Genomic DNA, 55,477 nt, shown 5'->3' on the forward strand with positions numbered 1-55,477 from the left:
CGCGTGATTGCATGCCATCGGCGTCCGTTCCCTTTCAGGCTGAACAGACAAGGACGGATCGCACGTGTCAAAATCCCTCGATAGTTTCAATTGCCGCCGCACGCTGACCGCGGGCGGCTCCGATTATGTTTACTACGACCTCGTCGAGGCCGAGAAGAACGGCCTCACCGACATCGCCCAACTGCCCTATTCGATGAAGGTGCTGCTGGAGAACCTGTTGCGCAACGAGGACGGCCGTTCCGTCACCAAGGAGAGCATCCAGGCGGTCGCCGGCTGGCTGACCGACAGGGGCACCGCCGGGGTCGAGATCGCCTATCGCCCGGCCCGCGTGCTGATGCAGGATTTCACTGGCGTTCCGGCCGTGGTCGACCTGGCCGCCATGCGCGATGCCATGGCCTCGCTCGGCGGCGACCCGCAAAAGATCAATCCGCTGGTGCCGGTCGACCTGGTCATCGACCACTCGGTCATCGTCGATGAGTTCGGCACGCCGCTGGCTTTCGCCCGGAATGTCGAGCTTGAATACGAGCGCAACGAGGAACGCTACAAATTCCTGAAATGGGGCCAGCAGGCTTTCCGCAACTTCCGCGTCGTGCCGCCCGGCACCGGCATCTGCCACCAGGTCAATCTCGAATATCTCGGCCAGGTCGTGTGGACCAACACTGAAGGCGGCGAAACCACCGCCTATCCCGACACCTGCGTCGGCACCGATTCGCACACCACCATGATCAACGGCCTTGGCGTGCTCGGCTGGGGCGTCGGCGGCATCGAGGCCGAGGCCGCGATGCTTGGCCAGCCCGTCTCCATGCTGTTGCCCGAAGTCATCGGCTTCCGGCTCACCGGCAGGCTCAGGGAAGGCGTCACCGCCACCGATCTCGTGCTCACCGTCACCCAGATGCTGCGCAAGAAGGGCGTCGTCGGCAAGTTCGTCGAATTCTTCGGTCCGGGTCTGTCCAACATGACGCTGGCCGACCGCGCCACCATCGGCAATATGGCGCCCGAATATGGCGCGACCTGCGGCTTCTTTCCGGTCGATGGCGAAACCATCCGCTACCTCACCATGTCCGGCCGCGAGGAAAACCGCATCGCGCTGGTCGAGGCATACGCCAAGGCGCAAGGCATGTGGCGCGATACCGGGTCGGCCGATCCGGTCTTCACCGACCTGCTCGAGCTCGATCTCGGCAGTGTCGTGCCGTCGATGGCCGGCCCCAAGCGTCCAGAGGGCCGGGTCGCGCTCGAAGGCATTCCGGCCGGCTTTGTCAAGGCGATGGAAACCGAATACAAGAAGGCGGTCGAAATCGACAAGCGCTATGCCGTCGAGGGCACCGACTACGACCTTGGCCATGGCGACGTCGTCATTGCCGCCATCACCTCCTGCACCAACACGTCGAACCCGAGCGTGCTGATCGGCGCCGGGTTGCTGGCACGCAACGCCAACCGGCTCGGGCTCAAGCAGAAGCCGTGGGTCAAGACATCGCTGGCGCCGGGCAGCCAGGTCGTCGCCGAATATCTGGAGAAATCCGGCCTGCAGAAGGAACTGGACCAGATCGGCTTCAATCTGGTCGGCTTCGGCTGCACCACCTGCATCGGCAATTCCGGCCCGTTGCCGGCGCCGATCTCCAGAACCATCAACGACAAGGGCTTGATTGCTGCCGCGGTGCTTTCCGGCAACCGCAATTTCGAAGGCCGCGTCTCGCCCGACGTGCAGGCGAACTACCTCGCTTCGCCGCCGCTGGTCGTCGCCCACGCACTGGCCGGGACCGTGACCAAGGATCTGACCACCGAACCGCTCGGCGAGGACCGCGACGGCAACCCGGTCTACCTCAGGGACATCTGGCCGAGCTCGGTCGAGATCCAGGAGTTCATCGAGAAGAACGTGACGCGCGAACTGTTCGCCCGCAAATATGCCGACGTCTTCAAGGGCGACGAATACTGGCAGAACGTCAAGGCGCCGGAAGGTCAGACCTATTCCTGGGACAACAATTCGACCTATGTGCAGAACCCGCCCTACTTCGCTGGCATGACATCGGGCTTCGGCACGATCGGCCACATCAAGGGCGCCCGCGTGCTCGGCCTGTTCGGCGACAAGATCACCACCGACCACATCTCACCGGCCGGCTCGATCAAGGCGGCCTCGCCGGCCGGCAAGTACCTCATCGATCATGGCGTCGGGGTTGCCGACTTCAATCAATACGGCACACGGCGCGGCAATCACGAGGTGATGATGCGCGGCACCTTCGCCAATATCCGCATCCGCAACCACATGCTGGGTGAGAACGGCCGCGAGGGCGGCTACACGATTCACTATCCGTCGAAGGAAGAGAAATCGATCTACGACGCCGCCATGGAGTACAAGAAGGAAGGCGTGCCGCTGGTCATCTTCGCCGGTGTCGAATACGGCAACGGCTCGTCGCGCGACTGGGCGGCCAAGGGCACCAACCTGTTGGGTGTTCGCGCCGTCATCGCTCAGTCCTTCGAGCGCATCCACCGCTCGAACCTGGTCGGCATGGGGGTCATCCCGTTCGTCTTCGAGGAGGGCACCTCATGGGCCTCGCTCAACCTCAAGGGCGACGAACTGGTCGAAATCGACGGGCTGAGCGCCATCAAGCCGCGTCAGAAGATGATTGCGAAGATCACTTATGGCGACGGCACGGTGAAGAACATTCCGATCATCTGCCGCATCGATACGCTGGACGAGCTCGATTACTTCAAGAACGGCGGCATCCTGCAATATGTGCTGCGCGATCTGGCCGCATAATGTGAAGGGAATAGGGGAGTAGGGCAGTAAGGCAGTAGGGGAAAAGTCGCCTCCGCTGCCTCGTCCTACTCCTACTGCCCTACTGCCCTACTGCCATACTGCCCTAATTTCGGCCCTCCGAACCGCGCCGCCGCCGCCAGCAGCACGCCGAGCATCAGCCCGTTGAGGATGTGCCACAGGAAATGCGTGCCGAGCGGGAAGCTGCCGCAAACCAGCGGATCGATCGTCCTGAAGATGACCGACACGACGAAGATCGCCGAGCCCGCCAGATTGTACCAGCCGGCGCGGTTGCCGCTCGCCGCCACCCAGGCGCCGAAGAAGGCGAGCGCCAGGAAGGGCGGCAGGTAGCCGGTCGTGCCGTTCGATGCCTGGCGCAGCCAGTACGGCACGGCCGAGGTCAACAACCCGGTGACGGCATAGAAGGCGAAGAAGATGGCGATCGCCTTGCCCCATTTCATACCGAGGAAACGGCGCAGGTTGAACAGCGTGTAGGCCAGCGTGAACCCGGCGATCGGCAGCACGTCGGCCCAGACAGTGGCATGGTTGGCAAAGGTGTGGAACAGCGCCGAGCCGGTGCCGATCGCCACCACCCACCAGGCCAGAATTTCGGCGAAGATGCCTGTGCCGCGCCGGCGCACCTCCCGGACACCCCACAGCCCAGCGACAAGAAAAGCCATATTGGTCAGTGCGTTGACCGGTTCGGCCCAGAACTGTGGCCCGACCCGCTCGCAGTACAGGTCGACCGGCGTCAGGAGAGTTTGCCACATGCTGATTGTCGCCCGAATCGGTATCTACCTTGAAGTGTAGCCCATCCTGTTGCGCCCTTGCAGTTTGTCGCAACGGTAGAATTTCACCGCAACGTGACTTCCCGTTGACTGCCGCTTCTGCCACATATTTCGCCAACCAGAACAAAGCCGGCCATCACCGGCGGGAGTCGAAACGGCCATGACACCTCGAAGACCATTGCGGCTTGCGGCGTTTGCGCTGGCCCTCTCGGTGCTTGCCGGAGCTGGACTTGCCGCCAATGCGCTTGCCGGCGAGGCCGACCGCTCCCAGACAGATAAATCCCTGGTCGGCCAGCCCTTGGGCGTGGTCGAGCTCTTCACCAGCCAGGGCTGCAGTTCCTGCCTGCCGGCCGATGCATTTTTCGCCGAGCTTGCCGCCAAGGAGAACATCGTCGCGCTCGCCTATCACGTCGACTACTGGGATTATCTCGGTTGGAAGGACACGCTGAGCCGCAAGGAGAACACCGAGCGGCAGTATGAATATATGCGTGCCTTCGGCAGCCGCTCGGTCTATACGCCGCAGGCCGTCATCAATGGCCGCAGCCATGTCAACGGCGCCCGCCGCGAGGAAGTCGACGGCGCGCTCGCCCGCATGGAAACGTCCGGCGAAGGCATGCAGGTCCCCATCGACGTCAGCCGGACCAGCGACCGCGTCATCATCGACGCCGGCGATGCCGGGAGCGGCCCCAGCGATGCCCATGTCGTCATCGTCTATTTCGACCCGCCGCAGACGATCAAGATCGGCAAGGGCGAGAACACCGGCCGCAGCATGACCTATTGGAACGCCGTCTCCGGCATCCAGACCGCCGGCATGTGGCACGGCAAGGCGCAGCGCTACGAATTGCCGATGAGCGTGATTGCCAAGAAAGGCGGCTGCGCCGTGCTGCTGCAATCGGTGGGCAAGGACGGCATGCCGGGTCCCATCCTGGGCGCCGCCCTGATCCACAAGCCCTGAACGCCCTCTCCTTCTCCCCTTGTGGGGCCCGAAGGGCGGGCGAGGCCCACGACTCGCCCCGGGTGGTGGATCGGCGCGCAACTTCGAAGGAATGAGGCAGCGGCGATTTCAAGCAAATTACCAAGCTGCGACATCCCTCATCCGTCGCCTTCGGCGACACCTTCTCCCACAAGGGGAGAAGGGAAGGCTGCGCATTCACTCGGCCAATAAAATAAAAAACCGACGTCAACTTGCTTCTGACGCCGGTCATTTAGATTTTGGGATCGTCGCACTCGATTTCTCCAAGGGAGAAACCGAGGTTGGTTCGATCCGACGCAGACCCGTGGGCGGGGGGCTTGGGGTTTACGAGCCAGTGCCGGACCGAACCGTCTCAGGCAACACCCGTAAATTCGTCGGAGATTGGGGCTTTAGCGCGGTTAAAAGAAGGCAGGATTGTGGCAAAGCATCACCAATTTCAACGGGCGTTTTTATAAACGTGACTGGACACCGCGGAAACGTTGCGCCGCCAGCCTTTCCCCAGCCGGGCTTGCAATTCCATGGCGAAAGCGCCAACTTTGATTGATGTAAGATTCATTCGAAGGGATCGAGGCATGACTGATCACGGCAGTGGGACGGAGGATGGGGACGCATCCGCAATACTGATCCCGCTGCATGAGGCAAGACGTGAACGCCTCGACCAGCCGGTGCGGTTCGACCGGCGTGAATTGGACCAGATCCTGAGGCTTTACGGGCGCATGGTCGCCGCCAATGAATGGCGCGACTACGCCATCGACCATCTTGCCGACCGCGCCGTCTTTTCCGTCTTCCGTCGCACCAGCGAGGTGCCGCTGTTCCAGATCGTCAAGGATCCGAAGCTGGCGCGCCGGCAAGGGGCTTTCGCCGTCATCGCCGCCGGCGGCCGCATCCTTAAGCGCGGCCAGGAGCTTGGCCGCGTGCTTGGCGTGTTCGACCGCACGCTGAAACTTGTCGAGGCCTAACTACTTGTTGTGCTTCCGGAATCTCCGTTCCGGCAGTGAGTTGGGATCGGGCGGAACCTGAGACCCGCCATTGATCGGCAGTTGCATGAACACCGTGTCGAGCCAGCGTCCGAGCTTGTAGCCGGAGGCTTCCAGACGGCCCGAATGGCGAAAGCCGAGCTTTTCATGCAGCCGGACCGAGGCACTGTCCGGCCGACCGTCGCCGATCACCGCGATGATCTGGCGGAAGCCCGCCCCGCCTCGGCCGCCGCGATCAGCCCTTGCATCAGCTTCAGCCCGATGCCATGGCCCTTGGCCTCGGGCGCGACATAGACAGAATCTTCGACGATGAACCGGTACGCAGGCCGCGCCCGGAAGGCGCCGGCATAGGCATAACCGAGCACGATGCCGGCTTTTTCCGCCACCAGATAGGGAAAGCCGCCCGCTATCAAACTGTCGAAGCGCTCGCCCATCTCGGCACGATCAGGCGGCTCCAGTTCGTAGCTCGCCGTGCCGTGGATCACCGCATCGGCATAGATGGCGGTGATCCGGTCGAGATCGGCCGCTGTCGCGCCGCGTATCGTGATGCTGCTCATAATTTATGCAAGCCGTTCATCTGCCTTCTATAACAGCAAAGGCCGGCACAGAAGGAAAGGGCGGCCGTTGGGCCGCCCTTTCCTAATTCGCTGGTCCACAGACTCAAGGGGCCGTTGTTAACGGCGATCGCCCATGAACTGCAGCAGGAACATGAACAGGTTGATGAAGTCGAGATAGAGCCTCAGAGCGCCCATGATAGCTTTGCGGCCGGCGACATCAGTCTCGTCGCCCTCGAAATACATCTCCTTGATGTTCTGCGTGTCGTAGGCGGTCAGCCCTGCGAAGATCAGCACGCCGATCGCCGAAACGGCGAAGGAAAGCGCCGACGACTGCAGGAAGATGTTGATCACACTTGCGATGATCAGACCGACCAGGCCCATGATCAGGAACGAACCGAGCGCGGAAAGATCGCGCTTGGTCGTGTAGCCGTAGAGCGACAGCCCGCCAAAGGCGGCGGCGGTGGCGAAGAAGGTCTGCGAGATGCTGGCGGTGGTGTAGACCAGGAAGATCGACGACAGTGACAGGCCGACGAGGCCGGCATAGACCCAGAACGTCGTCTGCGCGGCCGAAACGCTCATCGACTGGACGCGAAACGACAGGAACAGCACCGCTGCCAGGGGGGCAAAGATCACTAGCCATTTCAGCGGCGAGCCGAAGATCGCGTAGCCGAAGGATGTCAGCATATCGCCGTTCGGCAGCGTAGCGACCGCCGAAGCCGGATCGGTGGTGGTGGCCAGCATGATCGTTCCGACCGCGGCGAGGCCGGTGATGAGGAGGCCAAGCCCCATCAGATTGTAGACCTTGATCATATAAGCGCGCAGGCCCTGGTCGATAGCAGCATCGACGCCGACGCCGGGCACGGCACGCGTCTGATAATTGCGAACGGGTTCAGCCATGGAAATCCTCATATTGCTTCTGCCCCGTCCGGTGTCCGGTCGATTTGGACCGAGGCGCCGCTGGCGGGGCTCCAGCATGCCTGCCGCGAAATATGATGGTTATTCGCGTCAAGAACAAGACCGTAACCGGGCGTAATGCTTCGTGAAGTAGCAAAAATCCGGATTTATCGGCCGTCCGAAGCCCAACATTAACAAGATTTAACCCAATCCCGGTCGCGTTGAGCTTGCCGACCCTTGCAGATCAGAGATTGCGCAGCACCGGCGCCGCCTTGTGGCCCAGCACCCGCCAGGTGCCGGCGAGGCCGATGCCGACCGTGACCAGCAAGGCAAAGACAATGGTTGCCACCGCCACATCGGGCATGAAATGCGACGGCAGCGTCATGACGCGCGCGACAACGAACCACGCCGCAATGCCGCCTGCCGCCAGCGCGAAGATCGCCGTGGCGAGGCCGATCAGCATGTATTCCAGCGAAAAGGCCGCGATCAGCGTCTTCCTGGTGGCGCCCAGCGTCTTCAGCACCACCGCATCGTGGATGCGGGCGCGGTTGCCGGCCGCCAACGCGCCGGCCAGCACCAGCACCGAGGCGATCAGCGCCACCCCAGCCGCGGCCCTGATAGCGGTGCCGAGTTGCGCCACCAGCCGGTTGACGATGTCGAGCGCGTCCTTGACCCTGACTGTCGTCACCGCGGGAAAGGCACGGGTGACAGCGTTGAGAAGACGGGCATCGTCGGCCGGCGACGCGCCCTTTTCGGTGAGCGTCGCCAGCCAGCTGTGCGGCGCGCCGGCAAATGTGCTGGGCGAAAACACCATGACGAAATTGATGCCCATCGTCTCCCACTCGACCTGGCGGAAATTGGCGATCTTCGCCGTCACGTTGCGGCCAAGCACGTTGACGGTGACGGTATCGCCGAGTTTCAGCCCGATCTCTTTGCCTTCCTCGGCCGAAAACGACACCAGCGGCTCGCCGGCATAATTGTCCGGCCACCATGTCCCTTCGGTCAGCGTCGCATTCGCAGGAATTCTGGCCTCGTAGGTCAGCCCGCGATCGCCGCGCAGCACCCAGGCCCCTTCCGCCGGGACCTTGACCTTGTCGACGTCGACGCCGTTCAGCGCCATCACCCGGCCGCGCAGCATCGGCACCTTGACCAGCGTGCCTTGCGGCGCCTCCCTGCCGACCAGCGCCGAGAACGCATCGACATCGCTGCTCTGGATGTCGACGAAGAAGAAGTTCGGCGCCCGCTCCGGCAGGTTGCCGGAAATCTGCCGCCTGAGATTGCCGTCGATCAGCGCCAGCGTCACCAGAAGCGTCAGCCCCAGTCCCAGCGACAGCACCACCGACGGCGTCAAGGCGCCCGGCCGATGGATGTTGCCGAGGGCGAGCCTGAGCACCGTCGAGCCAACGCGCGGGCTCCTTTTGGCGGCCCACTGCACCAGCGCGCCGACAAGGCGCAGCACCAAAAAAGCAAAAATGGTGGCGCCGACGAAGATCGAGGCGATGTAGCGGTCGCCGGAAAACAGAATGGCCAGCGCCGCCAGCAGCAGCGCGATGCCGAGCGCCGCCGCCGTGTAGAGCGGGCGCGGAAAGCCGCGGCCCTCAAAACCCATTTCGCGAAACAGCGCCGTCGCCGGCACGTCGCGCGCCCGGCCGAGCGGCAGCAAGGCGAAAGCCAGCGTCACCAGCAGCCCGAACAGCGCCGCCATGCCGAGCGCGCCGGGATAGAATCCGCCCTCCGCCGGCACCGGAATGATCGACTGGAGCGCCGCGCTCGCCGCGAACGGCATTAGCGCGCCAAGCACGACGCCGAGCGTGATGCCAAGCACGGCGATCATCAGGATCTGCACCAGGTAGACGGCAAAGACGAAACCGCCCGAAGCTCCCAGGCTCTTGAAGGTGGCGATGACGCCGCGCTTGCCGTCGAGATAGGCGCGCACCGCATTGGCCACGCCGACGCCGCCGACCACCAGCGCCGTCAGCCCGACCAGCGTCAGGAACTGCGAAAACCGCTCGATATTGGCGGACAATGCCGGTGCTGCATTGCTGCGCGTGCGGATCGACCAGCCGGACTCGGGAAACTCCTCCGCCGCCTGATCCTGAATGGCTTTTATGCGAGCCTCGCCGGTGCCGCCGGGCAGGCGCACCTTGTAGGCGTTCTCGACCAGGCTGCCGGGCTGGATCAAACCGGAAGCGGCAAGCCCGTCGGTCGAGATCATCAGCCGCGGCGCAAAGCCGAAGCCGTCGGATACCGCGTCCGGCTCGTTGACGAGCCGGGCGCGCAGTTCGAAGGTGGCGCTGCCCAGCTTCAGCCGGTCGCCGATCCGAAGATTCAGCCGCTCGAACAAAAGGTCGGGTGCGGCGGCGCCGAAAACACCGGATTGTTCGCCGAACAATTCCTGCTTCGACAGCGCCGGCTCGGTCTGCAGCGCGCCATAGAGCGGATAGGCGCCGTCGGCCGCCTTGGCCTCGACCAGCGCCTGGTCGGAGCCGTCCTCGAGCCGCGCCATCGAGCGCATGTTGGCGCTGTGCGAGACCGTGCCCAGCCCGTCAAGAAAGACGTGCTCGGCCTGCGTCGCGGCGCGCTGATTGAGCTGGAAACGAAGATCGCCGCCGAGCAGTGACTGGCCTTCGTTGGCGACACCGGCGGTAATCGCCCGGGCAACCGAATTGACACCGCCGATCGCCGCGACGCCAAGCGCAATGCAGGCAAGGAAGATCAGGAAGCCGGACAGCCCGCCGCGCATCTCGCGCAGCGAGAAGCGGAAGGCGAGCTTCAGCGTGCGCGACAGCGGCATCAGGCCGGCACCTTGCCAGAATTTGGAACTGGTTCTGGCGCATCCTCGATCCGGCCCGACCGCATCGACACCTGCCGGGAGCAGCGTGCGGCGAGCGCCGGATCGTGGGTGACCAGCACCAGCGTCATGCCGCGCTCGGCCGCTTTGGCGAACAAAAGATCGGCGACCTGCCGTCCCGTCGCCTGGTCCAGATTGCCGGTCGGCTCGTCGGCGATCAGGATGCGCGGCGAAGGCGCCAGTGCCCGGGCGATCGCCACACGCTGCTGTTCGCCGCCGGACAATTCGCCGGGATAGTGAGTGACGCGATCGCTCAAGCCCACCGCCACGAGCTCCCGCGCCGCCACCCCGAACGGATCGGCATGGCCGGCTAGTTCCAGTGGCACTGCGACATTTTCGAGCGCCGTCATGTTGGGAATGAGGTGGAAGGACTGGAAGACGATGCCAATGTTTCGCCCACGAAACGATGCGATCTGATCTTCGCTCTTGCCGTTCAGCAATTCGCCGGCGATTCGTACCGTACCCGAATCGACCCTTTCCAAACCGGCCAAAACCATCAGCAGCGTCGACTTTCCCGAGCCCGACGGCCCGACAATGCCGGTCGCCTCGCCACTTGCCACGTCGAGGCTGACGCCTTTCAGGACATGGACGGAAGACGCTCCTTCCCCGAGTGTCAGCGATACGTTTTTCAGCGCGATGACGGCTTCTGTCAAAATAAAATCGTCCTATATGGGAAAGGGAGGGCAGAATTCGCCTACCGCCAGTATAATGTTCTCGGTCATATGGGGCCCTGCCGCATGGCTTTCAAACACCGACTTGCCGCAGCCTTCGTCCTTTTCCTCGGAATTTGCGGCGCCATTTCTTCGGCGCGCGCCGAGCCGTTCAAGATCGTCGGCTTCGGCGACAGCCTGATGGCAGGCTTTGGCCTCGGACCGGACGAAGGCTTCACCCGGAAACTTGAGGCAGCACTCGGCGCCAAGGGCCACGATGTGACCGTCGCCAATGCCGGCGTATCCGGCGATACGTCGAGTGGTGGCCTGTCGCGGCTCGACTGGTCGGTGCCGGACGGCACGCAGCTTGTCATTCTCGAACTCGGTGCCAACGACATGCTGCGCGGCGTTTCTCCCGATATCACCCAAAAAAATCTCGACGCCATGCTGGCGAAGCTGAAGCAGCGCAACATCGCCGTGCTGCTGGCCGGCATGCGCGCCGCCCCCAATCTCGGCGCCGACTACCAGAACGGCTTTGACGCTATCTTCCCGAAACTGGCGGAAAAACACGGCGTCCCGCTCTATCCATTCTTTCTCGACGGCGTAGCCGGCGAACCAGCTATGCAACTTGAGGACGGCCTGCACCCGAATGCCAAGGGCGTCGACCGCATGGTCGAGCGCATACTGCCGGATGTCGAGAAAGCCATTGCCGTGGTTAAGGGCAACTCTTGAAGGGACCGGATTTCGATGATGCTACGCATTCCCCGCACGATTTGATTTTAGGCCAGGTGCAACCAACAAACCGCTTGCCCCGCTCGATTTTCGATGATTCGCTAGGGGCAGAGTTTCGATTCGAGGACAGGAGGCTTGCCATGCCGCGTCTTTTCACCGCCCTCGAAATACCGCGTGATGCCGCCCTTTCGCTGTCCCTGCTCCGGGGCGGCCTGCCCGGGGCCCGTTGGATCGACGTCGAGAACTACCATATGACGCTGCGCTTCATTGGCGATGTCGAGGGCCATGTCGCCGACGAGATCGCCAACGCGCTCGACCGTGTCCACCGCCCGTCCTTCGCGCTGACACTGTCCGGCGTCGGCGCCTTCGGCCAGAAAAAACCGCACGCGGTGTGGGCCGGCGTCTCCTTCTCGCCCGATCTTGCGGCGCTGCAAGCCGAGATCGAGCGCATCTGCCAGCGCCTCGGCATCCCCGCCGACCCGCGCAAATTCATGCCGCATGTGACGCTGGCCAGATTGCGCAATTCGAGCCCGCTCGACGTCGCCCAGTATCTCTCGGCGCGCGGCAATTTTTCGACGTTGCCCTTCCGTGTCGGCCGCTTCGTCCTGATGTCGTCGCGCGATTCGGTCGGCGGCGGACCCTACATCGTCGAGGAGGCCTGGCCGCTGTCGGGCGCCGACAGCCGTGCCTCGAGCCGCGTCGCCAGCGCCTCCGACGCTTCGCGGATTATGCGGTAGACCGAGGCAAACGCCTCCGGCCCCTGATGATAGGGGTCCGGCACGTCGCCCACCTTTCCCTCGGCGAACTCGAGGAACAGATGGACACGGTCGCGCATGGCGGCAGGCACCAGCGCTTTAAGATCCCGGAGATTCGATCGGTCCATGGCGAGAATGAGGTCGAAACGCGAAAAATCGTCCGGCGCCAGCTTGCGCGCCGTCTGTCCGGAAATATCGACGCCGTGCCGCTTGGCGATCGAGATCGAGCGCGGGTCGGGTGCCGAACCGGCTTCCCAGTCGCTGGTCCCGGCCGAATCGAGCAGGATATCCCGATCGAGGCCGCGCTCTGCCAGGACGGCGCGCAACACGCCCTCCGCCAGTGGCGAGCGGCAGATATTGCCGAGACAGACAAAGAGAATGGATTTTATCGGCTTGGCGCTCATCGATCCGGCACTATGCTGAAGACTGCAAATCCAGATAGCACGGGAAGCGACCATGGCGAGAGAGAAACTGGGCAGGGAGGCGGTCGCCGAGGCGCTGGCCGGGCTCGACGGCTGGTCGCTGGCCGAGGATGGCGGCTCGCTCACGCGCAGCTTCACCTTCAGCGATTTTTCCGAAGCCTTCGCCTTCATGACCCGCGTCGCCTTGGCGGCGGAGACGATCGACCATCACCCCGACTGGTCGAACGTCTACAACACCGTGAACGTGACGCTGAACACCCATGATGCCGGCGGCCTGACCGCGCTCGACTTCGAACTGGCCAGGACGATGAGCCGCTATTTCGGTCAGGTCGTTGGAGATCTGTCGACGCCGTAGCCTGATTTTTCAGGCCGCGGAACGGCCGGGCTCTTGTAGTGGACTGGCACTTTCACCACATTTTCCGCTGGCAGGCGCGCGTGGAACGCCATGCGCAGCCTCGTTAGGAGAGACTGATGGCGCAAAAATCAGGTTTTGATTTCTTCGGCTTTGGCGGCAAGCCGGGCGACGAGAGCGAAGTGCGCGAGAAATTCTGGCGCACGGCCAAGCGGGCTGCCCGGCAGATCCCGTTCATGGAGGAACTGGTCGCCGCCTACTACTGCGCCATGGACAAGAACACGCCGCTGCGCGCCAAGGGCATCCTGGTGGCGGCGCTGGGCTATTTCGTGCTGCCGGCTGACGTCATCCCCGACTTCGTCCTCGGACTGGGCTTTACCGACGACATCGCCGTGCTGACCGCCGCGATCACCACCGTCAAAGCCCACATCACATCAGCGCATCGGCTCGCCGCCAAACAGGCGATTGCCGACAACGGCTGAGCCGGCGATAAGGCAGAAAAGTCAAACTCTTGCCGCTTTCGTGGCATCCAAGTCGCGAAAGGGACGTTGCAACTGCCGCTTTCGAGCGACGGGCGCAAGGATGGCGGCGGTTTCCTGGGGTGGATGTCCTTTTCCTGAGGGAACTTCACCGTTTGGTAACCCAGATTAAATCAAAATGAAGCGACGGGCAGGACGCCGAGCCGGCCTGCCTCCGCACCATATATGGGAAAAGCGATGCGCGGATTGATTGCTACAATTTCGAGCCTGGCACTGGTGGCCATGACAGCGCCGGCTCTGGCGCAGTCGGCAACCAAGATCGGCCAGCACAATGCCTGGGGCACCTACAGCTACCAGGCGTCGGGCGGCAAGGTTTGCTATGTGTTGACCGTGCCGACCGACAAGCAGCCGCCGACGCTTGACCATGGCGACATGTTCTTCTTCGTCAGCCAGCGGCCGGGACAGCAAGTGTCTTACGAGCCGCAATTCATCGCCGGCTACAATTTCCAGGAAAACTCCAAGGCCACCGTCACCGTCGACGGCAAGAGCTTTTCGATGTTCACCCGCGGCAAGTCGGCCTGGGTCGAAAACGCCGCCGAGGAGCCGGTGCTGATCGCCGCGATGAAAACCGGCAGCGACATGAAGGTGCAGGCGAAGTCCGGCCGCGGCAACACCACCACCTATGTCTTTTCGCTGAAAGGCATTTCGGCGGCGCTGTCGTCCATCGCCAAGTGCAAATAGCCAAAGCCGGGTTTGAGTGAGCGGCCGGTCCGGGCCTGGCACGGCTCTCCCTTCCCCCCTTGTGGGAAGAAGGTAAAGATCGCCCCTGCATGACTCCGCCGTCAAGCTGTGCTATGCGCCGCGCTTCATTTCGGGCACGATGCTGTAATCGGCCGTAAATCGCTTATATTGGCGCAACAATGACCCTCTCATTCGACCTTACCACTGAAGGCGCCCGTGACGCGTTGCGCGCCCGCGCCGCGCCGGCCGAAAAACCGTCGCTGATCGGCCTGACCCGCGCCGAGCTTGGCGCTGCGCTCGTTGCATCAGGCATCGTGCCGGAGCGCCAGGCCAAGATGCGCGCCCAGCAGCTCTGGCACTGGATGTATGTGCGCGGCGTCTCCGACTTTGCCGGTATGTTCAACATCTCCAAGGATCTGCGCGCCGAGCTCGACAGGCATTTTACCGTCGCCAGGCCCGAGATCGTCGAGGAGCAGATTTCCTCCGACGGCACGCGCAAATGGCTGTTTCGCTTTCCGCCGCGCGGCGCCGGCCGGCCGGTCGAGATCGAGACCGTCTACATTCCCGAAGAAGGCCGCGGCACGCTCTGCATCTCCTCACAGGTCGGTTGCACGCTGACCTGCTCCTTTTGCCACACCGGCACGCAGAAGCTGGTGCGCAACCTGACCGCGGAGGAAATCCTCGCCCAGCTTCTGACCGCCCGCGACCGGCTCGGCGATTTCCCCGACCGCGACACGCCCGATGGCGCGGTCGTTCCGGCCGAGGGCCGGAAAGTGTCCAACATCGTCATGATGGGCATGGGCGAGCCGCTCTACAATTTCGAGGCGGTGAAGAAGGCGCTGCTGATCGCGTCCGACGGCGACGGGCTTTCCCTGTCGAAGAGACGCATCACGCTGTCGACTTCCGGCGTCGTGCCGGAGATCTTCCGCACCGGCGACGAGATCGGAGTCATGCTGGCGATCTCGCTGCACGCTACCAATGACGATCTGCGCGACCTTTTGGTGCCGATCAACAAAAAATATCCCTTGAAAGAGCTGATCGCCGCCTGCCGCGCCTATCCCGGCCTGTCGAACGCCCGCCGCATCACCTTCGAATATGTCATGCTGAAGGACGTCAACGATTCGATCGAGGACGCCAAGGGACTGATCAAGCTGCTCAAGGGCATTCCGGCCAAGATCAATCTGATCCCGTTCAATCCGTGGCCGGGCACCAACTACCAGTGCTCGGACTGGGAGACGATCGAGAAATTCGCCGACTACATCAACAATGCCGGCTATGCCTCGCCGATCCGCACGCCGCGCGGCCGCGATATCCTCGCCGCCTGCGGCCAGCTCAAGTCGGAATCCGAGCGCATGCGCAAGGTCGATCGGCTCGCGCTGGAAGCAATGATGATCGCGGGGCACGGCGAGGCGTGACCCGCCTTGTCGCCTACTTCATCCGCTTCGCCATCATCCTGATCGGTTATGGCGTTGCCGCGCTGGCGGCCAGCGCTTTCCTCAACGTCATGTTCCTGGCGTCGCTGGGCTATACGCCGGAGCATGTGCAGCCGGCGGCGACGGCCTCGCTGTATTTTTCAATCCCCTTCGTTGCGCTGTTCGTCGCCTATTTCGCCTTTATGCCGGCAGCGGTGGCGATTCTCGTCTCGGAAATCCTCGGACGGCGCGACTGGCTGTTCTATGCGCTGGCGGGCGCGGTGGTCGCGGCGGTCTTCCTCGGCTTCGCCCACCAGACCGCCGACGCCAATTTCGAGATCACCGACCCGCGCGTCGTCGCTGCCGTGATCGGCAGCGGCATGGTCGGCGGCATTTTCTACTGGCTGAGCGCCGGGCGCTCGGCCGGAAGCTGGCGCCAAGCCGGAAGGTCTACTTCGCCTGGGCGGTCAGGATCTTGAGCGCGAAGGCCGAAAACACCCCGGCGAACAGATAGTCGACGACGCGCGTTACCCGCGGGCTTGCTTTCATCGCGGCCGAGAATTTTTCTGCCGCAAAGACCATCGGCGCTGTTACCGGGATCGACAAAACGACGAACATCGCGCCGAGGAAGAACAGTTTTCCGGGCGCGTTCGGATCATGGGCCGAGACGAACTGCGGCAGGAAGGTCATGAAGAACAGGATGATCTTCGGGTTGAGCAGATTGACGCCGAGCCCTGCCGCCCAGGCGCGAAACAGCGAAATCTCCGGCCCGCTCTTCTTCTCGGGCGAAAACGCCGAACCCTTGGTGATCGCCTGCCACGCCAGGAAGACGAGATAGGCGGCGCCGAGAATCTTCAGGACAAAAAAGGCCGCTGGCGAGGCGACGATCAACGCCGAGATGCCGACCACCACAAGCGTGGTGTGGATCAGCGTGCCGAACAGCGCGCCGGCCATCGAGGCAAAGCCGGTGGCGCGGCCATGGCTCAGCGTGCGCGACACGAACAGCGTCATGTCGGGGCCCGGCGTGATCGCCAGGATCACGGTGGCGAGGGCGAATTGGATCAGCGTGGTGGTGTCGGGAATGAAGGACATCTGCGGGCCCCTGGATAAAGAAAGCGCAGCCTATAGCGCAGGTGCCTTACAGACGCCAGCTTCTCGCCAGCACGGCGCCTTGGAGTTGGCGAAGGCGCAGGGACATCCGATCTCCCCTTGTGGGGAGAGATCGGCAGCTGCACCGGCGGCCTGATCACCGTTCGTCTCTTGCGCAGCCCGGAAAGGCCGTGATACCTCGCCCGCAAAGAACCCTGTCGCGGAACAGCCAAATGTCGAAAGCAAAAGCCGTCAAGAAGGTCGTGCTCGCCTATTCCGGCGGCCTTGACACCTCCATCATCCTGAAATGGCTGCAGACCGAGCTTGGCGCCGAGGTGGTCACCTTCACCGCCGATCTCGGCCAGGGCGGCGAGCTGGAGCCGGCGCGGCGCAAGGCCGAGATGATGGGCATCAAGGATATCCGCATCGTCGACGTGCGCGAGGAGTTCGTCTCCGACTTTGTCTTCCCGATGTTCCGCGCCAACGCCGTCTATGAAGGCACCTATTTGCTCGGCACCTCGATCGCCCGCCCGCTGATCTCCAAGCACCTGGTCGAGATCGCAAAAGAAACCGGCGCCGATGCGATTGCGCATGGCGCCACCGGCAAGGGCAACGATCAGGTCCGTTTCGAGCTTTCGGCCTATGCGCTCAATCCCGACATCAAGGTCATCGCGCCATGGCGCGACTGGTCGTTCAAGTCGCGCACCGACCTGATCAACTTCGCCGAGCAGCACCAGATCTCGGTGCCGAAGGACAAGAAGGGCGACGCGCCTTTTTCGGTCGACGCCAATCTTCTGCATTCGTCCTCCGAAGGCAAAGTGCTGGAAGACCCGTGGAGCGAGCCGCCGGAATTCGTCCACCAGCGCACCATCTCGCCGATGGACGCGCCGGACAAGGTCATCGAGATCGAAATCGAATTCCTGAAGGGCGATCCGATCGCGCTCGACGGCAAAAAACTGTCGCCGGCGACGATGCTGGCGGCGCTCAACGATCTCGGCCGCGACAACGGCATCGGCCGGCTCGATCTTGTCGAGAACCGTTTCGTTGGCATGAAATCGCGCGGCGTCTACGAGACCCCCGGCGGCACCATCCTGATATCAGCCCACCGGGCGATCGAATCGATCACGCTCGACCGTGGCGCCGCCCACCTCAAGGACGAGTTCATGCCGCGCTACGCCGAGCTGATCTACAACGGCTTCTGGTTCGCGCCCGAGCGCCTGATGCTGCAGGCGATGATCGACAAGAGCCAGGAAGACGTCGAAGGCACGGTGCGGCTGAAACTCTACAAGGGCAACGTCATCGTCACCGGCCGCAAGTCGAACAAGACGCTCTATTCCGACGCGCTGGTCACCTTCGAGGACGACCGCGGCGCCTACGACCAGAAGGACGCCGAAGGCTTCATCCGCCTCAACGCGCTGAGGCTGCGGACGCTGGCGGCGCGGGGCCGAAAAAGCTAGCCAATATCTCTGCACGGAGGGCTTTTGGCTCTTTTGACTGAACCTCCAGAGGACGGTAGGTGGTCACTGGTGGCCGGCCTGCCCCAGCCGCCAATCTCCAACGTTGGCGATTTGCCACAGGCCACCACGCCTTCGTCATCCTAGGGCGGAGCGACGCGAAGCGGAGCGCAGACCCTGGGATCCATTCCGTGACTTCAGCCGTAGAATGCTGCGGCTCAGAACGGCGCTTGTATCCACCACTGCGCCAATGGAAGACCGACTGATCGAGAAGACCAATCCAGAATGGGTCGAGCTTTTTCGCGGAACGGGGTGGTAGCGTTCGGTTCTGGTCCGCAGGAGCACTGCCGCGCGGTCACGGCATGGATCCAAGGGTCTGCGCCGCGTCGCTTCGCTCCTTGCTTCGCCCTGGGATGACGAAGTGGAGGATGTTTCGGCCAATCTCGAATCCTTGCGCCCTGCCATGAAATCGCCGCTGAAACAACCGACGTTCACTGCCGCTCGGCTTCCGGGACGGAGACCACTGCGTTGGCCGATGCCTGTTCCGCTGGGCCTTGAGGAGTTCGAGCCGCCTCGCTCGACCTCGCTGCGATCGAACTCAGGGCCGACATGCCTGCCTATAACGGTTTTGCACTGTCGATCCACCCCCGCCTGGCCCATAGCCGGAAGGCACGTCTTCAGCTCAATATCGCCTCAGGAATATCCGAGGGAACCATGCGAAAACTGATCTCCACCGGCTCGCCCTTCGAGAAGGCGGCCGGCTATTCGCGTGCCGTGGTACAGGGCGACTGGTGTTTCGTTTCCGGAACGACCGGCTACGACTATGCGACCATGACAATGCCGCACACGGTCGAAGCGCAGACGCGCAATTGCCTGGCAACGATTGCCAAGGCGTTGCAGGATGGCGGCTTCGAGATGGCCGATGTGGTGCGGGCGCATTACTACATCACCGACGCGGCTTTCGTCGACATCGTCTTTCCGCTCCTGGGCGAGGTGTTTGGCGACATCAGGCCGGCGGCAACGATGATCGTCTGTCAGCTCAACAAGCCGGAAATGAAGATCGAGATCGAAGTGACGGCACTGAAGCGCTGAGTTCGATGGCGGCGCAGGAGCTTGCGCGACCTTGTCGAGGCGCGTTCATCGACAAGGATGCTCTGAACCAAACGCTTGCGCGTGAGCCTCTTGGCGTTTAGCAAGGCCGCGGCTCACGACAGCGCCGCGCATCCTTTAGACGCGCAAAGGACGCTGTAGAATTTTCTTTCTGCGCATGATCCTTTCCGAAATCGATTCCGATTTCATGCGCCACTGTTAGGATGGTTCAGGATGGCTTCGAAAAATCTTCTTCTGCTCGCTGGCGACGGCATCGGCCCCGAGGCGATGGCCGAAGTGACGAAGCTGATCGCCGCCATGAACGTCAAGCTCGACAGCGGTTTTGTCACCGATGAGGGGCTGGTCGGCGGCTGCGCCTATGACGCGCATGGCGCGGCGATTTCCGATGCCGACATGGCCAAGGCGATGGCCGCCGACGCGGTGCTGTTCGGCGCCGTCGGTGGGCCGAAATGGGATGCGGTGCCGTATGAGGTGCGCCCGGAAGCCGGACTGCTGCGGCTGCGCAAGGACATGGAGCTGTTCGCCAATCTCAGGCCGGCCATCTGCTATCCGGCGCTGGCGGCATCCTCCTCGCTCAAGCAGGAGGTGGTCGAAGGGCTCGACATTCTGATCGTTCGCGAGCTCACCGGCGGCGTCTATTTCGGCGAGCCGAAGCAGATCATCGATCTCGGCAACGGCCAGAAGCGCGGCATCGACACCCAGGTCTACGACACGTTCGAGATCGAGCGCATCTCGGGCGTTGCCTTCGAATTGGCGCGCACGCGCAAGAACCACGTCACCTCGATGGAAAAGCGCAATGTGATGAAATCCGGCGTGCTGTGGAACGAGGTCGTCACGCAGACGCACAAGGCCAGATATGGCGACGTCAAGCTCGACCACATGCTGGCCGATGCCGGCGGCATGCAGCTGGTGCGCTGGCCGAAACAATTCGACGTCATCGTCACCGACAATCTGTTCGGCGACATGCTGTCCGACATCGCCGCCATGCTGACCGGCTCGATCGGCATGCTGCCGTCGGCGTCGCTCGGCGCGCCGGATGCCAGGACGAAAAAGCGCAAGGCGCTCTACGAGCCGGTGCACGGTTCGGCGCCCGACATCGCGGGCAAGGGCATCGCCAACCCGATCGCCATGATCGCCTCCTTCGCCATGTGCATGCGCTATTCCTTCGGCATGGTGACCGAGGCCGATCGCCTGGAAAGCGCCATCGCCGCCGTGCTCGACCAGGGCTTGCGCACCAGGGATATTCTTTCCCCTGGCATGACCGAGGTCGGCACCGCTGAGATGGGCGACGCGATCATCGCCAGGTTCCTGGGCTAAGCCTGCTGGCGATCGACGTCCGCCCGGCTTCCAGCCCCTCAAAATCGCTGTGTCGACCAGCTAGGCCCTGACCCCCGCCGGCACCGGGCCCCACTGATTTTCACGGGCCTGCGTCGGGATCAGCGCGAAGACCAGGATGATCAGCCAGCCGATGGTCGGGATGAGCACCGCCAGAAAAAGCCAGCCGGTCAGGCCGATGTCGTGCAGGCGACGCACGTTCAGTCCGATCCAGGGCGGGATTGTCGCCAGCACAAACGCGCCGCAAAGACCGACCATCACTGCCGGCAAATCGTCAAGATGGCCCATCGCGTCGTCGATGAAGAGGCCGACGCCGACGACCACGATCAGCGCGATCGTCCAGAACAGGCAATAGCCCCAATATTCCTTGCGGCGGGCACGGCCGGAGAAATTGAAGTAATTTTCAGTCAGGCCGCGCCGGAAGTAACTCCAAAGGTCGGTGGCGGGAGCATTGTCAGCGAAACGGCCGAAATGTTGCGGCGCCCCGGGCGCATTGCCGGTTTGAGTCGGGGCGGCGGTTGCGGCAGGCAGACTGGCAGCCTGGGCACGGATCGAAAAAACCTCGCGTGCCCGTCCGCCAGCCGGCTGGAACTCGATGGCTGTGCCCCTGCCTATCGTCGCCTCACGGCGCAGATCCTCGCCCGCGAACGTGTAGCGGTTGCCGTCGGCTCCGGTGATGAAACCAAAACCCTGGTCCTCGTCATAGTGAAGCACTTCGCCGCGCATGTCCTGCCCCTCGTCCCGCTGGCCAGACTGTTCAAAGTTGCGGCAGACCGCAAGGGGTGCGTGCGCGGGAGCAGCGCTTCAGACAAAGGATAGCGCGCCACTCGTGTTGGAGACGACCAATCGTCGAAGTCTGAATCGATTGCCTTGGCGAGGGCCAGCCCTTGCAGGCCATGACAAGCCAACGATGCCGGCAAATCGCTAAGCCGGCCGCTTCTTCGCTTTCTTGCTCTTGGCGGGTCCGGCCTTGTCGAATTTCGGCTTGCCTGCCTTCCCGGCCCAGGGCTTTGCCTCGAATGCGGCGGGGCGCTGATCGGCTGACGGTGCGCGCTTCTCGAATTTGGGCGCGTTCTGGTCGAACGTCCGCTTGCCGCGGTGCGGCTTCTTGTCCGGCCGTGGCTCCTGATAGCCGGCCCGCGACAGGTCGGGCGTGCCGTCCAGCCGCTTCACCGCGATGTTGTTCTGCAGCTTGCGATCCGGGCCGATCGCCTGGAGGAACCGATCGGCCCAATCCGCCGCGATCTGCACGAAAGTTTCCTCCGGCTGCATCTTGATGGCGCCGATCTCGCGCTTGGAGATGCCGCCGGTCCGGCACAGCATCGGGATCAGCCAGCGCGGCTCGGCATTCTGCCTGCGCCCCACCGACAGCGAGAACCAGACGCTGTCGCCAAAATCGTCGCGGCGGCTTGGCGCCTCGTCGCGACGGGCAGATCTGTCGCCAGAGGGCCTGTCGCCCGACGGCGTGAACGGAGCAACGTCTAGGAGATCCTCGGGCGCCGAACGGCTGGAACGGCACAGACGCACGAAGGCGGCGGCCACCTGATCGGGGCCATGCTGCTCAAGAAGCGCATTGATGAAGCCGCGTTCATCATCCGTCACAGGCTCGCTGAAAACCGGGTCGGCGAGGATGCGCTCGTCGTCGCGGCGCAGGACGTCGTCGGCCGAAGGCGGGCTTGCCCAGGTCGCCGCAAGGCCGGCGCTTTGCAGCAGCCGTTCGGTGCGCCTGCGAGCATTGTTGGGCACGATCAGCGCGCTGACACCCTTGCGTCCCGCCCGTCCCGTCCGCCCGCTTCGGTGCAGAAGCGTCTCCGGATTGGTCGGCAGGTCGGCGTGGATCACCAGTTCGAGGTTGGGCAGGTCGATGCCGCGCGCCGCCACGTCGGTGGCGATGCAGACTTTTGCGCGGCCGTCGCGCATCGCCTGCAGCGCGTGGCTGCGCTCGTTCTGGCTCAGCTCGCCCGAAAGCGCGACGACGGAAAAGTTGCGGTTGTTGAAGCGCGCGGTCAGGTGATTGACGGCGGCGCGCGTGTTGCAGAACACAAGAGCGTTCTTCGCCTCGTAATAGCGCAGCACGTTGATGATGGCATTTTCCCGGTCGGCCTGGGCTACGCTCAGCGCCCGGTATTCGATGTCGAGATGCTGCTTCTCCTCGCCGGCGGCCGAGATGCGCACCGCATCGCGTTGGTAGCCCTTGGCCAGCGTGGCGATGGAGCGCGGCACGGTGGCCGAAAACATCAAGGTGCGGCGCTCGGCCGGCGCGGCGTCGAGGATGAATTCCAGATCCTCGCGAAAGCCGAGATCGAGCATCTCGTCGGCCTCGTCGAGCACGACTGCCTTCAGCTCGGACATGTCGAGCGAATTGCGGGTAATGTGGTCGCGCAGCCGGCCGGGCGTGCCGACGACGATATGGGCGCCGCGCCCCAACGTGCGGCGCTCGGTCCGCATGTCCATGCCGCCGACGCAGGACGCTATCGCTGCGCCGGTCAGTTCGTAGAGCCATTCGAGCTCGCGCGTCACCTGCAAAGCGAGCTCCCGCGTCGGTGCCACGGCCAGCGCCAGCGGTGCTGCGGCTTGGGAAAAGCGCTCGGCGCCGTCGAGAAGGGTCGGCGCCAGAGCCAGCCCGAAGGCGACGGTCTTGCCGGAGCCGGTCTGGGCGGAAACCAGCGCATCGGCCTGTCCGAGCTCGAGTACCGCCTTCTGCACCGGCGTCAGCTCGACATAGCGGCGTTTTTCCAGCGCCTTTGCCAGCGCGGGGACAAGTGCTTCGAAATTGGACATTTCACTCTTTCGGAATTCGGATTCTTTTATGCCCGGCAATGGGTCATCCGTCGGCGAGCGCCAGGAGCGCCACGAGCCAAACGATCCAATCGTTCGTACTTCGCGCCGCCGCCATTGTACAGGGCAAGCCGTCTGGCTGCGTCGCGATTGACTCTTTACGCAAACCGCGTAAAAGCCGGCACCGAATGGGGTAGTTTCGATGCGCGGCCTTTTGATGGCGCTTCTTGCCTTCGACGTCCCGGGCCGCAATGTGAACCAGCGGGCCGGGCGTTTCGGCGCGTCTGCTCGTTCCAGCAAAACCACGTTCTTGGCCAAAAAAACCGGTAAAACGACCCCTAAAACGGTCTGATTCCCTTGGCCTAACCACCCTCTCCCGGGTCCGGCCCGGGGGTTGAAACCCGCATCGGCCGGCGGGTTTTCTCCAAAAAACCGAGCGGAGAGGACAGGAGATTTCGATGAGTTTCAAGGTTGCAATCGTCGGCGCCACGGGCAATGTGGGTCGGGAAATGCTCAACATACTGGAAGAGCGCGGCTTTCCCGTGAGCGAGGTGGTGGCGCTGGCCTCGCGGCGCAGCCAGGGCACGGAAGTGTCGTTCGGCGATCGCACGCTGAAGGTCAGGGCGCTCGACCAATATGATTTTTCCGATACCGACATCTGCATCATGTCGGCCGGCGGCAACGTTTCGAAGGAATGGTCGCCGAAGATCGGCAAGCAGGGCTGCGTCGTCATCGATAATTCGTCGGCCTTCCGCTATGACCAGGACGTGCCGCTGATCGTGCCGGAAGTGAACCCGGACGCGATTTCGCTGTTCACGCGCAAGAACATCATCGCCAACCCGAACTGCTCGACGGCGCAACTGGTCGTGGCGCTGAAGCCGCTGCATGACCTCGCCACCATCAAGCGTGTCGTCGTCGCCACCTATCAATCGGTGTCCGGCGCCGGCAAGGAAGGCATGGACGAACTGTTCACGCAGACCCGCGCGGTGTTCGTCGCCGATCAGGTCGACGTCAAGAAGTTCACCAAGCGCATCGCCTTCAACGTCATCCCGCACATCGACGTCTTCCTCGACGACGGCTTCACCAAGGAAGAATGGAAGATGGTCGCCGAGACCAAGAAAATGCTCGACCCCAAAATCAAGCTGACGGCGACCTGCGTGCGCGTGCCGGTGTTCATCGGCCATTCCGAAGCGGTCAACATCGAGTTCGAAAAGCCGATCACCGCCGAGGAAGCGCGTGAGATCCTGCGCGAAGCGCCGGGCTGCCAGGTTCTCGACAAGCGCGAGGACGGCGGCTACATCACGCCGCTGGACTCGGCCGGCGAGGACGCGACCTTCATCTCGCGCATCCGCGAGGATTCGACCGTCGACAACGGCCTGTCGATGTGGATCGTCTCCGACAATCTGCGCAAGGGCGCGGCACTCAACGCGGTGCAGATCGCCGAATTGCTGATCGAGCGCGGGCTGATCCAACCGAAGAAGAAGGCGGCGTAACTTCTCGCTCACGGGCCGTATCGCCGCTGCCGCGGCGGGCCCCCGCGGGGCGCCGGACGACCGGCGGCCTGCAGTCGCGGGCTCGGCCTTCGGCCGGTTAGCTCCCTTCTCCCCGTTCACGGGGAGAAGGTGCCGGCAGGCGGATGAGGGGCGGCACCGACGTCTCCGGGTTAGGTCGCATCGGGCCGGCATCACCTGGCCCTGCTCTGCCCTCAAACCGGCAAGACGACATCGCCATGTCGCTGGCGGCTGGGCTTGTGCGTGTATTGCGTCGCACAATGGAACCGACCAGGATCATTGCCGGTCCGTGAAAGGGGTTTCGATGATCGTTCGCCCGCGCCCGGGATTTTTGCATCTGTTCTTCATCATGCGCGGCTCGGTGGTGCCGCGCATCCTGCCGCAGATCTTCGGCTTCGGCATTTATGGCGCACTGGTGGTGCTGGCGGTCAGGGCCCTGCAGCTTGACCTCGGCAATGCCGGGCCCGCGCCGCTCGCCTTGCTCGGTGTGGCGCTGTCGATCTATCTCGGCTTCCGTAACAATGCCGCCTATGACCGCTGGTGGGAGGCGCGCAAACTGTGGGGCCAGCTTGTATTCGACATTCGCAATCTGGCGCGCGCCAGCACCGGGTTGATCGAGGATCGGGTCGAACTGCGCGGGCTGCTGATGGAGGCGATCGCCTTCTGTCACTTCCTGCGCGGCCTGCTTCGGCGGGTCGATGCCACGACCGAAGCACGCGCGTTCATCGATGAAGCGGCCGAAAGTGCTGCCAAGCTGGCCAACCCGCCGGACGCCATGCTGCGGCGGATGGGCGAGCGAGCCGCCGCGTTGTACAGGGCCGGCGCAATCGATGTCATGGGCTACCGCATTCTCGACGAGCGCCTGTCGCAAATCGCCGCAGCGCAGGCCGGCTGCGAGCGCATCATGGGAACACCGCTTCCGTTTGCCTACACGCTGCTGTTGCAGCGCACCGCCTATATCTTCTGCCTGCTGCTTCCGTTTGGGCTGGCCTCGACTGCCGGTTGGGCGACGCCGCTGTTCACGGCGCTGATCGCTTACACCTTTTTCGGCCTCGACGCGCTTTCGGAGGAACTCGAGGACCCGTTCGGCACCGAGGCCAACGATCTCGCCCTCGACGGTCTGTGCCGCGTCTGTGAAATCTCGGTGTTCGAGGCGCTCGGCGAAGCGCCGCCAAAAATGATCCCCGCCAAAAAATACTATTTTTCCTAGGGTTTGTTCCCGCGCTCACCGAAGCACCGTGCACTGGAAAAATCATAAGCGTGTCGGATCGCCGCCTCACGCCGCGTCCTTTGGTTCGACCCTCGCCAAAAGGGCTCGAAACAACCGGAGGACCAATGACCATGTCTCAAACAGCATCCGTCACGCCGAGCGCGCTGTGGACCGGCCGCGGGCTCAGCGCCCTCATCGTGCTGTTCATGACCTTCGACGGCGTCATCAAGCTGCCGCCGCTCGATGTCGTCACCCAGACCATGGTGCAACTCGGCTGGCCGGCCGATCCCGATGTCTCGCGCATGCTCGGCATCGTCGGGCTGGTCTCGACCGCGCTCTATGCGGTGCCGCGCACCTCGGTGCTCGGCGCCGTCCTGCTCACCGCCTATCTCGGCGGCGCCATCGCGACCCACGCGCGTCTTGGCAGCCCGCTGTTCTCGCACACATTGTTCGGCGTCTATCTCGGCCTCATTCTGTGGGGCGGCCTTTTCCTGCGCAATCCCGGGGTGCGCTCGCTGATCCCGTTCAGCCGGTAGCGGCGACATCAAAGCCGTTCGATGGCGGTCGCGCCGCCAGAGAGGGCGCCGCCACCCTTCTTCCTTGTCCGTGGATCAAATCGCCCGGTTGCGAGTTAGACGATGTGGGGCGAGGACGGAAAACCCCATTTGGGAGGAGCGACGATGAAGAAATTGGTGGTCATGATCATATTGGCAACCACGCTCGCAGCCTGTTCCCGGACAGAACAGGGCGCCGCGGTCGGTGGCTTGGGAGGCGCTGCTGTCGGCGCTGCCGTTGCAAATGACCCGGTGGAGGGAGCTGTTGTTGGTGGTGCTGTCGGCGCCGTCGCCGGCGCACTGATCGGTCGTGCGACCGAACCCGGCCGGTGCCGCTATCGCGATCGCTATGGACGCGTCTACATCGCCCGCTGCCCGGCAGGCTATTGATCGGGCCGCGTCATAGCTCCGACGAAATGAAACGGCGGGCAAAGCGCCCGCCGTTCGGATTATTCGGCGGTCGCGGCTTCCGCCTCGGCCGGCGCGGCTGCCGCGGCGGCAACCGCGGCGGCTGCATCGTCCTGCGCCTTCTTCAGAAGTGCGGCGCGTTCCTGCGCCTTCTTGCCGGGTTCGGCCTTCTTGGGATTGGAGCGGGCCTCGCGCTTGGCGATGCCGGCCTCGTCGAGGAAGCGCAGCACGCGGTCGGTCGGCTGGGCGCCGTGCGAGAGCCAATGCTTGACGCGGTCGGCGTCGACCTTGACCCGCTCGCCGTCCTTGGGCAGCAGCGGGTTCCACGAGCCGAGCGACTCGATGAAACGGCCGTCGCGCGGCGAACGGGCGTCGGCGACGACGACGTGGTAATAGGGACGCTTTTTCGAGCCCGCACGGGCCAGTCGGATTTTCAATGGCATTTCTTTTCTCCTAAAACGCTGATTTTCGGGTTTACGGCTGGTCCTCAGCCGATTGTCGTTCCGCCGTTGGATGCGGCGATATACTCGTGATGGCGGATCACTTCGCGGACGACGAAGTTCAGGAATTTCTCGGCGAAATCCGGGTCGAGATGGGCGTCCTTCGCCAGTTGGCGAAGGCGGGCGATCTGCTGCTGCTCGCGCGCCGGATCGGCCGGCGGCAGGCCATGCGATGCCTTCAGCTCGCCGACCGCCTTGGTGCAGCGGAAACGCTCGGCCAGCATGTGGATGAGCGCTGCGTCGATGTTGTCGATCGAGGCGCGGTAGTCGACCAGCGCCGCGCGTGCGTCGGCCATGTCCTTCTCTTCGTTCATCGCGCCCTCACTTCTTCTTGCCAGGGGCGTTCTTGCCGAGCATTGGCAGACCGCCGCCGGATCCTGGCAAACCAGGAAGCTTTATGCCGCCGGGCAGCCCAGGCAGACCACCGCCACCTGGGAGGCCACCGGGAAGACCCTTCATGCCGCCGAGACCGGCTGCCTGTGCTTGCTTCTGCAAGGCTTCGAGCTGCTTGGGGTCCATCCTGGACATGTCCGGCATGCCGCCGCCCATCATGCCGCCCGGGCCACCCATGCCCCCTGGCATCATGCCGCCGAGTCCCATCTTCTGGGCCAGACCGCCCATCATGCCACGCATCAGGCCACCGCCTTTGCCCTTGCCGCCCATCGCTTTCATCATGTCGGCCATGCCGCGGTGCATCTTCAGGAGCTTGTTGATCTCGGCCGCATCGGTGCCGGAGCCTGCGGCGATGCGCTTCTTGCGCGAGTGCTTCAGAATATCGGGGTTGGCGCGCTCGGCCTTGGTCATCGACGAGATGATGGCGAGCTGGCGGCCGAACATCTTGTCGTCGAGACCGGCGGCAGCCATCTGGTCCTTCATCTTGCCCATGCCCGGCATCATGCCCATGATGCCGCCCATGCCGCCCATCTTCGACATCTGCTGAAGCTGGCCGGCAAGATCGTTCAGGTCGAACTTGCCCGACTGCATCTTCTTGGCAATCGCCGCCGCCTGCTCGGCGTCGATGTTTTCGGCAGCCTTTTCGACGAGGCTGATGATGTCGCCCATGCCGAGAATGCGGTCGGCGATGCGCTTGGGATGGAATTCCTCCAGCCCGTCCATTTTCTCGCCGGTGCCGATCAGCTTGATAGGCTTGCCGGTGACGGCGCGCATGGAAAGTGCCGCACCACCACGGCCGTCGCCATCCATACGGGTCAGCACCAGGCCGGTGATGCCGACGCGCTCATCGAAGCTTTTTGCCAGATTGACGGCATCTTGGCCCGTCAGCGAATCGGCGACCAAAAGGATTTCGTGCGGCGACGAGACCTTCTTGATGTCGGCCATCTCGACCATCAGCGGCTCGTCTATATGGGTGCGGCCGGCGGTGTCGAGGATGACGACGTCATGGCCGCCGAGCTTTGCCGCCTGCACGGCGCGGCGGGCGATGTCGACCGGCGTCTGGCCCTCGACGATCGGCAGCGTGGCGACCTTGACCTGCTCGCCGAGCTGACGGAGCTGCTCCTGCGCGGCGGGACGCCGCGTGTCGAGCGAGGCCATCAGGACCTTCTTGTTCTGACGCTCGGTGAGGCGCTTGGCGATCTTGGCCGATGTCGTGGTCTTGCCGGAACCCTGCAGGCCGACCATCATGATGACGACTGGAGCCGGGGCATTGAGGTCGATGGCGACGCCCTCGGCGCCCAGCATCCCGACCAGCTCGTCATGGACGATCTTGACGACCATCTGCCCGGGCTTGATCGACTTCAGCACGGCGGCGCCGACGGCCTTCTCGCGCACCTTGTCGGTGAAGGAACGCACCACTTCCAGCGCAACGTCGGCCTCAAGCAGCGCACGGCGCACCTCGCGCAGCGCCGCCGAGACATCGGCCTCGGACAGGGCGCCGCGGCCGGTGAGGCCGTTCAGGATCGAACCAAGACGTTCCTGTAGCGATTCAAACATTCTTCTTCCTTTTCCCTGACACCCGGATGATGCCCGAGAGGTAATGCGTTCGCGCCCAGTATCCAACCCAAGCTGTCCAGGCAAAAGCCCAAAGCCAAAAAGCACCCGGGGGCGCACAGCGCTGCCGGATGTTGGCCTCCAGGATCGATTTACAGCACGTCGCCTCAAACAGGCTTCAGCGTCCCGGTCGGCTTGCTCGGAGGGATACTCGTCGCGGAATTCGCGGGCTGTAGACAGGAAATCGGCCGCGGAGTCAAGGTGCGGGGCCGAATACGCTGAACCGGGCCGGTTTGGTTTATGGCAGCACCACCAGCGTGATGCGCATCAGCTTGGGCCGCCGGGGTGCGAAAAATCCGGCTCGACCTTCAGCGGCGAGCGCGGGTGCAGCAGCAGCAGAACGGTCAACAGACTGCAGACGATGCCGATCGCCGCGATGAGGACGGCATCAAGCGTCGTCCAGCCGGGGCCTTCGAGCGGCTTGGCGTTGAACAGGGCGAAGGAATTGTAGCTTTGCTGGTGCGAAATTAGCAGGAAGCCGGTCAGATTGTTGCCGAGGTGGGCGCCGAAGGCCGCGCCGAGATTGCCCGTGGCATAGACCACAAGCGTCAGGAGCAGCGCAAAAGCGGCGATCGAGGCCAGCACGCAGGCGTTGATGGCGGTCGTCGAGCCTGGGTTCCAATGCATCGCAGTGAACAGAAGTCCTGGCAGCAGCGCCCAGATCAAGGGGTTTTGAAAGCGGTTGGCCAGGCCCCTGAGGAGATAGCCGCGAAACAGCACCTCTTCGGACGAGGTCTGCAGCAGGGTCAGCGCGGCGATCGGGATCAGGAACAGCAGCCAGGACGACAGGCCGATCGCACCGCGCGCAATGTCGGGCTGCAACAGATAGAGCAGTATCTCGGAGAGCAGCGATGTGACCAGCACCGCGGCCAATCCCCTAAAAAATCCCGAGCGCGAAACGCGGCGGCTGGTGCCGATCAGCGCCATCAGCGGCTCGCGATGGACCCAGCGCATGGCAGCCCACAGGCCGAGCCAGATTCCGGCAAAGGAGGCGAGCGCGGCGAGGATCCCGGTGGACGAGGCCATGAAATTCTGCACCGCCCCTCCTTCCATCGGGGCGCCGGACGATGCTTGCCAGACGACGAAGAAATAGGCGCCGCCGAACAGCACGGCGACGGTCGTCGCGACCCAGAACAGGACGACGATCGCCGTTCCGAGCAGGAGCCGCGGCAGGGTCGTCTTGGCGTTGGGAGTATGCCGATAGCGCTCGAAGGCGGCAGGGTCTATCACGCGGGCTCACAGGCTGGTGCTTCGGGTCGCATGATCTATTCGATCGGGTCGTGCCGCGCAATCGCTAGCCGCCAGCATTGCAAGGTCACTTCTCCCCGTCACGATACGGGGAGAAGTGCCCGGTCCACCCTCCGCAGCTGCTGCGGAGGACGGGCAGGACGATGAGGGGCGGCGCCAATCTCAACAATTGGTGGTCTCCAACGAGCATGGATTCCGTCAATTGTCTGAGGCGATTGCCCTGTTCGGCACCGTCAGCGCTCGACGTACATGATGCGTCGGGTGCCGGGGTCGACCAGTGCCGGCTGACCGTTCACATAGACATAGCGGTAGTCATAGTCCGGAATCTCGCGCAACTCGACGGTATCGGGCAAGGTCGCGCCGGTAACCACCTCGCCCTCGAGATAAACCGGGTCGACCCGGTTGGTCTCGATGTAGGTGCGGACTTCGGCCGGCGGCCGCCTGATCGGCTCGATCGGCTCGCCAGCGACGATCGCTCCGGTATAGATGTCGGGATCGTCGACATCGGCGGGGGCTTCGACGATGGTAATGTCTGCGTCGGCCGGGCGCCGGGTCAGGACGACCTCGTTGCCGCCGAAATCGGCCGTCACATAGTCGGAATAGATCCAGCCTTGGCCATTGGCCTCGGCTATGGTGCACCATTTGCTGTTTTGGATGCAGCCATCGAGCGTTGCCGACTGGCCGGCGGCGAGCACGCCGATCACCGGGTATTGCGGCCCTGGGCCGGCGCGAATGTTGAGATCGGCGACCGCCGAAACGGCGGTATCGGCCAAGGCTGTGCCGGACATGGCGGCAAGCGCTCCGGCGACAGCAGGAAACAGTATGCGCTTCATGGTTTCGCTCCGTGTTGATGGTCCCTCGCGAACGAAAACGAAACAAAACCTCATGCGTTCCGGCTAAAACGCCTCGGCCGGCTCACGTTTTGTTCCGGTTTCTTTCACGACTCCGGTCAGGAGTTCATGGACGAAGGCCAGCTTCTGTGCCGTCAGCTCCGAGATGACGAAGGGATAGAGGTCCGGCAGGCCCATGCAGCGGTTGATCGAGTTGGACGCTTCCGACAGCACCAGCCAGCGGGCTAGGACCTTTTCGAACGGTTCGGGAACGGCGGCAGGTTCCGACGGCGCCGGCTGGAGCTCGCCGCCGGTGTCGCCCCGCGACAGGTCGTTGGCCTCCATGGTTTCCAGCCGGCCGAGCGGGAAATTCAGCGCATGCACCATCTCCAGCGTATCGGTGATGTGCAGATGGTGTGCCCATGTCTCGGCCCAGTCCTCCCAGGGATGGGACGTGGCATAGGCGGAAATGTGGTCCTGCTGCCAGTCGGGCGGCGCGCCATTGGCATGGTAGGCCTTCAGCGCCTGCTCGTAATCGGCGCGCTCGTCGCCGAACAATGTGCGGAAGGCGGCAAGCCGTTGCGGGTCGTCGCGGATCAGGCGGTCCCAGTAATAGTGGCCGAGTTCATGGCGGAAATGGCCGAGCAAAGTGCGATAGTTCTCGCCCATCTCGACGCGCCGTCTTTCGCGCTCGGCCGAATCCGCCTCGGCGACATTGAGTGTGATCAGGCCGTTGTCATGGCCGGTCAGGATGCGCGCGCCACCCGGACCGCCGATCGGATCGGCAAGGAAATCGAAGGCGAGGCCGGCCTCGTCGCCGGCGTTCCGCTTGGGCGCGACCGGCAGTCCGGCGGCGAGCAGCGAATAGATGGCCCGCTTCTTTGCCGCTTCGACGCGGATCCAGCGACGGCGGTTGCCATCGACCGAAAGGTCCGGGATCAGCTGGTTCAGCGCGCAGGCGCCGCAGAAGGCATGGCCAGGTTCCGCCATCCAGTTGCAGGCGCACTCGTCGGCATTGGTGCACTGGAAAACGCCGCCGGCGCCAGACAGCACGAAGCGCGCATGCCCGGGATCGTAGAGCACGGAGCTGGCGCAGTTCAGGCACTGGGCGTTCTCGAAATAGAGGCGGTGGCCGCAATGCGGGCAATCGAAGAGCTTCATACCGATCTCGAATCACCAGATCTCAAATCACCAAGTCTCAAATCATCAGGCCCGGATATAGTGCGCAGCGGCATATCGCCCAAACGCCTGTCGGCGGCCGGCGTTCCTGCTGTTGCTATTTTGCCGCAAGCTGGGCGGCGACCGTTTTCGCCACCGCCTCGCCCGACAGCCTGGCGCCACCGCAGGTCTGCATCAGCGGACCGGCCAGATGCTCGCCGGCGAAGAAGATTTTTTCCGCCACTGGTTGCATCAGCGTGGCGCGCGCCTGCGAACGGCCGGGTCGGGCCGCCGCATAGGCGCCGCGCACGAACCGCTCGCCGCCCCAATTGGTCATCATGGCGCGCCCGACATGTTTTCTGACGTCGCCGCCGAAGATGGCGCACAGCCGGTCGACGACGAAGTCGACGCCTGCCGCCTCGCCCGCCGCCGACATCTCCCAGGCGAAATCGCCGCCAACGAAGCCGACCATCAGGTCGAGGTCGAAGGGAAAGCAAAGGAAGTAGATGTCGTGCCTGGCCAGCCGCTCGATCAGCAGGTCGTCGAACGGCGCCAGCCCGAGCCTTGTGCCCCTGATCTCAACCGGCAGCTTGGTCAGCATGCCCATCGGCAGGTCGAAGAAGGCAGCGAAATGCCTGTCTGGCAGCGCCGGCGCGAATTCGATCTCCTCGAAGGCGAGCACCGCCGGCGAGGCGGTGACGATGACCGCTTTGGCGCGGATGATGCCGCGATCGGTGACGCAGGCGACGCCGGGCACGTCCCAGAGGATTTTCCGCACCGGCGTCGACAGCTCGACCGGCACGTCGGCGCCGAAACGGGCGACCAGCGCGCCGAACCCCTCCTTGGTGAAGTAGTTCGGATCGAGATCGGCGGCAGCCTGAAAGTCGCGGATCGATATCTCGTCCTCGTCGGCGCCAAAGTCCATCGGCCCGGCAAAGGTGGCGGCGGCGCGCGGCGCATGGCCTTTGGCGAGCAGGGCCGAAAGACGGTCGTCGTCACCAACCTTGACCTCATGCGCCGCCAGCAGCTCGAACAGCCTGATATCGGCCGCCTTCATCGCGGCCTCTTCGTCCTCGCTCGCCTTTCGGTTGCGATAGTAGAGATGATCGACATTCATGTCGTGATGATGGAGCGTCCAGCGAGCGGCTTGCGCCTCGGGAAAGTAGGGATTGCGGTCGGCCGCGTGCAGCCAGGCGCAGCCGATGTCGAAAGGAACACCGAAATGCTGGTCGCTGGTCCAGGCGCGGCCGCCGATACGGTTCATCGCTTCGACCAGCTTGAAGGAAAGGCCGGCCGTACGCAGGGTCCTGGCGGCGGAAAGTCCCGCCGAACCGGCGCCGATGACCACGACGTCAACGTCTTCCATGAATATTCTAGCCCCCCGCCACAATAATTACTTGATCGTAAGCAAGTTGTCCGGCATTCGCCAGCGCTGCGGCGAGGATGCGTAAACGAGTTCTTAGCGCATCGGCTCGAAAATCGGTGCCGATTTTCGGAAAGCACGATGCGCAGATTGTAAAGTGTTGGAGCGTGTGCGTCCAAGTGGGCGCAAATCGCTCCAACGGTGACAAGCGGGCGTTTCGCTGGCAAATTCGTATTTGGGACAAGATCCAGGCAACCAGGAGAGCAACATGGCATTTTTTGCCAAGGCAAAGATTTTAGCGGCGGCGGCATCGATGATGCTTGCGGCGGCAACAGCGGCACAAGCCGCCCAATGCGGCAAAACGGGCGCGGGCTTCGAAGCGTGGAAGGCGGAGTTCGCGCAGGAAGCAAGGGCCAGCGGTGTAGGCTCGAAGGGTCTGGCCGCTCTGGCTAGTGCGACCTACGCAAAAAGGACGATCGCCGCCGACCGCGCTATCCACAAGGCTTTCGGTGGCTCGGTGGATGCTTTCATGAAGCGCCGTGGCGCGTCCACGATCATTTCCAAGGGCCGTTCACTGAAGAAGTCGAACGCGGCGCTGTTCGACAAGATCGAACGGACCTACGGCGTGACGCCGGGTGTGTTGCTCGCCATCTGGGGGATGGAGACCGGCTTCGGTTCCTTCTTGGGCAAGCAGAATACGGTCTCTGCCATTGTAACGCTCGCCTATGATTGCCGCCGCCCGGAGTTCTTCTACCCGCATGCTGTTGCAGCCCTGAAACTGGTTGATCGCGGCGCGTTGAGCGCCTCGTCGGTCGGCGCCATGCATGGCGAGATTGGCCATACGCAGTTCCTGCCCGGAAATGTCTTGAAATACGGGGTCGGCAGCGGAAATCTGCGCGACAAGGCCACTGCGTTGGCTTCCACCGCCAACTTCCTCAAGGCTCATGGTTGGCAGGCGGGTGCCAGCGCACAGGCGAATCTCGGTGCAATTGCCGGCTGGAATGACGCGAGCAACTATCAACAGGCCATCGCCCGCATCGCCACGGCGATCGACGGCGAGTGATACAAGTCTCTATTCGACGGAAAGCCCGGCCATGCGCCGGGCTTTTTTTGTCTGTCGATGGTCTGAGGTTACGACTGCCGCCGCTCGGCCCCGCCTGGGGACGAAGGCATGAAGCAGAGAAGCTAGTTCGGCGAACCGAGCGCCTTGTCCATCGCTTCCCTAACCTCGGCCGGCCACGTGTTCACCGCCGGCCACGCATCCGGCTCGGGCTTGTCGCCGCGGCGGGCGAAATAGAGCTTGTGGTTGGCCGGATCGATCGCCATGAAGCCGTCGTCGCCGCCGCAATCATGCGGGATGCAGCCGCTGGCGTGGAAGACGCCCGAGGTGGTTTTCTCGGTGCCGCCGCCGACCAGCAGGCTGGTCGCCATGTCGGGCATCTCCTTGCCGAGCAGCGACGCGGCTTGCCTGTAGACGGCCTCGTTATGGAAGGCATCGACGATGCTGTCGTATTTCGCCGGGTCGACATCTTTCCAGCCTGTACCCGGCTCCGGCATGTAGGCGAGGTTGCCCGAGGTCGACAACCCGCCGGTCGGCGACCATTGCAGCGCCGGCTTCGATTCGCCCGGCAAGAGATTGGGCACGAAATAGATGGCGCCGTCGGATAGCGCGGCCGGCGGGGCGCCGCATTCGTCCTGCTCGACGGTGGTCGTTTGGATCGTGCCGCCTTCCGGCTTCCACACGATCACCTTGGCCGGACCGCATTGATTGCCGCCGTCGCCGACATCGACCAGCGCCACCGTGACGCCGCCGACCTCGACAATCCTGTCGAAGAAGACATCGTAATTGCGCGCCAGCTGCTTGCCGTCATAGGCCAGCACCTTCTCGCCATAGTCTTCCTGCTGGGTGATGGTCAGCTGCCCATTCTCGAACGGGACCGGTGCTTGGCCGTCATCCTCGGCCAGGGCCGCATTGCTCGACGCGCCCAGGTCGGCGGCCCCGCCGGACGCATCGTCAGCCGGCACGAGCACCGTGTCGGTCTGTGCATGCGCGCCAGCCACCGGCATCAGAGTCCACGCCAGCGCCCAGGCGCCGGCAAGCAGCGAACGTGTCATGCCTGTCCCTCCGTTCAGCCGCCACGAGCCCGGCCTGTCGCGGCCGGGGTCATCGTACCGTTCAGGCCCAGGGCCGCAGCTCGGCGTTCTTCTTCTCGAACGAGGCGATGGCGTCGGCCTTCTCCATGGTCAAGCCGATATCGTCGAGCCCGTTCAAGAGGCAGTGCCGCTTGAAGTCGTCGAGGTCGAACTTGACCACGCCGCCGTCCGGTCCGCGGATTTCCTTGGCTTCGAGGTCGATCGACAGCGTTGCGTTGGACCCGCGCGAGGCGTCGTCCATCAGCTTGTCCAGATCCTCCGGGCTGACGGTGATCGGCAGGATGCCGTTCTTGAAGCAGTTGTTGTAGAAAATGTCGGCGAACGAGGTCGAGATGACGCAGCGTATGCCGAAGTCGAGCAGCGCCCACGGCGCATGCTCGCGCGACGAGCCGCAGCCGAAATTGTCGCCGGCGACCAAGATCTGCGCCTTGCGGTAGGCCGGCTTGTTGAGCACGAAGTCGGGGTTTTCCGAGCCGTCGTCCGTGTAGCGCATTTCGGCAAACAGTCCGCTGCCGAGCCCGGTGCGCTTGATCGTCTTGAGATAATCCTTGGGAATGATCATGTCGGTGTCGACATTGACGATCGGCATCGGCGCGGCAACGCCGGTGAGCTTGGTGAATTTTTCCATAGGTCTTGCCCGTCTTCTTTTCGCTGCGGGGATGTATTGGCGCCCGGTTTACACAAAGCTGCAGGCAAATAAAAGGCGGCTGTTTTCGCAAGCTTTGGTCCTAGAGCACGGACCGCTTCAAAGTTGCCGCCCTATGGTGCACCTTGGCCGGCATGACAACACGTCCCAAAGTACTCTACGCCACCGAACCGAACCTCGACGCAGCCGAGTTCCGCCGCGTGCTGGTGGAATCCGGCCTCGGCGTCACTCGGCCCATCGATGACGACGTCCGTCTGAAGGCGATGCTTGCCAATGCAGATCTGGTGTTGACGGCGCGCCTCGATGCGCCTGGCAAGCCGCTGATTGGCCTCGCCCGAGGCATCACCGACTTCTCGTGGGTGTGCTATATTTCCGAGCTCGCCGTCTGCAAATCGGCGCAAGGGCTCGGCATCGGCAAGGGCCTGCTCGACGAAGCGCGGCGGCAGCTCGGGCCATCCGTCGCCATGTCACTGATCTCCGTGCCCGACGCCGTCGGCTTCTACGAACGGATCGGCATGACGCGGATGGCGGACGCGTTCTGGTTTGGCCGCGAGCGCTGACGGCTGGCCTTCCGGTGCGGAACCCTTTGATGCCCGCCAGCGTCAGATCACATTCAACTCCCTGAAAGCCCGCCCCTCAGCGACACGGCTGTACCCAAACGCCGAGCAGTCCACCGTGCGGTAGCCGCCATGCACGATCAGCTCGGCCAGCGCCTTGCCGACCGCCGGCGCCTGCTGCAGGCCGTGGCCGGAAAAACCATTGGCGAAGAGAAAATTCTGCACCTGCGGATGCGGGCCGATCACCGCGTTTTGGTCGAGCGTGTTGTAATCGTAATGGCCGGCCCAGGCGCGCGTCGCCTTGATCGCCTCGAAGGCCGGAATGCGGGTCGCCAGCACTGGCCAGATTACCTCTTCGAACAGCGGCCAGTCGGGCTCGAAATCGCTGGGATCGGCGGGGCCGTCGCCGTCTTCCGGTTCGGCGCCGCCGGTGATGTAGATCGAGCCTTCTGGCCGGACATAGATGCCTGAGGGATCGACCAGCAGCGGCATGTCGTCATATTTCTCGCGCGCCTCGAAGATGAAGACATTGCGCTTGCGCGGTTCCACCGGCAGCACCAGTCCGGCCATTGCCGAGACTTTTCCGGCATTCGGCCCGGCGGCGTTGACGACGATGCCGGCGTCGAGCCTTTCGCCATTGTCGAGGCTGACGCCGGTGACACGGTCGCCCTGCCGTTCGATGCCGGTCACGTCGGCGGTGATGAAATCGATCTTTTTGTCGCGCAGCGCCTTGCGGAACAGCATCAGCATGGCATGCGCGTCGAACCAGCCCTCGCCGCTGCGGCCATAGGCGCCGGCGGTGATGCCCTCGGCCGACAGCCATGCAAACCGGCGGACGAGCGCCTCCGCATCCTCAAGCACGATGTCGGCGCCCTCGGCCAACTGCGTCTGGTGGTTGGCCTCAAGGATCGGCAACCCGTTCTCGCCGGCAAGGATGAGGTAGCCGCCTTCGCGAAAACCGATATCGGCGTCGGCCCCGAACTCTTCCGTCAGCCGCCGGAACAGTTTCAGCGTGAACTGCGACAGCCGGATGTTTTGCGGAATCGAAAACTGCTGGCGGATCGAAGCGCAGGACAGCGTCGTTGCCGCATGGGCAAACTGCGGGTCGCGCTCGACCAGCGCGATCGAGCCCGAAAACCCTTCCGCGCGCAAATAATAGGCGATCGAGGAGCCGACGATGGCTCCGCCGATGATGACGACGTCGTAGCGCACTTTTTCGCTTCTCCAGTTCTGAAGCATGATCCCGAAGCCGGTTTTCTGAAACGATCATGCTGCAATTCATACAGCCGGCAAGATGATCTCGAAGCGCGTGCCGCGCTCGGAGTCAACCAGGCGGATCGTGCCATCATGCGCTTTCAGCAGGGCCAGAACGATGCCGAGGCCCATGCCGGTGCCGCCGCAATCGCGGCGTGTGGTGAAGAATGGCTCGAAAATACGCGCGCGGTTGCTCGGCGAAATGCCGGCGCCGTCGTCGCTCACCTGGATCGTCGCCTTGCCGCCTGCGCTCGCCGCCGTGATCGAAACCAGCGTCGCGCCATGCCTTGCCGAATTGTCGATGAGATTGGCGAGCACGATCGCAGCGTTCTCGGCCGAGATGCGCAGGCCGGTCTCGCCGCCCGCCTCAATACGAAGCGCCAGCCTGTCCCCGGTCGGCAACAGCGCCAGGGCCGCACTGAGCGACGTGCTTTCGCCGCTGGGCGCAAGATTTTCGGCGCGCGCCAGGTCGAGCAGACGACGCACCAGCAGATTGAGCCGCCCGGCGTCGGTGACGATATTGTCTGAAAACCGCCGCCGCTCGGCCTCGTCCATTGCGCTACCTGAATCGCGCAGCAGTTCGGCCGCCCCCTGGATCGCCGTCAGCGGCGATTTGAGCTCGTGCGAGACATGGGTGGCGAAGGTCTGGATGCTGTCGGAGCGCGCATGCAGCTTTTCGGCCATCTCGAGGAAAGCGTCGGACAGCGCTGCCATCTCGCGCGTGCCATGATGGTCGAGCGGCCTGATCGCTGCTCGATCACCGGCGGCGATCCGCTTTGTCCGCTCCATCAGCGCGTAGATCGGCCGGCTGACGGTGCGCAGGAAGATCAGGCCGATGAGCAGCGTGCCGCCGAGGATGGCGATCGCCGCCAGCACCACCTTGCCGCGCTCGCCATAAAGATGCTTGACGATGTTGTTCGGCGTCCGCGACAGATAGACGACGCCGGCGACCTTGCCGTCGACGGCGACCGGCATGGCGACGAAGACGCGGACTCTCGTGCCGCGGCTGACCGAATAGAGCGAAGGTGAAGGCTGGTTCGGAACCCTCTGCCGGAGCGCGCTGGCATAGCGGCCGGCAAGTGCTGCGCGAACCTCGCCGACGGCGCCGAGCGACAGGCCGATCTCCTCGCGTCCGGCGATGACGACGCCTTTTGGGTCGAGCAGCCGAAAGCCGGCAAGCGTGGTTTTCTGCGTCTCGGCAAGAATACCCGACAGCCGCGCGCCGATCGCCGTGAAGGCGGGATCGACGGTGGCGACCGTCGCCGCAGGCCGTGTCGCCAGAACCCTGTCGGACGCAAGATCGAGGCTTGGCTCGATCGGCCGGTAGGGAGAGTCCGGATTGTCGCTGTCGGCAGGCACGGCCGCGCCGAGCTTTTCAGCCGGGATGCCGGCGTCGCGGACCTCTTGCGCATGGATGGCGGCAAGGGCGGCGCCCTGCGCGATCAGCTCGGCCTCGGCCTGGCGGATCAGCTGGTTCTCGTAGAGCCTGAAGAAGAACAGGCCGACCAGCGGCAGCGCCATCACCATGATCAGGATGGCGACAACGATGGTGGCGAGGCGCGGCCGCCATTTATGCGCGGTCACGCGCCGCACCGGCCGAGCCGGAAGCCGACGCCATGCACGGTCTCGATCGCATCTGTGCAGCCGGCCGCCGCCAGCTTGGCGCGGATGTTGCGGATATGGCTGTCGACGGTGCGGTCGGCGACATGGATGTTGCCGGCATAGGCATTGGCCATCACCATGTCGCGCCCAAGCACATGCGCCGGGCGCGCCAGAAACCCCTTCAGGATGGCGAATTCGATCGAGGTCAGCACCAGCGGCCTGCCGTCGAAGCTGGCGGCGTGGCTGGCCGGCAGCAAAGCCAGTCTGCCATGCGAGAATTGCCTGTCGTCGGCCTGTTCGGCTTTTGCCGGGCGGGCGCGCCGCAGGATGACGTTGACGCGGGCGACCAGCTCGCGCGGGCTGAACGGCTTGGTGACATAGTCGTCGCCACCCATTTCGAGCCCCAGGATGCGATCGATTTCTTCATCACGCGCGGACAGGAACAGCACCGGCACATCGGATGTGTGCCGCAGCCGCCGGCAGACCTCCAGCCCGTCCATCTCCGGCATGCCGATGTCGAGCACGACAAGGTCGGGCGCGCGGCGCTCGATCGCCTGCAAGGCGGCGGCGCCGTCGGCTACCGCAACCGTTTTCATGCCGGCCTTTTCAAGCGCGAAACAGATGATCTCGCGGATGTGCGGATCATCGTCGGCGATCAGGATGTGATGCGGCATCGATCAGCGGCCCGGCACGAAGGGTTCGGAGCCCTGAGGAACCACGAACGGGATAGACGTGTCGAGAGTGCGAAGGAGCCGCCAGTCGCGAAAGCTCCAGGCGCGCCAGTTTTCCTGGGCCGCGCGGTAGCGGGCCTCGTCCTGTCCCAGCAAACGGGCGAGTTCGCGGTAGGGGAAAAGCTGGCCGCCTTCGTCCTGGCCTGCTGCTCGAGGAAGCGATCGAGTGCCGGCCGGGCGCTGGGACCGAGCGAACGCAGGTACCAGAAATCGAGCTCGGTTCCGTGGCCGGTCATTTCGAATGAGTGCTCGACATTGTAGTTGGCGATCAGGGCGGCAAAATTGATTAACGAGCAGGCATAAAGCGTCGCCGATAGCGTCAGAAGATTGGCGGAAAGCAGCCATTCATTGGATTTTCCGAGCGCGATGCGGGCGATGATCAGGGCAAGGCCCGCCGCCACCAGCCCCATCCAGACGAAGGCGGCGACGCGCCAGTAGGTCAGCGCATAGATGCCGACATAGAGTTCAAGCCGCAGGATCGACGAGATGACCAGCACGATGTTCTGCGCCACCCAGACATAGACCAGCCGGCGGATGAACGGATCGCTGGAAGTGGCACTTCCCGGCCTGAGCGCCGCCAGCACGAAACCGGCGGCGAGCAGCGCCGTGACGATCAGCGGATAGGCGCCGCGGTGCGCATAGGCGGCGTAGGTCAGCCCGTCGGGCAGGGCGATGCCGCCCCACAGATAGGTGGCGTCGAGCGCGGTCTGCATCGCGAACAGGATGTTGAAGATGACCAGCGCGCGAAGGATGGCGGCCTTGCCGAAGATGATGTCCTCGATCGCCCTGGCGGGTTTTGTCGTCGTCGTCACCGCGCTGACAGGGACAGGTGTCACCCGACGCGCAATGCGGCGCAAGAAGCGCGGCCGGCGCGGGCGCAAAAAAGCCCAGACGCCGGCAAGCACGACCAGCCAGAAGGCCAGCCGCGGCAGCTGGATGAGGTCGAGCAGTGCGTGGAGATCGATCAGCGACAGCCAGTATTCGATAACCGGATTGGCGGCGCCGAACAGCGCCAGAAACACTGCGCCCAGGGTCAGCGGCATGATCCAGACGGCGATCGCCGCGAAGCCGATGCGCCGCCGGCCAAGCCGCCGCGCCGCCTTGCGCCAGCGGACGAAATCGTGGACGAACCGAAACGGCGCTGCGAGCAGGAACAGCGCGACCTGGCCGGCAATGCGGGCAAATCCGCGCCGCAGCCGCCCGACCAGCGAAAGCGTAAAGACGGCCAGCGCCGCAAGCCCGATCGCGACGGACAGCGCGCTGACATTTTCAAGGAACGGCAGTAGCCCGACAAGCAGGGCAACGGGTTTGAACCAGGCCCGGCCGGCGCCGAGCATCGACGGCTGGAGCGCCGCGGCCGCGGCGGCCAGCGTCATGCCGAACAGGAAGAGCGTGATGCCGACCGGCTGTCCATAGAAGAAGAAATCGGCCAGCGCGGCAAGCAGGACGGCAACGCCGAAGCGCGCGCAAGTGCCCGGCGCGGCGGTAAGCAGCGATGTCATGATCGGGTTTTCTCAGCGGCTTTGATCCGGCCGGGGGGCGGAGATTTGCGGATGAAGGGAAAGAGAGTCGCCGAACGCGGCGGATCGATGAGCCAGCAACCGTCATCGCGGAGGGGCAGGGACCAACGGGGCTTTTCGCGCTCTTGCATGCGCCCTTTTCGCCGGCCGAAATGCAGGCAGCGAGGCGGGTCCGAGGAGATTTTCCGCAATGTTGTGCAGTTTTTGTGCAGGGTCAGGAATCACTTCAGCTTTGAATCCGCCCCGTCACCCCTTTCCGGGCGCTTGCGCTGCCCTCACCTGCCTGCCGGCATCCTCTCCCCGTATAGTGACGGGGAGAGGGGTGCTCTCATCGCCGGTTTCGCCAATCACCTGCGTTGCAAGAATGGCGTCGAGGCTGCGCCAGCCCCTTCTCCCCGTCCCTATACGGGGAGAAGTGCCCGGCAGGGCGATGAGGGGCGGCGCCAACTTCGATGATTGGCTTGCATCCAATGCAAGCTATGACTGCCCGAAGCGATTGCCCTGTGTGCTTGCTTCGATCGCCTCCAGGCGGCATAGATCAGGCATGACTGAAACCTGCCGCCCGCGCCGCTCGGTGCTTTACGTCCCGGCCTCGAATGACAAGGCGCTGGCCAAGATCTCGTCGCTGGCCTGCGATGCCGTCACCATCGATCTCGAAGATGCCGTCGCCCCGGCCGATAAGGTTTTTGCGCGCGAAAAACTGGCTGATATTTTCGCTCACCGCGCAAACCTGCGCTGCGAAATGGTCGTGCGCATCAACCCGCTCTCCAGCGAATGGGGCGCCAAGGACTTGCTGGCGGCGGCAAGCTGCGAGCCCGACGCCATCCTGCTGCCCAAGGTCGACACGCCGCGCGACGTCCTGGAAGCCGGCGACGTCCTCGACGACAATTTTTCACCCGACGCGGTGAAGCTGTGGGCGATGATCGAGACGCCCAAGGCGCTGCTCAACATCGGCCCGATTGCCGAGCTTTGCCGCGATCCGGCCTCGCGGCTGGTCTGTTTCGTTGCCGGAACGAACGACCTGATCAAGGACACCGGCATTCTCGCTACGCCCGACCGGCGCTATCTCACGCCATGGCTGATGCAGATGGTGCTCGCAGCACGCGCCGGTGGCCTCGACCTGCTCGACGGTGTCTTCAACGATTTTCGTGATCTGGACGCTTTTGCGCGCGAATGCACGGAAGCAGCCGCCATGGGGTTCGACGGCAAATCGCTGATCCACCCGGCCCAGATCGATGCCGCAAACCGCGCCTTTGCACCATCTGCCGAAGCCGTGGCCGAGGCGCGTGCGGTCAAGGAGGCCTTCGCGCTTGCCGAAAATGCCGGCAGGCAAGTCATTGCGCTGAACGGAAAAATGCTCGAGCGGCTGCATCTGGCGCAGGCCGAGAAACTGCTGGCGAAGGCGGCCGCCAGCGCGGCATGATTGGCAACTTATCACAGGAATGAAAAATGAAACTCTACCGCTTTCTGTCCGGCCCGGACGATTCCAGCTTCTGCCACAAGGTGACGGCGGCGCTGAACAAGGGCTGGCACCTGTTCGGCTCGCCAACCTATTCCTACGACAAGCAGACCAAGGTCATGCGCTGCGGCCAGGCCGTGGTGAAGGATGTCGAGGGCCAGGAATACGGCCCTGGCACCAAGCTCAGCGATTGGTGACATCGCATCGAGCATAAACATCTTCCAGATGTCGGCGGGCCAGCACCCCCCTCTGTCCTGCCGGACATCTCCCCCCTCAAGGGGGGAGATCGGATGTCGCATCGGCTTTCGCCAATCTTCAGAGTTGCAGGGTGTGCGGTGCGGGCCAAAGCTGCCAGTCTCCCCCCTTGAGGGGGAGATGTCCGGCAGGACAGAGGGGGGCCGCGAAGGAATGAGACGTCGATCCCTTTACTCGGCCGCCTCTTCGATCCGCTCCATATCATCGTCCGACAGGCCGAAATGGTGGCCGATCTCGTGGATCAGCACATGGGTGACGATATCGCCCAGCGTCTCCTCGTTCTCGGCCCAGTAGTCGAGGATGGCGCGGCGGTAGAGCGTGACGCGGTTCGGCCCCTCGCCGGTCTGCGGATTCCAGCGCTCGGCGATGCCGCGCCCCTCGAACAGGCCGAGCAGGTCGAAAGGCGTTTCCAGCGACAGGTCGTCCATGATTTCGTCGGTCGGGAATTCGGCGATCTGGATGACGATCTCGCCGGTCAGCTTGCGAAACTCCTCCGGCAGATGGGCGTAAGCTTCTAGCGCCAGGAACTCCATTTCCTCCATCGACGGCGAAAGCTCGTCGTGCCAGGTACGGGTTTTGTAGATGCGGGCCATGCTTTGTCCTTCTGATCCCGGCATATAGGCTTTCGCGCCGGACTCGGCAATTAGCCGGGTTGCCGCCTTTCGCTGACAGGAATAAATTCCCCATGACTCCGCTTGACTCTTCGGCCGCCCTCTGGAATCTATTAGAACATAACAGGAACAATTGTGAGTGGAAGCTGACCGTCATGGCGACAAGCGCCGTGGCGCGGGAGACTGTTTTTGCCCTGCGCCGCCAGATCGCGAAGATCGAGGGAACGCTGCCCGAGCGCCTGCAGGCGCCGGCCGCAGCCCCCGTTGATGCGCCCCGGAATCCAACAGCTGATGTCACGCCCAAAAAAATCGCGCCCAAAAATCTGACAATCGTCCGCCGCGGCCTCGCCGTGGCGCCGCCCGATGCGTTTCTGCGCACCGGCGCCGAAGATCTCGATACTGCGCTCGGCGGCGGCCTGCCGAAGGCGGCGCTGAGCGAGATCCATGGCGCCGCGACCCGCGATGCCGGGGCCGTCGCCGGCTTCGCCCTGTCGCTCGTCAGCCTGATCCTCAAACAGGGGCCGCGACTGCCGGTCCTGTGGATCGGCACCGCGGAAATCTTCCGCGAGGCCGGCTTCCCCTATGCCACAGGACTTCATCGCCTTTTCGGCATCGAGCCGGAGCAATTGCTGTTTTCCGAGGCGCCAAGGCTCCTCGATGCGCTGTGGACCGCCGAGGAGGCCGCCCGGATGACGGCGCTCGCCGCCGTCATCCTCGAAATCCGCGGCAGTCCGCAGCGGCTGGACCTCACCGCGACGCGGCGGCTGCACGCCCGGGCACAGAGCGCCGGCGGGCCGGTGTTTTTGCTGCGCCAGGCCGGCGAACCCGAGCCGACGGCGGCACCCGTCCGCCTCGTCCTGTCGGCGGCGCCGTCGGCACCACGCCAGACGATCGCCGGGCCGCTCGCCGGCTCGATCGGCCGTTCCGCCTTCACCGTCAGCATCGGCAAGAGCCGCACCGCCTTGCCAGGACAATTCACACTGGAGTGGAACCCCGATGAACGCAGTTTCGAGGAAAGAAGGGCCGGGGAAAGACGGCAAGAACGGGCAGCGAATCCTGTCCCTGTGGTTTCCGCATCTCGCCGCGGAAAGGATCCTGCGCCAGCGTCTGGGGCGGTCCTGGCGTTCGCGGCCGTCGGATCACCTGCCGCTGGTGATCAGCCATCGCCAGGCGAACGCGCAGCGCATCGCCGCCCTCGACGAGCGGGCTGAGGCGCTTCATCTGAAGCGCGGCATGGGCATAGCCGACGCGCGCGCCATGCATCCGTCGATCGACGTCGTGGAAGCCGATCCCGAGGCCGACCGCCGCCTGCTCGAAAGCCTCGCCGACTGGTGCGACCGCTACACCCCGCTGGTGGCGATCGACGCAGCCGATGGCCTGTTCCTCGACGTCACCGGCTGCACCCATCTTTTCGGCGGCGAACGGGCGATGCTGGACGACATCCTGTCGCGCTTTTTCCATCAGGGTTTCGATGTCCGCGCCGGCCTTGCCGCCACACCAGGTGCAGCCTGGGCGGCAGCGCGGTTTTCTGGTGATCGCATCGTCCCCGGTGGCGAGGAGGAGGCGCTTCTCGCACCCTTGCCGCTGACGGCGCTGCGCATCGAGCCTGACATCCGCGCCAGCCTGGAAAGCGTCGGCCTGCGCACGGCGGGCGCCGTCATGGCAGCACCGCGCGCGCCGCTCGCCCGCCGCTTCGGCAGATCGCTGCTTTTGCGTCTCGACCAGGCGCTCGGCCGCCTCGACGAGGCGGTGTCGCCGCGCCTGCCGGTGGCGCCGCTTTCGGTCGAACGCCATCTCGCCGAACCGATCATGCTGACCGACGAAATAGAGCGGCTGGTGAAAATGCTGGCGACGACATTGAAGGCGGACCTCGAGCGCCGCGGCGAGGGCGCAAGAAGGCTGGCGCTGCTGCTTTTCCGCGTCGACGGCGCCGTCAGCCGCATCGCCGTCGGCACCTCGCGGCCGTTGCGCGAGCCGTTGCTGATCCAGAAATTGTTCCACGAGAGGCTTGCCGCGCTCGAACAGGACATCGATGCCGGCTATGGCTTCGATCTCGTGCGCCTCTCGGTGCTGTCGGCCGCGGCCTTCGACATGCAGCAGGCGGATCTGACCGGCGAGACGCGCGATGACGGCGCCGACATCGCCCTTTTCGCCGACCGCATCCGCGCCCGGCTCGGTGACAGCGCGGTTTTGAAACCGGTTGCCGTCGAGAGTCATCTGCCCGAGCGCGCCGTCGCCACGCATCCCTATGCGGAGGCGCCGCAAAGGGTCTCTGCGCCGAAGCAGCCGGACAAGATACAAGACACCAGGCCTGTCTTGCGGCCGGAACGGCCGATCCGGCTGTTCCGTTCGCCCGAGCCGATCGAGGTGCCGGCCACCGAAATGCCAGAAGGACCGCCGATGAACTTCCGCTGGCGGCGCGCGCTCTACCGGGTGGCGCGCGCCGAAGGGCCGGAACGCATCGCCGCGGAATGGTGGCGGGAGGCAGCGGGGCAGGAAGCGACCCGGGATTATTTCCGCATCGAGGATAGCGACGGCCGCCGTTACTGGCTTTATCGCCAGGGTCTCTACGGCGCCTCGCAGGCGGCGCCGCGCTGGTTCATGCACGGGGTCTTCGCATGAATGCGCTGGCGGTCGTTCCCTACGCCGAATTCGGCATCCAGTCGAATTTCTCGTTCCTGCGCGGCGCCTCGAAACCGGAGGAGCTGGTGGTCGCGGCAAAGTTTTTGGGCTTTTCGTCGATCGGGCTTGCCGACCGCAACACGGTGGCTGGCGTCGTGCGCGCCTGGCAACAGGCCAAGGTGGAAGGTCTTTCCTGTCATCCCGGCTGCCGCCTGGTTTTTTGTGATGGCACGCCCGACGTTCTCGCCTATCCGCAGGACCGCAAGGGCTGGGGCCATCTGTGCCGCATGCTGACGCAGGCCAATATGCGCGACGACAGCGAAAAGGGCGCACCGCTGCTCTATCGCGACGACCTTTTCGAATGGGGCGATCGCATGTCGCTGGCGATCCTGCCGGATTTGTCGGCGCCGGCGCAGGATCTCAGGCTGATCAGCCGCCTGAAAGATCGCTTCGGCAAGACCCTGCGGCTTGCCGTTTCGCCGGATTATCACGGCAACGACCGCTACCGTATCGAGCAGGCGGCTGCCATGGCCGAGGCATCAGGCATTCGGCTGATGGCGACCAACGACGTTCTTTACCATACGTCCGAACGGCGCCGGTTGCAGGACGTGCTGACGGCGATCCGCCTCAACCTGCCTGTTGCCGAAGCCGGGCTGGAACTGGCGGCCAATGCCGAGCGCCATTTGAAACCGCCAATGGAGATGGCGCGGCTGTTCCGGCGGCATCCGCAGGCACTGGCGCAAACGCAGCACTTTGCCGGCGAATTGAGCTTCTCTCTCAGTGACCTCCAATATAACTATCCCGACGAACCGACGGAATCGGGCCTCGGGCCCCAGGCCGAGCTGGAAAGGCTGGCTCGGGAGGGAGCCGCGATACGCTATCCCTCGGGCGTTCCCGCCGATGTGACCAGGCGCATCCGCGAAGAACTCGCTTTGATCGAGCGCCTGAATTACGCGCGCTATTTCCTGACTGTCTACGACATCGTCAAATTCGCCCGCAGCCAGGGCATACTCTGCCAGGGACGTGGCTCCGCGGCCAACTCGGTGGTCTGCTATTGCATCGGCATCACCGAAGTGGGGCCTGAGCGGATCGATTCGCTTTTCGAGCGTTTCATTTCCGAGGAAAGAAACGAGCCGCCCGACATCGATGTCGACTTCGAGCATGAAAGGCGCGAGGAGGTCATCCAGTATATCTACTCGAAATACAGCGCCAAGCGCACCGCGCTGGCCGCGGCCGTCGTCAGCTATCGGGGCCGGTCGGCGATGCGCGAAGTGGCCAAGGCGATGGGCCTGTCGGACGATGTCAGGAGCGCGCTGTCCAGCTCGATCTGGGGCTGGTCGACCTCGGAGCTCGGCGAAAAGGAGACCAGGGCCGGCGGCCTCGATCAGACCGATCCGTCGACAAGGCAGGTGATCGAATGCGCCAACGAGATCATGGGCTTTCCCCGTCATCTGTCGCAGCATGTCGGCGGCTTCGTCATCACCAGGGATCGGCTCGACGAGATCGTGCCCATCATGAAGACGGCGATGGACGAGCGCAAGATGGTCGAGTGGGATAAGGACGATCTCGACGCGGTGAAAATCCTCAAAGTCGACGTGCTGGCGCTCGGCATGCTGACCTGCCTGCAGCGCGCCTTCACGCTGCTTGAAGATCATTATCCCGATGCGCGGGATGATTTTGGCCGGCCCTATGTGCTGGCCACCCTCCCTGCCGAGGACAAACATGTCTACGACATGATCTGCCGTGCCGACACGATCGGCGTCTTCCAGATCGAATCGCGCGCCCAGATGTCGATGCTGCCGCGGCTCAGGCCGAAAACATTCTATGACCTCGTCATCGAGGTGGCGATCGTGCGGCCCGGCCCGATCCAGGGCGACATGGTCCACCCCTATCTGCGCCGCCGGCAGGGCAAGGAAAGGCCCGAATATCCCAAGCCGGAACTGGAAGAGATACTCGGCAGGACGCTGGGCGTGCCGCTGTTCCAGGAACAGGCGATGAAGATCGCCATTGTCGCCGGCGGCTTCAGGCCGGGCGAGGCCGATGAACTGCGCCGCGCCATGGCCACTTTCAAGCGCACCGGCACGATCGGCAATTATCGCAGGCGGATGGTCGACGGCATGATTTTGCGGGGTTACGAAAAGGACTTCGCCGAGCGCTGCTTCAAGCAGATCGAGGGTTTTGGCGAATATGGCTTTCCCGAAAGCCATGCCGCCTCCTTCGCCCTGCTGGTTTATGCCTCCTGCTGGTTCAAGACCTTCTATCCCGACGTGTTCTGCGCCGCGATCCTGAATTCCCAGCCGATGGGGTTTTATCAGCCGGCTCAGCTTGTCCGCGACGCGCGCGACCATGGCGTTGAAATCCGCGAGGTCGACGTCAATTTTTCCGGTTGGGACTGCGCGCTGGAGGAAGTGCCTTTCGATCCAACCCGCATCCTCGACCGCCATGCCCAGATGCGCGGCATCATCCGGACCAATCATGCCGTCCGGCTGGGCTTTCGCCAGGTCAAGGGCCTGTCGAAGGAGCGCATGGAGGTGTTTGTCGCCAGACGCGGCGACGGCTACACATCCGTTCGCGATGTCTGGCTGCGCTCGGGCCTCCATGTCGATGAGATCGAGAAGCTGGCGCAAGCCGACGCTTTCCGTTCGCTCGGCCTCGACCGCCGCGACGCCCTGTGGGCGGTCCGCGCGCTCGACGGCAGGAGTGCCACGGAGACCCTGCCGCTGTTCGACCGGCCGGCGATTCGCTTGCGCGATCTCGAGCCCGAGACCAGGCTGCCGACAATGCCGCTTGGCGAGCACGTCGTCCACGACTACCGCTCGCTCGGCCTGTCGCTGAAGGCGCATCCGTTGGCCTTTCTGCGCCAGCGGCTCGACCGTTCCGGCGTCACCCCCAATGCGCGCCTCGGCCAGGTTCGGGACGGCAAGCGCGTTTCGGTCGCCGGCCTTGTCCTGGTGCGGCAGCGGCCGGGTAACGCCAAAGCGATTTTCCTGACGCTGGAAGACGAGCAGGCGGTCGCCAACGTCATTTTTTGGGAAAGGACCTTCAACCGCTACCGGCCCATTGTCATGGGCGCGCGGCTGATCCGCGTCACCGGCAAACTGCAGTCGGAATCGGACGTCATCCATATCGTCGCCGACAAGGTCGAGGACCTGACACCCTGGCTGTCCGTGCTTTTGCAGGAGAAGCCCGATGTCCCTGTCGTGCAAAACGACCGGCAGGACATCGCGGGGAAGGCAGAAAGGGTCATGCCCAAGGGGCGCAATTTTCAATAGGGGATGTGTCGGCGGGACAGCGAAGGATCACCACGCTTCAGGACGGCCCACCCAACCGCGGCGGCGGCAATCCGTCGTCGAAGGGGAGCGAGCGTGCCTCCGAAGGCAGCATGATCGGAATGCCGTCACGCACCGGATAGGCAAGCCGTGCGACCCTCGAGATGAGCTCGCTGCGCTCCGGATCCCAGCTAAGCGGACCCTTGGTCAGCGGGCAGGCCAGCAATTCCAGCAGCTTGGGGTCGACATTGGCCTTCTTTCCCTCACGCCCATCCACCATTTTTGTCAGTCCTCTCGTTCGTCCTCAGTCTTCGTGCGTTGACGCTGCCCCCTCACCTGCCGGCATCCTCTCCCCGTATAGTGACGGGGAGAGGGACGCTCTCATCGATGGTTTCGCCAATCACCCGCGTTGCAGAACGTCCGCCAAGGCTGCCGACAGCCCCTTCTCCCCGTCCCTATACGGGGAGAAGTGCCGGGCGATGAGGGCGGCGCCGACTTCCGCAATTGGCTTAGTCCCAGCGTTCCTTTTACTTTGCCTACTGCAAACTCGAGCCGAAATCCTCGTTTTCGCGTGCCAGCGCCATTTCGGTGATGGCGATCAGGGTTTCGGCGCGTGTCTTCAGGTCCGCCGCTTCGAGCAGCGCCTGTTTCTCGGCCGGCCCGTAGGGCGCCATCATCGACAGCGCATTGACCAGCATGGCGTTTTCGGCGCGGCTGACGCTTTCCCAGTCGGCTTCAAGATCGTTGGCCTGCAAATAGGCGCGAAATGCCTTGAGCAGCGCCGGCCGGTCGATCTCGGCCTCGGCTTGATCTTCGTCGAGATCGGTGAGAAACGGTGCAAACCGGCACTGGCGGAAGGGCGTCTTGACCACAAGCTCCTGCACGATGCGGAACCGGCACACACCTTGCAGCGAAATCAGGTAGCGGCCGTCGCCGCTCTCGGAAAGCGCGATGATACGGCCGGCGCAGCCGACATTGCAAAGCGCCGGCTCGCCGTCGGGACGCCGCGCGCCGTCGAGGCTGGGCTGTATGACGCCGATCAGCCGCGATCCGGCGATCGCCTCATCGACCATCTCCAGATAGCGCGGCTCGAAAATGTTGAGCGGCATGCGGCCGCCCGGCAGCAGCAAGGCGCCTTCAAGCGGGAAGATCGGCACCGTCGGCGGCAAATCCGTATCGAGCCGGTAATGCGCGTTTCCCGCCTGCACTTCAAACCTCCGCTCGCTCCCTCAAGAAGCGCACCAAGCCCGCCCATCCTTTCGCAACCTGGCGCATAATCGCCAGCAAGCGAAGAACGGATCGGTCAGGCCTCCTAATCTGGCGCAGCCATTGTCGACCGCAAGGCCATCAGGCAAAAACAGCTTGGTGCGGGCTCAGGAAAACAGCAGCGACGACAATTTCCGCCGTGCCGCCAGCGTTGCCTCGTCGGTCATGCCCCAGGCCTCGAAGAACTGCAGCAACTGCGTCTTGGCGCCGTCGTCGTTCCACGAGCGATCGGCTTTGACGATCGCCAGCAGATTGTCGGCTGCGGCCATGCGCTCGCCGTTGGCGTTCTGGATCATGGCAAGCTCGAAACGTGCCTGATGATCCCCGGGGTTCTCAGCCAGGCGGCGCTCGAGCTCGGCCGGATTGCCAAGTGCTTGTGCCTGCACGGCGAGCGCCATCTTGGCGCGCACCGCGGCGAGCGGCGGCGCATCCTTTTTTGCTTCCGGCGCCCGCGCCAGCACGGCTTCGGCGCCCTCGGCATCGCCGGCCTCGAACAGCAGATCGCCCAGCCCGGCAATCGCTTCGATCGTCTCCGGCGCCTGTTCCAGGATCGCGTCGAAAATGTCCGCCGCGGTATGCACATCGCCGGCGGCGCGCGCCTCCGCGGCCGCGGCAAGCGCCTCGGCCACCTGCGGCGCACCATTGCCCTTGCCGCCGACCTTCTGGATGAAGGCGGCGATCTGGCTCTCGGGAATGGCCCCCATAAAACCGTCGACCGGCTGGCCGTCCTTGAATGCGATGACTGCCGGTATCGACTGGATGCCGAGCTGTCCGGCGATCGAAGGATGGTCGTCGATGTTCATCTTGACCAGCTTGACCTTGCCGCCGGCGGCGGTGACCGCCTTTTCCAGCAGCGGCGTCAGTTGCTTGCAGGGCCCGCACCATGGCGCCCAGAAATCGACGAGCACCGGCTGACGGCGCGATTCCTGGATGACGTCGGCGGCAAATGTGGCGGTCGTCGTCTCCTTGATGACGTCGGCAGCGACAGGCGGGTCGCCAAGCGCCACTTTCGCGGGGGTGGCGTCAGTGCCGCCATACTGCACAGTGGTGGCATACTGTCCGGCATTGCTGCCAAACGGGCCGCCAAATTGATTGTTGTCGCTCATCTCGTGCCCTTTCGGTCGCCGCCCGGCCGCCAGCCCGGCGCAACATCCTTAATTCTCACTCAGAAGCCGGTTTGTCGTCATCCATGTGGCGATCATGCCGTGACTTTCAAGATAACAGCATCATGCCCGGTTGCCTCGACGAATTTGACCAGGTCGGCGGCGGCGATCGATGTCGTTGCCTCGTTGGTCAGCGGATGGGCGTTGATGACGGCATGGCGCATCAACTCCTGGTCGAGAACGACCTTGACCCGCAACTGCGTATCATTGATCAAGCCGAACACGGTGACCGCACCCGGTACGACGCCGAGAAGCTCCATCAGCATCTCCGGCTTGCCGAAGGAAACGCGCCCGGCGGCGCCGATGATTTGGTGGATCTGCTTGAGATCGACCACCGCCTCCTCAGCGACGCTGACCAGGAAGAAATTGTCCTTCCTGTCCTTGAGGAACAGATTCTTGGTATGCCCGCCGGCGATTTCCCCGCGCAGCGCCTGCGAATCGGCGACCGTGAACAGCGGCGGATGGCGGAGCGTCGAGACCTCGATCCCGAGATCGGCGAGAAAGGCGAAAAGCTCGGCTTCGGTTTTCGGCATGTCGTTTCTTGTCGGACTTTCTTGTTGTTGCGGTTTGGCTTGTTGTCGTGGTTGGATCATGCCGTTTACGGCCAATGACGCGGCCGAGACAAGACCATTGCGCAGCAAGGCTGCCGATTGCATTCCCATCCGCGCTGGGAAGGCTCGTTTACGTCGCCGGGTGCGGCCAAAAAACCTGCGACTTCCCTGTTGCAATCGCCGCGCCCTTCAGCCATATAGGCTCGGCTTGCGGCCCAAAAGCCGCGCGAGCGGGTGTAGCTCAGGGGTAGAGCACAACCTTGCCAAGGTTGGGGTCGAGCGTTCGAATCGCTTCACCCGCTCCAGTTTCCCCAAGGGGAATCAAGCCATCGAAAAGCCGCGGTTCGCCGCGGCTTTTTCGTTTTCGGGGTTGTCGAAATCGCAGTTGGCTTAGGCAGCTCAGAAGGCCATGGTTACCGCGCGGTTACGAGTTCGCGAAGTTAAGAAGTCGTATGGGATCGCGGCGTCACCAGGTCTCCCTGAAGTGCGCCTTTGCCACAGATTGCGCCTATCTCTCTCCAAATTTTTCCCTTTCATTTTCGGCGATTGCATAGGGATTGCTGAGATCGAAATCATCTTCTGGCGGTCCAATTCGCATTGTTTTGGCGATATGATCCAGCGTCGGCTTAACGCCATCGATCGCCTTTATTGCCGGCTCCAGGACGGTAAGCGGACTGTAGCTGAACTTGCGATCATCACTTTCTACCAGCTGGGGAAGCCAGCCGCGTGCGAGTTCAACATTGCCATGGAAGTCGGTAATTGCCAGAACCACCTCCGGGGCAAGCAGGCCCAATTTGTTTGCGAGCGCCTTGTAGAGCAACGGCTCTTGAAGTCGGGTCAACTCGAAGGAAGTGTTTGTCGAACGTACCACCTCTCATTTCAGTCTTCGCCACGATGTTGGCCGTTCGTGCTAATTCCTTCCTAATGAGGACGATCTCGCCGTATAGGGCCGCAGCGACCGAGTCGGCTTCCTCACCACGAAGCAGGGCATCCCTTCTGCGGTTTAGCCGAAAATTGACGAGTGCGCCGACGACAAGCGCGCAGATACCGAACAAAAAGCCGGCAAACGAGCCTAGCAAGCTCGCTTGCGCACCCTGTAGTTCTGACAGCCATTGCCACATCCCTAACCCCTCTCAAGGCTACGCCAACTTTCGCAAACAATGGCTGCCTAGCACATTGGATTTCTTGACAGCCTCGACTTTGCGCACTCTTGTGTCCGAACCTTTTGCCGGCAGCCTGGACCTGAGCAGCCTGCGCAGAAGGGCAACTATCCGCGGCTGCCTCAGCTACACCCTTATCTCAGGATCGACCCAGGTCGCGATCTCAGACAGTGTCGCTTTGAACTTTGGGAAGTCCGTCGTCCATCCAGGTAGGTTCAGCTTCTCGAAGATATTCTCGGAGTTTGCTCCGCCTTTGAGTATCCCCAGGCTAGTTTCAAGATCGACTTTCCACATGACCTGCGCGTCAGAGGATGTGCGGTGCTTCTCAATATTCGCGCGCTGCCGCACCATCTGCGGGTTAACGGTTTGGTCGGGCAGCCGGTCCTCGTCAGTCAAGGCACACCAGCGAATCCCCAGCGCGGACGCGATGTAGGCGAACGAGGGAATGGCGGTGCAGCTGCCACACAAGGTGATGCTTACCGCATGGCCATCAAGATCAAAGCCCAGCTTTTCCATTCCGTATTTCAAGCTGAAGGTATCGGATGGACCTTCGCAGAACACTGCTGCCGTTCCAAAAAGGAAGTCGTGGGAGCCATTGTCGTCAAGCTTGGACTGAAGCTTGGCCGGCGCTTCAATCTTGTCCGTGTAGACGGTCCTCATCGACACGCTACCTTTGGTGCGGACGAGGCGGGTTATAGCCATCTTGTCCTCGAATGACACAAGCTCGGAAGAGTGCGTAGTGTAGATAATGGTCCATCCCTTCGTCG

Annotated in this window: 53 protein-coding genes, 1 tRNA gene and 1 pseudogene (1 of these 55 only partly in view); 26 read left to right on the forward strand and 29 right to left on the reverse strand. The window is 63.6% G+C overall.

What is annotated here, in order from left to right:
- The first annotated feature begins 64 nt into the window (after positions 1-64).
- Positions 65-2,755: an aconitate hydratase AcnA gene (gene acnA / locus AC0L2K_RS01000; RefSeq protein WP_473530360.1), complete on the forward strand. Its 2,691-nt coding sequence runs from the start codon at positions 65-67 to the stop codon at positions 2,753-2,755.
- Between the two features lie 71 nt (positions 2,756-2,826).
- On the opposite strand, the gene AC0L2K_RS01005 is transcribed toward acnA, so the two are convergent.
- The gene (locus AC0L2K_RS01005) at positions 2,827-3,522 is read right to left on the reverse strand and encodes a ceramidase domain-containing protein (RefSeq protein WP_473530361.1); all 696 of its coding nucleotides are present in this window, start codon (positions 3,520-3,522) and stop codon (positions 2,827-2,829) included.
- 178 nt (positions 3,523-3,700) lie between these two features.
- On the opposite strand from AC0L2K_RS01005, the gene AC0L2K_RS01010 reads away from it, so the two are divergent.
- Positions 3,701-4,495, forward strand: coding sequence for a DUF1223 domain-containing protein (locus tag AC0L2K_RS01010; RefSeq protein WP_091592176.1), 795 nt, complete (start codon positions 3,701-3,703; stop codon positions 4,493-4,495).
- Between the two features lie 590 nt (positions 4,496-5,085).
- Positions 5,086-5,472: a DUF2794 domain-containing protein gene (locus AC0L2K_RS01015; RefSeq protein WP_023803338.1), complete on the forward strand. Its 387-nt coding sequence runs from the start codon at positions 5,086-5,088 to the stop codon at positions 5,470-5,472.
- On the opposite strand, the pseudogene AC0L2K_RS01020 reads toward AC0L2K_RS01015, so the two are convergent.
- From AC0L2K_RS01020 to AC0L2K_RS01035, 4 genes and pseudogenes are all read right to left on the reverse strand, one after another.
- Positions 5,473-6,047, reverse strand: a pseudogene (locus tag AC0L2K_RS01020) (GNAT family N-acetyltransferase).
- A gap of 117 nt (positions 6,048-6,164) precedes the next feature.
- The gene (locus AC0L2K_RS01025) at positions 6,165-6,944 is read right to left on the reverse strand and encodes a Bax inhibitor-1/YccA family protein (protein ID WP_091592171.1); all 780 of its coding nucleotides are present in this window, start codon (positions 6,942-6,944) and stop codon (positions 6,165-6,167) included.
- Between the two features lie 241 nt (positions 6,945-7,185).
- A complete protein-coding gene (locus AC0L2K_RS01030) occupies positions 7,186-9,735 on the reverse strand; it encodes an ABC transporter permease (RefSeq protein WP_473530362.1) in 2,550 nt (849 codons plus the stop codon).
- Entirely contained in the window at positions 9,735-10,445 is a 711-nt protein-coding gene (locus AC0L2K_RS01035; RefSeq protein ID WP_473530363.1) for an ABC transporter ATP-binding protein, read from the reverse strand. The genes AC0L2K_RS01030 and AC0L2K_RS01035 overlap by 1 nt, the downstream gene beginning before the upstream one ends.
- An 84-nt stretch (positions 10,446-10,529) precedes the next feature.
- Here AC0L2K_RS01035 and AC0L2K_RS01040 point away from each other — a divergent pair, with 84 nt between their 5' ends.
- The gene (locus AC0L2K_RS01040; protein WP_287248208.1) at positions 10,530-11,174 is read left to right on the forward strand and encodes an arylesterase; all 645 of its coding nucleotides are present in this window, start codon (positions 10,530-10,532) and stop codon (positions 11,172-11,174) included.
- 140 nt (positions 11,175-11,314) lie between these two features.
- Positions 11,315-11,911, forward strand: a complete 597-nt coding sequence (gene thpR / locus AC0L2K_RS01045) for an RNA 2',3'-cyclic phosphodiesterase (protein WP_027153691.1) — start codon at positions 11,315-11,317, stop codon at positions 11,909-11,911.
- Here thpR and AC0L2K_RS01050 read toward each other — a convergent pair.
- Complete coding sequence (locus AC0L2K_RS01050; RefSeq protein ID WP_473530364.1) at positions 11,815-12,333, reverse strand: low molecular weight protein-tyrosine-phosphatase; 519 nt, start codon at positions 12,331-12,333, stop codon at positions 11,815-11,817. The genes thpR and AC0L2K_RS01050 overlap by 97 nt on opposite strands.
- Positions 12,334-12,385: 52 nt before the next feature.
- On the opposite strand from AC0L2K_RS01050, the gene AC0L2K_RS01055 reads away from it, so the two are divergent.
- The 5 genes from AC0L2K_RS01055 to AC0L2K_RS01075 all read left to right on the forward strand — a co-directional run bounded on the left by AC0L2K_RS01055 (position 12,386) and on the right by AC0L2K_RS01075 (position 15,814).
- On the forward strand, positions 12,386-12,706 hold the full coding sequence (locus AC0L2K_RS01055; RefSeq protein WP_473530365.1) for a 4a-hydroxytetrahydrobiopterin dehydratase: 321 nt from the start codon (positions 12,386-12,388) through the stop codon (positions 12,704-12,706).
- Positions 12,707-12,822: 116 nt separating this feature from the next.
- The gene (locus tag AC0L2K_RS01060; protein ID WP_023803329.1) at positions 12,823-13,185 is read left to right on the forward strand and encodes a YkvA family protein; all 363 of its coding nucleotides are present in this window, start codon (positions 12,823-12,825) and stop codon (positions 13,183-13,185) included.
- Between the two features lie 234 nt (positions 13,186-13,419).
- Entirely contained in the window at positions 13,420-13,923 is a 504-nt protein-coding gene (locus tag AC0L2K_RS01065; RefSeq protein WP_473530366.1) for an invasion associated locus B family protein, read from the forward strand.
- Between the two features lie 179 nt (positions 13,924-14,102).
- Complete coding sequence (rlmN, locus tag AC0L2K_RS01070; protein WP_473530367.1) at positions 14,103-15,338, forward strand: dual-specificity RNA methyltransferase RlmN; 1,236 nt, start codon at positions 14,103-14,105, stop codon at positions 15,336-15,338.
- A complete protein-coding gene (locus AC0L2K_RS01075) occupies positions 15,335-15,814 on the forward strand; it encodes a hypothetical protein (protein WP_023803326.1) in 480 nt (159 codons plus the stop codon). The genes rlmN and AC0L2K_RS01075 overlap by 4 nt, the downstream gene beginning before the upstream one ends.
- Here AC0L2K_RS01075 and AC0L2K_RS01080 read toward each other — a convergent pair.
- Positions 15,786-16,427 carry a LysE family translocator gene (locus AC0L2K_RS01080; protein WP_473530368.1) on the reverse strand — a complete coding sequence of 214 codons (642 nt, stop codon included), beginning with the start codon at positions 16,425-16,427 and terminating at the stop codon, positions 15,786-15,788. The two genes, AC0L2K_RS01075 and AC0L2K_RS01080, sit on opposite strands and share 29 nt — an antisense overlap.
- A 230-nt stretch (positions 16,428-16,657) precedes the next feature.
- Here AC0L2K_RS01080 and AC0L2K_RS01085 point away from each other — a divergent pair, with 230 nt between their 5' ends.
- The 3 genes from AC0L2K_RS01085 to leuB all read left to right on the forward strand — a co-directional run bounded on the left by AC0L2K_RS01085 (position 16,658) and on the right by leuB (position 20,305).
- Entirely contained in the window at positions 16,658-17,881 is a 1,224-nt protein-coding gene (locus AC0L2K_RS01085) for an argininosuccinate synthase (protein WP_473530369.1), read from the forward strand.
- 711 nt (positions 17,882-18,592) lie between these two features.
- Positions 18,593-18,970 (forward strand): RidA family protein, encoded by a 378-nt coding sequence (locus AC0L2K_RS01090; RefSeq protein ID WP_473530370.1) that lies wholly within the window; start codon positions 18,593-18,595, stop codon positions 18,968-18,970.
- 231 nt (positions 18,971-19,201) lie between these two features.
- Positions 19,202-20,305, forward strand: coding sequence for a 3-isopropylmalate dehydrogenase (leuB, locus tag AC0L2K_RS01095; RefSeq protein ID WP_473530371.1), 1,104 nt, complete (start codon positions 19,202-19,204; stop codon positions 20,303-20,305).
- Between the two features lie 60 nt (positions 20,306-20,365).
- Here the strand turns inward: leuB and AC0L2K_RS01100 are convergent, their stop codons facing one another.
- Both AC0L2K_RS01100 and AC0L2K_RS01105 read right to left on the reverse strand, forming a co-directional pair.
- A complete protein-coding gene (locus tag AC0L2K_RS01100; RefSeq protein ID WP_473530372.1) occupies positions 20,366-21,049 on the reverse strand; it encodes a DUF805 domain-containing protein in 684 nt (227 codons plus the stop codon).
- Between the two features lie 198 nt (positions 21,050-21,247).
- The gene (locus AC0L2K_RS01105) at positions 21,248-23,104 is read right to left on the reverse strand and encodes a DEAD/DEAH box helicase (RefSeq protein ID WP_473530373.1); all 1,857 of its coding nucleotides are present in this window, start codon (positions 23,102-23,104) and stop codon (positions 21,248-21,250) included.
- A gap of 199 nt (positions 23,105-23,303) precedes the next feature.
- Between AC0L2K_RS01105 and AC0L2K_RS01110 the strand changes: the two genes are divergently transcribed.
- From AC0L2K_RS01110 to AC0L2K_RS01130, 5 genes are all read left to right on the forward strand, one after another.
- Positions 23,304-23,453, forward strand: coding sequence for a hypothetical protein (locus tag AC0L2K_RS01110; RefSeq protein ID WP_473530374.1), 150 nt, complete (start codon positions 23,304-23,306; stop codon positions 23,451-23,453).
- A gap of 106 nt (positions 23,454-23,559) precedes the next feature.
- Positions 23,560-24,594, forward strand: coding sequence for an aspartate-semialdehyde dehydrogenase (locus AC0L2K_RS01115; protein WP_091592145.1), 1,035 nt, complete (start codon positions 23,560-23,562; stop codon positions 24,592-24,594).
- A gap of 322 nt (positions 24,595-24,916) precedes the next feature.
- Complete coding sequence (locus AC0L2K_RS01120) at positions 24,917-25,822, forward strand: bestrophin family protein (RefSeq protein ID WP_023803762.1); 906 nt, start codon at positions 24,917-24,919, stop codon at positions 25,820-25,822.
- Between the two features lie 125 nt (positions 25,823-25,947).
- Positions 25,948-26,358 carry a DoxX family protein gene (locus AC0L2K_RS01125; RefSeq protein WP_091592141.1) on the forward strand — a complete coding sequence of 137 codons (411 nt, stop codon included), beginning with the start codon at positions 25,948-25,950 and terminating at the stop codon, positions 26,356-26,358.
- 144 nt (positions 26,359-26,502) lie between these two features.
- A complete protein-coding gene (locus AC0L2K_RS01130; protein WP_287173062.1) occupies positions 26,503-26,766 on the forward strand; it encodes a YMGG-like glycine zipper-containing protein in 264 nt (87 codons plus the stop codon).
- A gap of 59 nt (positions 26,767-26,825) precedes the next feature.
- On the opposite strand, the gene rpsP is transcribed toward AC0L2K_RS01130, so the two are convergent.
- The 7 genes from rpsP to AC0L2K_RS01165 form a co-directional block, all read right to left on the reverse strand.
- The gene (gene rpsP, locus AC0L2K_RS01135; RefSeq protein WP_027153676.1) at positions 26,826-27,227 is read right to left on the reverse strand and encodes a 30S ribosomal protein S16; all 402 of its coding nucleotides are present in this window, start codon (positions 27,225-27,227) and stop codon (positions 26,826-26,828) included.
- Positions 27,228-27,271: 44 nt separating this feature from the next.
- Positions 27,272-27,598, reverse strand: a complete 327-nt coding sequence (locus tag AC0L2K_RS01140; protein ID WP_473530375.1) for a chorismate mutase — start codon at positions 27,596-27,598, stop codon at positions 27,272-27,274.
- 7 nt (positions 27,599-27,605) lie between these two features.
- Positions 27,606-29,234 (reverse strand): signal recognition particle protein, encoded by a 1,629-nt coding sequence (gene ffh / locus AC0L2K_RS01145; protein WP_473530376.1) that lies wholly within the window; start codon positions 29,232-29,234, stop codon positions 27,606-27,608.
- A gap of 324 nt (positions 29,235-29,558) precedes the next feature.
- Complete coding sequence (locus AC0L2K_RS01150; protein ID WP_473530377.1) at positions 29,559-30,521, reverse strand: lysostaphin resistance A-like protein; 963 nt, start codon at positions 30,519-30,521, stop codon at positions 29,559-29,561.
- A 251-nt stretch (positions 30,522-30,772) separates the two neighbouring features.
- The gene (locus AC0L2K_RS01155; RefSeq protein WP_128245791.1) at positions 30,773-31,372 is read right to left on the reverse strand and encodes a DUF1236 domain-containing protein; all 600 of its coding nucleotides are present in this window, start codon (positions 31,370-31,372) and stop codon (positions 30,773-30,775) included.
- Positions 31,373-31,435: 63 nt separating this feature from the next.
- Positions 31,436-32,530: a zinc-binding metallopeptidase family protein gene (locus tag AC0L2K_RS01160; protein WP_128245790.1), complete on the reverse strand. Its 1,095-nt coding sequence runs from the start codon at positions 32,528-32,530 to the stop codon at positions 31,436-31,438.
- 115 nt (positions 32,531-32,645) lie between these two features.
- Positions 32,646-33,893 (reverse strand): flavin monoamine oxidase family protein, encoded by a 1,248-nt coding sequence (locus tag AC0L2K_RS01165; protein WP_473530378.1) that lies wholly within the window; start codon positions 33,891-33,893, stop codon positions 32,646-32,648.
- A gap of 265 nt (positions 33,894-34,158) precedes the next feature.
- Here AC0L2K_RS01165 and AC0L2K_RS01170 point away from each other — a divergent pair, with 265 nt between their 5' ends.
- Positions 34,159-34,953 carry a lytic murein transglycosylase gene (locus tag AC0L2K_RS01170; protein ID WP_023803772.1) on the forward strand — a complete coding sequence of 265 codons (795 nt, stop codon included), beginning with the start codon at positions 34,159-34,161 and terminating at the stop codon, positions 34,951-34,953.
- Between the two features lie 122 nt (positions 34,954-35,075).
- On the opposite strand, the gene AC0L2K_RS01175 is transcribed toward AC0L2K_RS01170, so the two are convergent.
- Together AC0L2K_RS01175 and leuD are read right to left on the reverse strand one after the other, a co-directional pair.
- A complete protein-coding gene (locus tag AC0L2K_RS01175; RefSeq protein WP_023803773.1) occupies positions 35,076-36,005 on the reverse strand; it encodes a hypothetical protein in 930 nt (309 codons plus the stop codon).
- A 61-nt stretch (positions 36,006-36,066) separates the two neighbouring features.
- Entirely contained in the window at positions 36,067-36,672 is a 606-nt protein-coding gene (leuD, locus tag AC0L2K_RS01180) for a 3-isopropylmalate dehydratase small subunit (RefSeq protein WP_023803774.1), read from the reverse strand.
- Between the two features lie 152 nt (positions 36,673-36,824).
- Between leuD and AC0L2K_RS01185 the strand changes: the two genes are divergently transcribed.
- Positions 36,825-37,250 carry a GNAT family N-acetyltransferase gene (locus tag AC0L2K_RS01185; protein ID WP_023803775.1) on the forward strand — a complete coding sequence of 142 codons (426 nt, stop codon included), beginning with the start codon at positions 36,825-36,827 and terminating at the stop codon, positions 37,248-37,250.
- A gap of 42 nt (positions 37,251-37,292) precedes the next feature.
- On the opposite strand, the gene AC0L2K_RS01190 is transcribed toward AC0L2K_RS01185, so the two are convergent.
- From AC0L2K_RS01190 to AC0L2K_RS01205, 4 genes are all read right to left on the reverse strand, one after another.
- Positions 37,293-38,459: an NAD(P)/FAD-dependent oxidoreductase gene (locus AC0L2K_RS01190; RefSeq protein WP_128170059.1), complete on the reverse strand. Its 1,167-nt coding sequence runs from the start codon at positions 38,457-38,459 to the stop codon at positions 37,293-37,295.
- Between the two features lie 66 nt (positions 38,460-38,525).
- Positions 38,526-40,022, reverse strand: a complete 1,497-nt coding sequence (locus AC0L2K_RS01195; protein ID WP_287225293.1) for an ATP-binding protein — start codon at positions 40,020-40,022, stop codon at positions 38,526-38,528.
- Between the two features lie 59 nt (positions 40,023-40,081).
- Positions 40,082-40,777 (reverse strand): response regulator transcription factor, encoded by a 696-nt coding sequence (locus AC0L2K_RS01200; protein ID WP_128170058.1) that lies wholly within the window; start codon positions 40,775-40,777, stop codon positions 40,082-40,084.
- On the reverse strand, positions 40,759-42,336 hold the full coding sequence (locus AC0L2K_RS01205) for a DUF4153 domain-containing protein (protein WP_473530379.1): 1,578 nt from the start codon (positions 42,334-42,336) through the stop codon (positions 40,759-40,761). Before AC0L2K_RS01205 ends, AC0L2K_RS01200 begins: the two co-directional genes overlap by 19 nt.
- 562 nt (positions 42,337-42,898) lie before the next feature.
- Here AC0L2K_RS01205 and AC0L2K_RS01210 point away from each other — a divergent pair.
- Complete coding sequence (locus AC0L2K_RS01210) at positions 42,899-43,777, forward strand: HpcH/HpaI aldolase/citrate lyase family protein (RefSeq protein WP_473530380.1); 879 nt, start codon at positions 42,899-42,901, stop codon at positions 43,775-43,777.
- A 26-nt stretch (positions 43,778-43,803) separates the two neighbouring features.
- The gene (locus tag AC0L2K_RS01215) at positions 43,804-44,010 is read left to right on the forward strand and encodes a DUF1737 domain-containing protein (RefSeq protein ID WP_023804277.1); all 207 of its coding nucleotides are present in this window, start codon (positions 43,804-43,806) and stop codon (positions 44,008-44,010) included.
- Positions 44,011-44,238: 228 nt separating this feature from the next.
- Here the strand turns inward: AC0L2K_RS01215 and AC0L2K_RS01220 are convergent, their stop codons facing one another.
- On the reverse strand, positions 44,239-44,661 hold the full coding sequence (locus AC0L2K_RS01220; protein ID WP_023802719.1) for a metallopeptidase family protein: 423 nt from the start codon (positions 44,659-44,661) through the stop codon (positions 44,239-44,241).
- A 173-nt stretch (positions 44,662-44,834) separates the two neighbouring features.
- On the opposite strand from AC0L2K_RS01220, the gene AC0L2K_RS01225 reads away from it, so the two are divergent.
- Genes AC0L2K_RS01225 through AC0L2K_RS01235 form a run of 3 tightly spaced genes read left to right on the forward strand, consistent with a single transcriptional unit; the run spans position 44,835 to position 50,573 of the window.
- A complete protein-coding gene (locus tag AC0L2K_RS01225; RefSeq protein ID WP_473530381.1) occupies positions 44,835-45,890 on the forward strand; it encodes an ImuA family protein in 1,056 nt (351 codons plus the stop codon).
- Positions 45,832-47,301, forward strand: a complete 1,470-nt coding sequence (locus tag AC0L2K_RS01230; protein WP_473530382.1) for a DUF6504 family protein — start codon at positions 45,832-45,834, stop codon at positions 47,299-47,301. The genes AC0L2K_RS01225 and AC0L2K_RS01230 overlap by 59 nt, the downstream gene beginning before the upstream one ends.
- Complete coding sequence (locus tag AC0L2K_RS01235; RefSeq protein WP_473530383.1) at positions 47,298-50,573, forward strand: error-prone DNA polymerase; 3,276 nt, start codon at positions 47,298-47,300, stop codon at positions 50,571-50,573. Before AC0L2K_RS01230 ends, AC0L2K_RS01235 begins: the two co-directional genes overlap by 4 nt.
- 37 nt (positions 50,574-50,610) lie before the next feature.
- On the opposite strand, the gene AC0L2K_RS01240 is transcribed toward AC0L2K_RS01235, so the two are convergent.
- The 4 genes from AC0L2K_RS01240 to AC0L2K_RS01255 form a co-directional block, all read right to left on the reverse strand.
- Positions 50,611-50,850 (reverse strand): Trm112 family protein, encoded by a 240-nt coding sequence (locus tag AC0L2K_RS01240; RefSeq protein ID WP_128170053.1) that lies wholly within the window; start codon positions 50,848-50,850, stop codon positions 50,611-50,613.
- A 256-nt stretch (positions 50,851-51,106) separates the two neighbouring features.
- Positions 51,107-51,778, reverse strand: a complete 672-nt coding sequence (locus AC0L2K_RS01245; RefSeq protein WP_128187761.1) for an LON peptidase substrate-binding domain-containing protein — start codon at positions 51,776-51,778, stop codon at positions 51,107-51,109.
- 165 nt (positions 51,779-51,943) lie between these two features.
- The gene (gene trxA / locus AC0L2K_RS01250) at positions 51,944-52,942 is read right to left on the reverse strand and encodes a thioredoxin (protein ID WP_128170051.1); all 999 of its coding nucleotides are present in this window, start codon (positions 52,940-52,942) and stop codon (positions 51,944-51,946) included.
- A gap of 92 nt (positions 52,943-53,034) precedes the next feature.
- Complete coding sequence (locus tag AC0L2K_RS01255) at positions 53,035-53,532, reverse strand: prolyl-tRNA synthetase associated domain-containing protein (RefSeq protein WP_287250584.1); 498 nt, start codon at positions 53,530-53,532, stop codon at positions 53,035-53,037.
- 248 nt (positions 53,533-53,780) lie between these two features.
- Here AC0L2K_RS01255 and AC0L2K_RS01260 point away from each other — a divergent pair.
- Positions 53,781-53,855, forward strand: a tRNA-Gly gene (locus AC0L2K_RS01260).
- 203 nt (positions 53,856-54,058) lie between these two features.
- On the opposite strand, the gene AC0L2K_RS01265 is transcribed toward AC0L2K_RS01260, so the two are convergent.
- Positions 54,059-54,421 carry a hypothetical protein gene (locus AC0L2K_RS01265; protein WP_473530384.1) on the reverse strand — a complete coding sequence of 121 codons (363 nt, stop codon included), beginning with the start codon at positions 54,419-54,421 and terminating at the stop codon, positions 54,059-54,061.
- Between the two features lie 415 nt (positions 54,422-54,836).
- On the reverse strand, positions 54,837-55,477 hold the 3' portion of the coding sequence (locus tag AC0L2K_RS01270) for an ATP-dependent nuclease (RefSeq protein WP_473530385.1). The gene runs 682 nt beyond the window's last position; the window shows 641 of its 1,323 coding nt (coding positions 683-1,323); its start codon lies beyond the right edge, outside the window; its stop codon occupies positions 54,837-54,839.

Source organism: Mesorhizobium sp. WSM4817, assembly GCF_055811135.1.

What these genes read in the sequence shown, in the direction of transcription:
- AC0L2K_RS01050 (WP_473530364.1), bottom strand. Translation starts at nt 12,333, where the DNA reads ATGAGCGCCAAGCCGATAAAATCCATTCTCTTTGTCTGTCTCGGCAAT.
- AC0L2K_RS01105 (WP_473530373.1), bottom strand. Translation starts at nt 23,104, where the DNA reads ATGTCCAATTTCGAAGCACTTGTCCCCGCGCTGGCAAAGGCGCTGGAA.
- AC0L2K_RS01125 (WP_091592141.1), top strand. Translation starts at nt 25,948, where the DNA reads ATGACCATGTCTCAAACAGCATCCGTCACGCCGAGCGCGCTGTGGACC.
- AC0L2K_RS01170 (WP_023803772.1), top strand. Translation starts at nt 34,159, where the DNA reads ATGGCATTTTTTGCCAAGGCAAAGATTTTAGCGGCGGCGGCATCGATG.
- AC0L2K_RS01160 (WP_128245790.1), bottom strand. Translation starts at nt 32,530, where the DNA reads ATGAAGCTCTTCGATTGCCCGCATTGCGGCCACCGCCTCTATTTCGAG.
- AC0L2K_RS01055 (WP_473530365.1), top strand. Translation starts at nt 12,386, where the DNA reads ATGGCGAGAGAGAAACTGGGCAGGGAGGCGGTCGCCGAGGCGCTGGCC.
- AC0L2K_RS01220 (WP_023802719.1), bottom strand. Translation starts at nt 44,661, where the DNA reads ATGGCCCGCATCTACAAAACCCGTACCTGGCACGACGAGCTTTCGCCG.
- AC0L2K_RS01140 (WP_473530375.1), bottom strand. Translation starts at nt 27,598, where the DNA reads ATGAACGAAGAGAAGGACATGGCCGACGCACGCGCGGCGCTGGTCGAC.
- thpR (WP_027153691.1), top strand. Translation starts at nt 11,315, where the DNA reads ATGCCGCGTCTTTTCACCGCCCTCGAAATACCGCGTGATGCCGCCCTT.
- ffh (WP_473530376.1), bottom strand. Translation starts at nt 29,234, where the DNA reads ATGTTTGAATCGCTACAGGAACGTCTTGGTTCGATCCTGAACGGCCTC.
- AC0L2K_RS01030 (WP_473530362.1), bottom strand. Translation starts at nt 9,735, where the DNA reads ATGCCGCTGTCGCGCACGCTGAAGCTCGCCTTCCGCTTCTCGCTGCGC.
- AC0L2K_RS01205 (WP_473530379.1), bottom strand. Translation starts at nt 42,336, where the DNA reads ATGACATCGCTGCTTACCGCCGCGCCGGGCACTTGCGCGCGCTTCGGC.
- AC0L2K_RS01200 (WP_128170058.1), bottom strand. Translation starts at nt 40,777, where the DNA reads ATGCCGCATCACATCCTGATCGCCGACGATGATCCGCACATCCGCGAG.
- AC0L2K_RS01085 (WP_473530369.1), top strand. Translation starts at nt 16,658, where the DNA reads ATGTCGAAAGCAAAAGCCGTCAAGAAGGTCGTGCTCGCCTATTCCGGC.
- AC0L2K_RS01100 (WP_473530372.1), bottom strand. Translation starts at nt 21,049, where the DNA reads ATGCGCGGCGAAGTGCTTCACTATGACGAGGACCAGGGTTTTGGTTTC.
- AC0L2K_RS01120 (WP_023803762.1), top strand. Translation starts at nt 24,917, where the DNA reads ATGATCGTTCGCCCGCGCCCGGGATTTTTGCATCTGTTCTTCATCATG.
- leuD (WP_023803774.1), bottom strand. Translation starts at nt 36,672, where the DNA reads ATGGAAAAATTCACCAAGCTCACCGGCGTTGCCGCGCCGATGCCGATC.
- AC0L2K_RS01235 (WP_473530383.1), top strand. Translation starts at nt 47,298, where the DNA reads ATGAATGCGCTGGCGGTCGTTCCCTACGCCGAATTCGGCATCCAGTCG.
- rpsP (WP_027153676.1), bottom strand. Translation starts at nt 27,227, where the DNA reads ATGCCATTGAAAATCCGACTGGCCCGTGCGGGCTCGAAAAAGCGTCCC.
- AC0L2K_RS01195 (WP_287225293.1), bottom strand. Translation starts at nt 40,022, where the DNA reads ATGGCGCTGCCGCTGGTCGGCCTGTTCTTCTTCAGGCTCTACGAGAAC.
- AC0L2K_RS01010 (WP_091592176.1), top strand. Translation starts at nt 3,701, where the DNA reads ATGACACCTCGAAGACCATTGCGGCTTGCGGCGTTTGCGCTGGCCCTC.
- leuB (WP_473530371.1), top strand. Translation starts at nt 19,202, where the DNA reads ATGGCTTCGAAAAATCTTCTTCTGCTCGCTGGCGACGGCATCGGCCCC.
- AC0L2K_RS01255 (WP_287250584.1), bottom strand. Translation starts at nt 53,532, where the DNA reads ATGCCGAAAACCGAAGCCGAGCTTTTCGCCTTTCTCGCCGATCTCGGG.
- AC0L2K_RS01155 (WP_128245791.1), bottom strand. Translation starts at nt 31,372, where the DNA reads ATGAAGCGCATACTGTTTCCTGCTGTCGCCGGAGCGCTTGCCGCCATG.
- AC0L2K_RS01090 (WP_473530370.1), top strand. Translation starts at nt 18,593, where the DNA reads ATGCGAAAACTGATCTCCACCGGCTCGCCCTTCGAGAAGGCGGCCGGC.
- AC0L2K_RS01115 (WP_091592145.1), top strand. Translation starts at nt 23,560, where the DNA reads ATGAGTTTCAAGGTTGCAATCGTCGGCGCCACGGGCAATGTGGGTCGG.
- AC0L2K_RS01005 (WP_473530361.1), bottom strand. Translation starts at nt 3,522, where the DNA reads ATGTGGCAAACTCTCCTGACGCCGGTCGACCTGTACTGCGAGCGGGTC.
- trxA (WP_128170051.1), bottom strand. Translation starts at nt 52,942, where the DNA reads ATGAGCGACAACAATCAATTTGGCGGCCCGTTTGGCAGCAATGCCGGA.
- AC0L2K_RS01080 (WP_473530368.1), bottom strand. Translation starts at nt 16,427, where the DNA reads ATGTCCTTCATTCCCGACACCACCACGCTGATCCAATTCGCCCTCGCC.
- AC0L2K_RS01175 (WP_023803773.1), bottom strand. Translation starts at nt 36,005, where the DNA reads ATGACACGTTCGCTGCTTGCCGGCGCCTGGGCGCTGGCGTGGACTCTG.
- AC0L2K_RS01215 (WP_023804277.1), top strand. Translation starts at nt 43,804, where the DNA reads ATGAAACTCTACCGCTTTCTGTCCGGCCCGGACGATTCCAGCTTCTGC.
- AC0L2K_RS01210 (WP_473530380.1), top strand. Translation starts at nt 42,899, where the DNA reads ATGACTGAAACCTGCCGCCCGCGCCGCTCGGTGCTTTACGTCCCGGCC.
- AC0L2K_RS01130 (WP_287173062.1), top strand. Translation starts at nt 26,503, where the DNA reads ATGAAGAAATTGGTGGTCATGATCATATTGGCAACCACGCTCGCAGCC.
- AC0L2K_RS01225 (WP_473530381.1), top strand. Translation starts at nt 44,835, where the DNA reads ATGGCGACAAGCGCCGTGGCGCGGGAGACTGTTTTTGCCCTGCGCCGC.
- AC0L2K_RS01165 (WP_473530378.1), bottom strand. Translation starts at nt 33,893, where the DNA reads ATGGAAGACGTTGACGTCGTGGTCATCGGCGCCGGTTCGGCGGGACTT.
- AC0L2K_RS01015 (WP_023803338.1), top strand. Translation starts at nt 5,086, where the DNA reads ATGACTGATCACGGCAGTGGGACGGAGGATGGGGACGCATCCGCAATA.
- AC0L2K_RS01060 (WP_023803329.1), top strand. Translation starts at nt 12,823, where the DNA reads ATGGCGCAAAAATCAGGTTTTGATTTCTTCGGCTTTGGCGGCAAGCCG.
- AC0L2K_RS01040 (WP_287248208.1), top strand. Translation starts at nt 10,530, where the DNA reads ATGGCTTTCAAACACCGACTTGCCGCAGCCTTCGTCCTTTTCCTCGGA.
- AC0L2K_RS01025 (WP_091592171.1), bottom strand. Translation starts at nt 6,944, where the DNA reads ATGGCTGAACCCGTTCGCAATTATCAGACGCGTGCCGTGCCCGGCGTC.
- rlmN (WP_473530367.1), top strand. Translation starts at nt 14,103, where the DNA reads ATGACCCTCTCATTCGACCTTACCACTGAAGGCGCCCGTGACGCGTTG.
- AC0L2K_RS01110 (WP_473530374.1), top strand. Translation starts at nt 23,304, where the DNA reads ATGCGCGGCCTTTTGATGGCGCTTCTTGCCTTCGACGTCCCGGGCCGC.
- AC0L2K_RS01185 (WP_023803775.1), top strand. Translation starts at nt 36,825, where the DNA reads ATGACAACACGTCCCAAAGTACTCTACGCCACCGAACCGAACCTCGAC.
- AC0L2K_RS01065 (WP_473530366.1), top strand. Translation starts at nt 13,420, where the DNA reads ATGCGCGGATTGATTGCTACAATTTCGAGCCTGGCACTGGTGGCCATG.
- AC0L2K_RS01240 (WP_128170053.1), bottom strand. Translation starts at nt 50,850, where the DNA reads ATGGTGGATGGGCGTGAGGGAAAGAAGGCCAATGTCGACCCCAAGCTG.